At 71.0% G+C, this 54,194-nt stretch carries 55 protein-coding genes (1 of these 55 running past the window's edge); 26 read left to right on the top strand and 29 right to left on the bottom strand.

Going from position 1 to position 54,194, the window contains the following annotated elements; genetic code table 11:
* Both ACLBYG_RS26520 and topA read left to right on the top strand, forming a co-directional pair.
* Positions 1–103: the final stretch of a molybdopterin-dependent oxidoreductase gene (locus tag ACLBYG_RS26520; RefSeq protein ID WP_447683447.1), read on the top strand. 857 nt of this gene lie to the left of the window's left edge; only the last 103 of its 960 coding nucleotides appear in the window; its start codon lies beyond the left edge, outside the window; the stop codon is at positions 101–103.
* Between the two features lie 300 nt (positions 104–403).
* Positions 404–3,088, top strand: coding sequence for a type I DNA topoisomerase (topA, locus tag ACLBYG_RS26515; protein WP_447683446.1), 2,685 nt, complete (start codon positions 404–406; stop codon positions 3,086–3,088).
* A 185-nt stretch (positions 3,089–3,273) separates the two neighbouring features.
* Here the strand turns inward: topA and ACLBYG_RS26510 are convergent, their stop codons facing one another.
* Positions 3,274–3,462: a hypothetical protein gene (locus ACLBYG_RS26510; protein ID WP_042669668.1), complete on the bottom strand. Its 189-nt coding sequence runs from the start codon at positions 3,460–3,462 to the stop codon at positions 3,274–3,276.
* A gap of 371 nt (positions 3,463–3,833) precedes the next feature.
* On the opposite strand from ACLBYG_RS26510, the gene parE reads away from it, so the two are divergent.
* Positions 3,834–5,894 carry a DNA topoisomerase IV subunit B gene (gene parE, locus ACLBYG_RS26505; RefSeq protein ID WP_056531212.1) on the top strand — a complete coding sequence of 687 codons (2,061 nt, stop codon included), beginning with the start codon at positions 3,834–3,836 and terminating at the stop codon, positions 5,892–5,894.
* Between the two features lie 160 nt (positions 5,895–6,054).
* Here the strand turns inward: parE and ACLBYG_RS26500 are convergent, their stop codons facing one another.
* Entirely contained in the window at positions 6,055–6,549 is a 495-nt protein-coding gene (locus tag ACLBYG_RS26500; protein ID WP_447683445.1) for a PRC-barrel domain-containing protein, read from the bottom strand.
* A 216-nt stretch (positions 6,550–6,765) separates the two neighbouring features.
* Complete coding sequence (locus ACLBYG_RS26495) at positions 6,766–7,632, bottom strand: outer membrane protein (protein ID WP_331298449.1); 867 nt, start codon at positions 7,630–7,632, stop codon at positions 6,766–6,768.
* Positions 7,633–8,082: 450 nt separating this feature from the next.
* Here ACLBYG_RS26495 and ACLBYG_RS26490 point away from each other — a divergent pair, with 450 nt between their 5' ends.
* The 3 genes from ACLBYG_RS26490 (at position 8,083) to ACLBYG_RS26480 (ending at position 11,422) form a co-directional block, all read left to right on the top strand.
* Entirely contained in the window at positions 8,083–8,463 is a 381-nt protein-coding gene (locus ACLBYG_RS26490) for a hypothetical protein (protein WP_447683444.1), read from the top strand.
* Between the two features lie 209 nt (positions 8,464–8,672).
* The gene (locus tag ACLBYG_RS26485) at positions 8,673–10,262 is read left to right on the top strand and encodes a DEAD/DEAH box helicase (protein WP_447683443.1); all 1,590 of its coding nucleotides are present in this window, start codon (positions 8,673–8,675) and stop codon (positions 10,260–10,262) included.
* Positions 10,263–10,363: 101 nt separating this feature from the next.
* Entirely contained in the window at positions 10,364–11,422 is a 1,059-nt protein-coding gene (locus ACLBYG_RS26480) for a GGDEF domain-containing protein (protein WP_020095327.1), read from the top strand.
* Positions 11,423–11,486: 64 nt separating this feature from the next.
* On the opposite strand, the gene ACLBYG_RS26475 is transcribed toward ACLBYG_RS26480, so the two are convergent.
* Positions 11,487–11,864 carry a HesB/IscA family protein gene (locus tag ACLBYG_RS26475; RefSeq protein ID WP_012317999.1) on the bottom strand — a complete coding sequence of 126 codons (378 nt, stop codon included), beginning with the start codon at positions 11,862–11,864 and terminating at the stop codon, positions 11,487–11,489.
* A 133-nt stretch (positions 11,865–11,997) separates the two neighbouring features.
* On the bottom strand, positions 11,998–13,014 hold the full coding sequence (locus ACLBYG_RS26470) for a threo-3-hydroxy-L-aspartate ammonia-lyase (protein WP_447683442.1): 1,017 nt from the start codon (positions 13,012–13,014) through the stop codon (positions 11,998–12,000).
* Between the two features lie 250 nt (positions 13,015–13,264).
* Between ACLBYG_RS26470 and ACLBYG_RS26465 the strand changes: the two genes are divergently transcribed.
* Positions 13,265–13,483 (top strand): hypothetical protein, encoded by a 219-nt coding sequence (locus ACLBYG_RS26465; RefSeq protein ID WP_447683441.1) that lies wholly within the window; start codon positions 13,265–13,267, stop codon positions 13,481–13,483.
* A 122-nt stretch (positions 13,484–13,605) separates the two neighbouring features.
* Positions 13,606–13,809 carry a hypothetical protein gene (locus ACLBYG_RS26460; protein ID WP_447683440.1) on the top strand — a complete coding sequence of 68 codons (204 nt, stop codon included), beginning with the start codon at positions 13,606–13,608 and terminating at the stop codon, positions 13,807–13,809.
* Between the two features lie 60 nt (positions 13,810–13,869).
* Here ACLBYG_RS26460 and lpdA read toward each other — a convergent pair whose 3' ends face one another.
* The 8 genes from lpdA to ACLBYG_RS26420 form a co-directional block, all read right to left on the bottom strand.
* Positions 13,870–15,309, bottom strand: coding sequence for a dihydrolipoyl dehydrogenase (gene lpdA, locus ACLBYG_RS26455; RefSeq protein WP_447683439.1), 1,440 nt, complete (start codon positions 15,307–15,309; stop codon positions 13,870–13,872).
* 55 nt (positions 15,310–15,364) lie between these two features.
* Positions 15,365–15,568, bottom strand: a complete 204-nt coding sequence (locus tag ACLBYG_RS26450) for a hypothetical protein (protein ID WP_447683438.1) — start codon at positions 15,566–15,568, stop codon at positions 15,365–15,367.
* Positions 15,569–15,654: 86 nt separating this feature from the next.
* Positions 15,655–17,088: a pyruvate dehydrogenase complex dihydrolipoamide acetyltransferase gene (locus ACLBYG_RS26445; protein WP_447683437.1), complete on the bottom strand. Its 1,434-nt coding sequence runs from the start codon at positions 17,086–17,088 to the stop codon at positions 15,655–15,657.
* A 4-nt stretch (positions 17,089–17,092) separates the two neighbouring features.
* The gene (locus ACLBYG_RS26440; protein ID WP_447683436.1) at positions 17,093–17,281 is read right to left on the bottom strand and encodes a hypothetical protein; all 189 of its coding nucleotides are present in this window, start codon (positions 17,279–17,281) and stop codon (positions 17,093–17,095) included.
* A 15-nt stretch (positions 17,282–17,296) separates the two neighbouring features.
* The gene (locus ACLBYG_RS26435; protein ID WP_020095319.1) at positions 17,297–17,584 is read right to left on the bottom strand and encodes a DUF5076 domain-containing protein; all 288 of its coding nucleotides are present in this window, start codon (positions 17,582–17,584) and stop codon (positions 17,297–17,299) included.
* Positions 17,585–17,643: 59 nt separating this feature from the next.
* Positions 17,644–19,086, bottom strand: coding sequence for a pyruvate dehydrogenase complex E1 component subunit beta (locus tag ACLBYG_RS26430; RefSeq protein WP_447683435.1), 1,443 nt, complete (start codon positions 19,084–19,086; stop codon positions 17,644–17,646).
* A 55-nt stretch (positions 19,087–19,141) separates the two neighbouring features.
* The gene (gene pdhA, locus ACLBYG_RS26425; RefSeq protein WP_447683458.1) at positions 19,142–20,119 is read right to left on the bottom strand and encodes a pyruvate dehydrogenase (acetyl-transferring) E1 component subunit alpha; all 978 of its coding nucleotides are present in this window, start codon (positions 20,117–20,119) and stop codon (positions 19,142–19,144) included.
* Between the two features lie 279 nt (positions 20,120–20,398).
* A complete protein-coding gene (locus tag ACLBYG_RS26420; protein ID WP_012317989.1) occupies positions 20,399–20,710 on the bottom strand; it encodes an FtsB family cell division protein in 312 nt (103 codons plus the stop codon).
* A 112-nt stretch (positions 20,711–20,822) separates the two neighbouring features.
* On the opposite strand from ACLBYG_RS26420, the gene ACLBYG_RS26415 reads away from it, so the two are divergent.
* Positions 20,823–22,025: an adenylate/guanylate cyclase domain-containing protein gene (locus ACLBYG_RS26415; protein ID WP_447683434.1), complete on the top strand. Its 1,203-nt coding sequence runs from the start codon at positions 20,823–20,825 to the stop codon at positions 22,023–22,025.
* 69 nt (positions 22,026–22,094) lie between these two features.
* On the opposite strand, the gene ACLBYG_RS26410 is transcribed toward ACLBYG_RS26415, so the two are convergent.
* Both ACLBYG_RS26410 and eno read right to left on the bottom strand, forming a co-directional pair.
* The gene (locus tag ACLBYG_RS26410; protein WP_447683457.1) at positions 22,095–22,391 is read right to left on the bottom strand and encodes a DUF3574 domain-containing protein; all 297 of its coding nucleotides are present in this window, start codon (positions 22,389–22,391) and stop codon (positions 22,095–22,097) included.
* Positions 22,392–22,495: 104 nt separating this feature from the next.
* Positions 22,496–23,785, bottom strand: coding sequence for a phosphopyruvate hydratase (gene eno, locus ACLBYG_RS26405; RefSeq protein ID WP_012317987.1), 1,290 nt, complete (start codon positions 23,783–23,785; stop codon positions 22,496–22,498).
* Positions 23,786–23,980: 195 nt separating this feature from the next.
* Between eno and queF the strand changes: the two genes are divergently transcribed.
* Positions 23,981–24,433 carry a preQ(1) synthase gene (gene queF / locus ACLBYG_RS26400; RefSeq protein WP_020095313.1) on the top strand — a complete coding sequence of 151 codons (453 nt, stop codon included), beginning with the start codon at positions 23,981–23,983 and terminating at the stop codon, positions 24,431–24,433.
* 64 nt (positions 24,434–24,497) lie between these two features.
* Here the strand turns inward: queF and ACLBYG_RS26395 are convergent, their stop codons facing one another.
* The gene (locus ACLBYG_RS26395) at positions 24,498–24,836 is read right to left on the bottom strand and encodes a hypothetical protein (RefSeq protein ID WP_012317985.1); all 339 of its coding nucleotides are present in this window, start codon (positions 24,834–24,836) and stop codon (positions 24,498–24,500) included.
* Between the two features lie 316 nt (positions 24,837–25,152).
* Here ACLBYG_RS26395 and ACLBYG_RS26390 point away from each other — a divergent pair, with 316 nt between their 5' ends.
* Positions 25,153–25,827, top strand: a complete 675-nt coding sequence (locus ACLBYG_RS26390; RefSeq protein WP_447683433.1) for a class I SAM-dependent methyltransferase — start codon at positions 25,153–25,155, stop codon at positions 25,825–25,827.
* 5 nt (positions 25,828–25,832) lie between these two features.
* Here the strand turns inward: ACLBYG_RS26390 and kdsA are convergent, their stop codons facing one another.
* Together kdsA and ACLBYG_RS26380 are read right to left on the bottom strand one after the other, a co-directional pair.
* Positions 25,833–26,687 carry a 3-deoxy-8-phosphooctulonate synthase gene (kdsA, locus tag ACLBYG_RS26385; protein WP_103986064.1) on the bottom strand — a complete coding sequence of 285 codons (855 nt, stop codon included), beginning with the start codon at positions 26,685–26,687 and terminating at the stop codon, positions 25,833–25,835.
* A gap of 10 nt (positions 26,688–26,697) precedes the next feature.
* Positions 26,698–27,186 carry a hypothetical protein gene (locus tag ACLBYG_RS26380; protein WP_447683432.1) on the bottom strand — a complete coding sequence of 163 codons (489 nt, stop codon included), beginning with the start codon at positions 27,184–27,186 and terminating at the stop codon, positions 26,698–26,700.
* A gap of 181 nt (positions 27,187–27,367) precedes the next feature.
* Between ACLBYG_RS26380 and ACLBYG_RS26375 the strand changes: the two genes are divergently transcribed.
* Positions 27,368–28,378 (top strand): alpha/beta fold hydrolase, encoded by a 1,011-nt coding sequence (locus ACLBYG_RS26375; RefSeq protein WP_447683431.1) that lies wholly within the window; start codon positions 27,368–27,370, stop codon positions 28,376–28,378.
* A gap of 75 nt (positions 28,379–28,453) precedes the next feature.
* Here the strand turns inward: ACLBYG_RS26375 and ACLBYG_RS26370 are convergent, their stop codons facing one another.
* Positions 28,454–29,629 carry an amidinotransferase gene (locus ACLBYG_RS26370; protein WP_020095308.1) on the bottom strand — a complete coding sequence of 392 codons (1,176 nt, stop codon included), beginning with the start codon at positions 29,627–29,629 and terminating at the stop codon, positions 28,454–28,456.
* A 210-nt stretch (positions 29,630–29,839) separates the two neighbouring features.
* On the opposite strand from ACLBYG_RS26370, the gene ACLBYG_RS26365 reads away from it, so the two are divergent.
* The 6 genes from ACLBYG_RS26365 to ACLBYG_RS26340 all read left to right on the top strand — a co-directional run bounded on the left by ACLBYG_RS26365 (position 29,840) and on the right by ACLBYG_RS26340 (position 36,226).
* Positions 29,840–30,952, top strand: a complete 1,113-nt coding sequence (locus ACLBYG_RS26365) for a flippase-like domain-containing protein (protein ID WP_091980928.1) — start codon at positions 29,840–29,842, stop codon at positions 30,950–30,952.
* On the top strand, positions 30,943–31,566 hold the full coding sequence (locus ACLBYG_RS26360) for an MlaC/ttg2D family ABC transporter substrate-binding protein (RefSeq protein ID WP_132366808.1): 624 nt from the start codon (positions 30,943–30,945) through the stop codon (positions 31,564–31,566). The genes ACLBYG_RS26365 and ACLBYG_RS26360 overlap by 10 nt, the downstream gene beginning before the upstream one ends.
* A gap of 86 nt (positions 31,567–31,652) precedes the next feature.
* On the top strand, positions 31,653–32,861 hold the full coding sequence (hpnI, locus tag ACLBYG_RS26355) for a bacteriohopanetetrol glucosamine biosynthesis glycosyltransferase HpnI (protein ID WP_447683430.1): 1,209 nt from the start codon (positions 31,653–31,655) through the stop codon (positions 32,859–32,861).
* A 57-nt stretch (positions 32,862–32,918) separates the two neighbouring features.
* Positions 32,919–34,352, top strand: a complete 1,434-nt coding sequence (gene hpnJ, locus ACLBYG_RS26350; protein WP_020095304.1) for a hopanoid biosynthesis associated radical SAM protein HpnJ — start codon at positions 32,919–32,921, stop codon at positions 34,350–34,352.
* A 123-nt stretch (positions 34,353–34,475) separates the two neighbouring features.
* Complete coding sequence (gene hpnK, locus ACLBYG_RS26345) at positions 34,476–35,318, top strand: hopanoid biosynthesis-associated protein HpnK (protein WP_091683193.1); 843 nt, start codon at positions 34,476–34,478, stop codon at positions 35,316–35,318.
* A gap of 32 nt (positions 35,319–35,350) precedes the next feature.
* Positions 35,351–36,226 carry a bifunctional helix-turn-helix transcriptional regulator/GNAT family N-acetyltransferase gene (locus tag ACLBYG_RS26340; RefSeq protein WP_447683429.1) on the top strand — a complete coding sequence of 292 codons (876 nt, stop codon included), beginning with the start codon at positions 35,351–35,353 and terminating at the stop codon, positions 36,224–36,226.
* A gap of 45 nt (positions 36,227–36,271) precedes the next feature.
* On the opposite strand, the gene ACLBYG_RS26335 is transcribed toward ACLBYG_RS26340, so the two are convergent.
* A complete protein-coding gene (locus ACLBYG_RS26335) occupies positions 36,272–38,938 on the bottom strand; it encodes an MMPL family transporter (protein ID WP_447683456.1) in 2,667 nt (888 codons plus the stop codon).
* Between the two features lie 620 nt (positions 38,939–39,558).
* Here ACLBYG_RS26335 and hpnH point away from each other — a divergent pair.
* The gene (gene hpnH / locus ACLBYG_RS26330) at positions 39,559–40,722 is read left to right on the top strand and encodes an adenosyl-hopene transferase HpnH (RefSeq protein WP_020095300.1); all 1,164 of its coding nucleotides are present in this window, start codon (positions 39,559–39,561) and stop codon (positions 40,720–40,722) included.
* Positions 40,723–40,799: 77 nt separating this feature from the next.
* Here the strand turns inward: hpnH and ACLBYG_RS26325 are convergent, their stop codons facing one another.
* From ACLBYG_RS26325 to ACLBYG_RS26310, 4 genes are read right to left on the bottom strand one after another with little or no spacing between them, the layout of a single operon-like run.
* Complete coding sequence (locus tag ACLBYG_RS26325) at positions 40,800–41,420, bottom strand: GNAT family N-acetyltransferase (RefSeq protein ID WP_091928211.1); 621 nt, start codon at positions 41,418–41,420, stop codon at positions 40,800–40,802.
* 34 nt (positions 41,421–41,454) lie between these two features.
* Positions 41,455–42,237 (bottom strand): hypothetical protein, encoded by a 783-nt coding sequence (locus ACLBYG_RS26320; RefSeq protein WP_103986056.1) that lies wholly within the window; start codon positions 42,235–42,237, stop codon positions 41,455–41,457.
* Between the two features lie 23 nt (positions 42,238–42,260).
* Positions 42,261–42,461, bottom strand: a complete 201-nt coding sequence (locus ACLBYG_RS26315) for a hypothetical protein (RefSeq protein ID WP_012317969.1) — start codon at positions 42,459–42,461, stop codon at positions 42,261–42,263.
* Positions 42,458–43,507, bottom strand: coding sequence for a hydantoinase/oxoprolinase family protein (locus tag ACLBYG_RS26310; RefSeq protein WP_447683428.1), 1,050 nt, complete (start codon positions 43,505–43,507; stop codon positions 42,458–42,460). The genes ACLBYG_RS26315 and ACLBYG_RS26310 overlap by 4 nt, the downstream gene beginning before the upstream one ends.
* Positions 43,508–43,516: 9 nt before the next feature.
* On the opposite strand from ACLBYG_RS26310, the gene ACLBYG_RS26305 reads away from it, so the two are divergent.
* Positions 43,517–44,248 carry a HisA/HisF-related TIM barrel protein gene (locus tag ACLBYG_RS26305; RefSeq protein ID WP_091928214.1) on the top strand — a complete coding sequence of 244 codons (732 nt, stop codon included), beginning with the start codon at positions 43,517–43,519 and terminating at the stop codon, positions 44,246–44,248.
* A 69-nt stretch (positions 44,249–44,317) separates the two neighbouring features.
* Complete coding sequence (gene leuD / locus ACLBYG_RS26300) at positions 44,318–44,920, top strand: 3-isopropylmalate dehydratase small subunit (RefSeq protein WP_020095295.1); 603 nt, start codon at positions 44,318–44,320, stop codon at positions 44,918–44,920.
* 72 nt (positions 44,921–44,992) lie between these two features.
* Here leuD and ACLBYG_RS26295 read toward each other — a convergent pair whose 3' ends face one another.
* Complete coding sequence (locus tag ACLBYG_RS26295) at positions 44,993–45,664, bottom strand: O-methyltransferase (protein WP_447683427.1); 672 nt, start codon at positions 45,662–45,664, stop codon at positions 44,993–44,995.
* Positions 45,665–45,758: 94 nt separating this feature from the next.
* Here ACLBYG_RS26295 and ACLBYG_RS26290 point away from each other — a divergent pair, with 94 nt between their 5' ends.
* The gene (locus ACLBYG_RS26290; protein WP_447683426.1) at positions 45,759–46,412 is read left to right on the top strand and encodes a TetR family transcriptional regulator; all 654 of its coding nucleotides are present in this window, start codon (positions 45,759–45,761) and stop codon (positions 46,410–46,412) included.
* A 49-nt stretch (positions 46,413–46,461) separates the two neighbouring features.
* Here the strand turns inward: ACLBYG_RS26290 and ACLBYG_RS26285 are convergent, their stop codons facing one another.
* A complete protein-coding gene (locus tag ACLBYG_RS26285; protein WP_020095292.1) occupies positions 46,462–46,803 on the bottom strand; it encodes a carboxymuconolactone decarboxylase family protein in 342 nt (113 codons plus the stop codon).
* Between the two features lie 171 nt (positions 46,804–46,974).
* On the opposite strand from ACLBYG_RS26285, the gene ACLBYG_RS26280 reads away from it, so the two are divergent.
* From ACLBYG_RS26280 to ACLBYG_RS26270, 3 genes are all read left to right on the top strand, one after another.
* On the top strand, positions 46,975–48,189 hold the full coding sequence (locus tag ACLBYG_RS26280; RefSeq protein ID WP_447683425.1) for a lytic murein transglycosylase: 1,215 nt from the start codon (positions 46,975–46,977) through the stop codon (positions 48,187–48,189).
* Positions 48,186–48,569, top strand: coding sequence for a RidA family protein (locus tag ACLBYG_RS26275; protein ID WP_447683424.1), 384 nt, complete (start codon positions 48,186–48,188; stop codon positions 48,567–48,569). The genes ACLBYG_RS26280 and ACLBYG_RS26275 overlap by 4 nt, the downstream gene beginning before the upstream one ends.
* Positions 48,570–49,051: 482 nt before the next feature.
* Positions 49,052–50,638, top strand: a complete 1,587-nt coding sequence (locus tag ACLBYG_RS26270; protein ID WP_447683423.1) for a methyl-accepting chemotaxis protein — start codon at positions 49,052–49,054, stop codon at positions 50,636–50,638.
* Positions 50,639–50,752: 114 nt separating this feature from the next.
* Here the strand turns inward: ACLBYG_RS26270 and rplS are convergent, their stop codons facing one another.
* From rplS to argB, 3 genes are all read right to left on the bottom strand, one after another.
* Positions 50,753–51,154, bottom strand: coding sequence for a 50S ribosomal protein L19 (gene rplS / locus ACLBYG_RS26265; protein ID WP_091683176.1), 402 nt, complete (start codon positions 51,152–51,154; stop codon positions 50,753–50,755).
* A 284-nt stretch (positions 51,155–51,438) separates the two neighbouring features.
* The gene (locus tag ACLBYG_RS26260; protein WP_042672461.1) at positions 51,439–52,188 is read right to left on the bottom strand and encodes a pyrimidine 5'-nucleotidase; all 750 of its coding nucleotides are present in this window, start codon (positions 52,186–52,188) and stop codon (positions 51,439–51,441) included.
* Positions 52,189–52,389: 201 nt separating this feature from the next.
* Positions 52,390–53,283, bottom strand: a complete 894-nt coding sequence (argB, locus tag ACLBYG_RS26255; RefSeq protein ID WP_020095286.1) for an acetylglutamate kinase — start codon at positions 53,281–53,283, stop codon at positions 52,390–52,392.
* Positions 53,284–53,597: 314 nt separating this feature from the next.
* On the opposite strand from argB, the gene ACLBYG_RS26250 reads away from it, so the two are divergent.
* A partial coding sequence (locus tag ACLBYG_RS26250) for a nucleotide sugar dehydrogenase (RefSeq protein ID WP_447683422.1) occupies positions 53,598–54,194 on the top strand: 597 nt, incomplete at its 3' end.

The raw sequence follows: 54,194 nt of genomic DNA, 5'->3' as shown, positions 1-54,194 counted from the left end.
GTACGTGATGCGGGTCGAGATGGTGGAGTCGCTCGCCGGGATCGGCGGGGGCAGCGGCGGCTACTGGGAAGACCGCGGCTACGAGTGGTACGCGGGGATCTGAGGCGACTGACGGGATTTTGAGCTGCTGACGCGGCAAGTTCCGTGCTGGAGCCCGGGCCGCGTTTCATCCTGCATGGCCTCTTCCCCGGACAGGTGGAGCGACGCGGAACCTGATCAGCACCCGGCCCGAAAAGTGCCGCGCAGGGGCTCCCCCGAACAACCTCGCGATTTGACAACCCGCCGCCCGTGACCCACTTGTGCCCGGCGCGCGGCCCCGGCCCGACGGCGGGCATACGTCCCACGCGAATCTCGAACAGAATTCGTCCGTCGCGCCCAGGCTCCGTCAGGGGCAGAGGTCTGAATGAAAGTCGTCGTCGTCGAGTCGCCGGCCAAAGCCAAGACGATCAATAAGTATCTCGGCCGCGACTATGAAGTCATCGCCTCCTTCGGGCATATCCGCGACCTGCCGCCCAAGGACGGCTCGGTGGATCCCGAGCAGGACTTCCACATGGTCTGGGAGCTGGCCGACCGCGGGGCGAGCCGGGTCTCGGAGATCGCCAAGGCCGTCAAGGGCGCCGACAAGCTGATCCTCGCCACCGACCCGGATCGCGAGGGCGAGGCGATCTCCTGGCACGTGCTGGAGGCGCTGACCGCCCGCAAGGCACTCAAGGGCATCCCGGTCGAGCGCGTGACCTTCAACGCCATCACCAAGGCGTCGGTCGAGCAGGCGATGCGCAAGCCGCGGGAGATCGATCAGGCGCTGGTCGACGCCTACCTGGCGCGCCGGGCGCTCGACTACCTCGTCGGGTTCAACCTCTCGCCGGTCCTGTGGCGCAAGCTGCCGGGCGCCCGCTCGGCCGGGCGCGTGCAGTCCGTGGCGCTCCGCCTCGTGGTCGAGCGCGAGATGGAGATCGAGCAATTCAAGCCGCGCGAGTACTGGACGCTCATCGCCACGCTGACGACCGCCGACGGCGCGACCTTCGAGGCCCGCCTCGTCGGCGCCGACGGCAAGCGGATCCAGCGCCTCGACGTCGGCACGGGCGAGGAGGCGGCCGCCTTCAAGCGCGACCTCGAGCTCGCGACCTTCCAGGTGGCGAGCGTCGAGGCGAAGCCCGCCAAGCGCCACCCGCAGCCGCCCTTCACCACCTCGACCCTCCAGCAGGAGGCCTCCCGCAAGCTCGGCATGGCGCCGGCCCAGACCATGCGGGTCGCCCAGCGGCTCTACGAGGGCGTCGACATCGGCGGCGAGACGGTCGGCATCATCACCTACATGCGGACCGACGGCGTCGACATGGCGCCGGAGGCGATCCAGGACGCCCGCCGGGTGATCGGCAAGGAGTTCGGCGACCGCTACGTGCCGGACGTGCCGCGCAAGTACAGCGTCAAGGCCAAGAACGCCCAGGAGGCCCACGAGGCGGTGCGCCCCACCGACATGGGCCGCCTGCCCAAGACGGTGGCGCGCCACCTCGAGCCCGAGCAGGCCCGGCTCTACGAGCTGATCTGGACCCGCACCATGGCCAGCCAGATGGAATCGGCCGAGTTGGAGCGGACCACCGTCGACGTCACCGCCAAGGTCGGACCGCGGACCATCGACCTGCGCGCCACCGGCCAGGTGGTGAAGTTCGACGGCTTCCTGACCCTCTACCAGGAGGGCAAGGACGACGAGGAGGATGAGGAGAGCCGCCGCCTGCCGCCCATGAAGGCCGGCGACCCGCTCGCCCGCGAGCGGATCAGCTCGACCCAGCACTTCACCGAGCCGCCGCCGCGCTACTCCGAGGCGAGCCTCGTGAAGCGCATGGAGGAGCTCGGCATCGGCCGCCCGTCGACCTATGCCGCGGTTCTCCAGACCTTGCGGGATCGCGAATACGTCAAGATCGAGAAGAAGCGGCTGCAGCCGGAGGACAAGGGGCGGCTCGTCACGGGCTTCCTCGAGAGCTTCTTCCGGCGCTACGTCGAGTACGACTTCACCGCCGGCCTCGAGGAGCAGCTCGACCGGGTCTCCAACGCCGAGATCGACTGGCGGGCGGTGCTGCGCGACTTCTGGCGCGACTTCTCCGCGGCGATCGGTGAGACCAAGGAGCTGCGCGTCGCCGACGTGCTGGAGGCGCTGAACGGCCTCCTCGGCCCGCACATCTTCCCCGACAAGGGCGACGGCTCGAACCCGCGCACCTGCCCGACCTGCGGCTCGGGCCAGCTGTCGCTGAAGCTCGGCAAGTTCGGCGCCTTCATCGGCTGCTCGAACTACCCGGAGTGCAAGTACACCCGCCAGCTCTCGGCCTCGGGCGTCGACGGCGACGGCGACGGCTCCTCGGCCGAGGGCGGTCAGCCGGGCGTGCGCGTGCTGGGCGACGATCCCGCGACCGGCCTGCCGGTGACGCTGCGCGACGGCCGCTTCGGGCCGTTCCTCCAGCTCGGCGAGGCCTCCGCCGAGAAGGGCGCCGAGAAGCCGAAGCGCTCGTCGCTGCCCAAGGGGCTCAGCCCCTCGGACGTGGATCTGAACAAGGCGCTGGCCATGCTGGCGCTGCCGCGCGAGGTGGCGCGCCACCCCGAGACCGGCGAGCCGATCCTGGCCAATCTCGGCCGGTTCGGGCCCTACGTGCAGCACGGGAAGACCTACGCCAATCTCGGCAAGGACGACGACGTGCTGGAGATCGGGGCTAACCGCGCTATCGACCTGATCGTCGCCAAGGAGCAGGGCGGCGGGCGCGGCCGCCCGGCCGCCGATCCGGGCCGGCCGCTCGGCAAGGACGAGGCCAGCGGCCGCGATCTCGTGGTCAAGGCCGGCAAGTACGGGCCCTACGTCACGGACGGCGAGGTCAACGCCACGCTGCCGAAGACGATGAGCGCAGAGGCGCTGACCCTCGACGAGGCGATCGCCCTGGTGAACGCCAAGCGCGCCGCGGGCGGCGGCAAGCCGGCGAAGCGCGGGGCGGTCCGGAAAGGGTCGGCGCGGGCCGCGAGCGGCGACAAGCCGGCGGCGAAGAAGACCGTCGCGAAGAAGCCTGCGGCCAAGAAGGCGGCGGCGAAGACGTCGAGCGCGGGCTGAAGCGTTCGTGGACGAGGCTGAGGCGGGCCGGCAAGCCCGCCCGTCCTTGCGAGCGGAGCGAAGCAATCCAGTGCAGCGCGAGGCGTTCGAACGTGGCGCCGACTGGGTTGCCTCGCTCCGCTCGCAAGGACGTGGCAGAAGCAGCGTTGCTGCCCCTCACCGCGGGTTGCGGTCAGCGATCGGGTTCAGACCAGGTAGGTGATCGTCGCCGCCACGGCCGTCGCGAAGGTCGCGAGCGCGAGGGTGGTGGAGTTCATCAGCGCCCGGGCCGGTGGCACCGCGGCCGCGTCATCGTCGCAGCCGAAGGCGGCGCCGGCCGCGTGCTCGAAGCGGATCAACGTGAGGCGGCGGGCCTCGATCGCGGCGTCGCTCATGGACTGCGGCTCCCTGACCACGGTCAAGATTTATCTCCGCCACCAACGTCGATCGTCCCGTTCTGTTCCGGGCGTCGCCTGTGGAAGCCGGGCATGCGGGTCACGAGAAAGCCTTAACCCATTGTTGTGCAACGTCGTGATGACGGCCCGGCGCGCGGAACCGTGTGCCGGCACGGACGCGGCCCTCGCTCGCGGCGGCGCAGCATGCGATGATGCGACCGCCTCGCCGCAGAGCGAACGGTTTTGATGTTTATGTTTTGTTCCGCTATCATGCGGGGATGAAGGCGCATGCTCCACGACCCGAGACCCGTCCCAAGACCCGTCTGCGCGAAGCCGAGCCGGCCGACGCGCTGCGCGCCAGGAGGCCGCGCGTGAGCGATCCGGCGCGGGACCTGTTCGGGCCGGGAGGCAAGGGCGCGGCGGCCCGCCCGCCCGAGCCGCGGCGGCGGCTGGATTCGGCGGCCTCCGTGGCGACGCTCGCGGCCGCCGAGCCCGAGGGCGGCTACACCGCCTCCGACATCGAGGTGCTGGAGGGGCTGGAGCCCGTCCGGCGCCGGCCCGGCATGTATATCGGCGGCACCGACGAGCGGGCGCTGCATCACCTCTTCGCCGAGGTGATCGACAACTCGATGGACGAGGCGGTCGCCGGCCATGCCAGCTTCATCGAGGTGGAGCTGGAGGAATCCGGCGCCCTCGTGGTGACCGACAACGGCCGCGGCATCCCGGTCGACCCGCACCCGAAATTTCCCGGCAAGTCGGCGCTCGAGGTCATCATGACCACGCTGCACGCCGGCGGTAAGTTCGACTCGAAGGTCTACGAGACCTCGGGCGGCCTGCACGGCGTCGGCATCTCGGTGGTGAACGCGCTCTCCGACCTGCTCGAGGTCGAGGTGGCGCGCAACCAGACCCTCTACCGCCAGACCTTCTCGCGCGGTCATGCCCAAGGGGCCTTGGAACTGGTCGGCCGGGTGCAGAACCGCCGCGGCACGCGCGTGCGCTTCCATCCCGATGCCCAGATCTTCGGCTCGCTGAAGTTCGACCCGCGCCGCCTGTTCAAGATGGCGCGCTCCAAGGCCTACCTGTTCGGCGGGGTCGAGATCCGCTGGCGCTGCGCCCCCGCCCTCCTCGAGGGGCTGGAGGACGTGCCGGCCGAGGCGGTGCACCGCTTCCCCGACGGGCTGCGCGACTACCTCGCCCGCGACATCGACGGGAAGGAACTCGTCACCGACGCCATGTTCTCCGGCAAGATCACCAAGCCGGGCTCGCACGGGTCGCTCGAATGGGCGGTGGCCTGGATGGTCGCCGAGGACGGGATCTCGCACTCCTACTGCAACACGATCCCGACGCCCGAGGGCGGCACCCACGAGGCCGGCCTGCGCGTCGCCCTGCTGCGCGGCCTGCGCGAGCACGCCGAGCGGGTGAACCAGGCCAAGCGCATGACGGCGGTGACCACCGACGATGTCATGGCGACCTGCGCGTCGATGCTCTCGGTCTTCATCCGCGAGCCGGAGTTCCAGGGCCAGACCAAGGACAAGCTCGCCACCGTGGAGGCCCAGCGCATCGTCGAGACGGCGGTGCGCGACGCCTTCGACCACTGGCTCGCCGCCTCCCCGGCCCAGGCCAACAAGCTCCTCGACTGGGTGATCGACCGGGCCGAGGAGCGCCTGCGCCGCCGCCAGGAGAAGGAGGTCGCCCGCAAGAGCGCGACCCGCAAGCTGCGCCTGCCCGGCAAGCTCGCCGACTGCTCGGCGGCCGGCACCGCGGGCTCGGAGATCTTCATCGTCGAGGGCGACTCGGCCGGCGGCTCGGCCAAGCAGGCCCGGGACCGGGCGACCCAGGCGATCCTGCCGCTGCGCGGCAAGATCCTGAACGTCGCCTCGGCCTCGCGCGACAAGCTCGGCGCCAACCAGCTGATCTCGGATCTCACCCTGGCGCTCGGCTGCGGCACCGGTTCGGCCTTCCGCGAGGCGGACCTGCGCTACGAGAAGGTGATCATCATGACGGACGCCGACGTCGACGGCGCCCACATCGCCTCGCTGCTGATCACCTTCTTCTACCGCCAGATGCCGAGGCTGATCGACCGCGGCCACCTCTACCTCGCGATCCCGCCGCTCTATCGGCTGCAGCAGGGCTCGAAGGTGGCCTATGCCCGGGACGACGCGGATCGGGAGCGGATCGTCAAGACCGTGTTCAAGGGCGGCAAGGTCGAGATCGGGCGGTTCAAGGGCCTCGGCGAGATGATGCCGGCCCAGCTCAAGGAGACCACCATGGACCCGAAGAAGCGCACGCTCCTGCGCGTCGCGGTCCTGGACGAGGCCCGGGAATCGACCGGCGACACGGTCGAGCGCCTGATGGGCAACAAGCCCGAGGCGCGCTTCGCCTTCATCAGCGAGCGCGCGGCCTTCGCCGAGGGCGCCGACCTCGACATCTGACGCCGGAGCGCCGGCACGGCCGCGCCGCGTCGGTCGATGGCGCCGCGCCGTCATTGCGAGCGCAGCGAAGCAACCCAGCAGCGCCACGTTCACCGAAGTCGCGCTGCCCTGGATTGCTTCGCTGCGCTCGCAAAGACGGGTGACGGCTTTCGGCCGCGCCTTATCGGGGCGGCGCGATCACCTGGGCCGGGTCGAAGGGCTGGGCCGCCGCCACCGTGTCCTTGCCCATGTTGAGGACCGCCGAGAATCGGTCGCCGCCGGGACGCAGCACGAGGGCGCCCGGCTCGACCGCGATGAGCTTGCTGCCGAGGCCGAGGAAGCCGCCGACGTCGATCACGACCGCCTTGAGCGTCCCGCCGTCGGCGATGAGCAGATCCTCGATCTTGCCGACGCTGTCGCCGGCGGCGTTGCGAACCGTCACGCCGATCATCTTCGTGGTCAGGAAGGTGACGGGCTTGAGCCCCTGACGCTTGGCCGCGTCCTCTGCGCTCGCCGCCTCCGTCAGCCGCCCGCCCCCCTTGCCGTCCGTCGAGGTTCCCGGTCCCGTGGCCGGCAGGATCGTGTCCTTGCCGATCACGCTGGCGTCCTGCGCGGAGGCCGGCGCGTTCGCGAGGCCGAGGGCCGCGAGCGACAGGAGAAGGATTCGGCTTCGCATGGCTGATCGCTCCGCGCGCCCGGTCCCTGCGTGGAAGGCCCTGTCCGGTTCACTGAGGGGCGCCGCGGTCTCAATCGCGGGCGGCCCGCGCGGTTCCGGCCCTCCCTGTCGCACCCGCCGAGGTCGGTTCGCGGTCCCGAAACGCGAAAGGGCCCGGCCTTGCGGCCGGGCCCTTCGGGAGCGCGAAGCCGGCAGAGCCGGCTCCGGCATCCGGTCTCAGTAGGAGCCGAACTTGTAGTTCAGGCCGGCGCGGACGACGGCGAACTCGGTCTTGGCGGCGGCGCCGTTGAGGTAGGCGATGCCGTTCGGGGGCAGGAGGTTGCCGTAGAACACGCCGCCGGCCGAGTTCTTCTGGCGGTCGAGGCTGACGTAGAGGCCTTCGACCTTCAGCGTCACGGCGTTCGAGCGGAAGAAGTTCAGGAACGAGTCGGTGGGCAGGGCGTACTCGACGCCACCGCCGGCGGCCCAGCCGGTGCGGAAGCTGTCGCGGAAGCGGTTGCCGGCGAAGTTCTGGTCGTCCTGGCCCGAGCCGTAGGCGAAGCCGCCGGTGCCGTACACGAGGGTGCGGTCGAAGGCGTAGCCGAGGCGGCCGCGCACGGTGCCGAAGTAGTCCAGCCCGTTGCCGCTGGTGGCGACGAAGGCGCGCGGGGCGGCGAACGCGATGCCCGGGGCGCCGCCGAAGGCGTAGTTCTGGGTGGCGTTGGCGCGGCGGGCGAAGTCGACGTACTGGGCGTCGGCCTCGAAGCCGATCACGACGCCGGAGCCCGGGGTGAACTGGTAGTTGTAGCCGATCTGGGCGCCGCCCGAGAAGCCGTCGTTGTTGCTGCGGTTGTTGACGCTGACGACGCCGGCGGTGCCGGGGGAGTTGATCAGCGAGCCGCCGGGCAGGGCGTAGTTGGTGGTGTTGCGGCTGTTGGCGTCGAAGCCGTAGCCGGCGTTCACACCGAAGTAGAAGCCGGTCCAGGTGAACACCGGCACCGGCGTGAACACCGGCGGCGGCGCGGCGCGGCGCGGAAGGTCGGCGGCGGACGCCGCGGCGGTCATGCCGGCGAGGACGGTGGATGCGAGGAGAAGCTTCTTCATGGTGGTGTTCGGTCCTGGGGTTAGCTTGAGCCGGCAGCCTTCTAGGCGCTCTCGGATGGCGGGTCTGTCGCTTTCCTGCAACAAGCCTCTTCAGGCTAGGGACATCCCGTCAACGAAAGATGAAGACTAGCCGGCCCTGCCCGACAGCAGACGGCCCGCTCGCGCGCTCGACGAGGGCAAGGAGAGCTGCAGAGACCGTGAAGACTAGCTGCCTTGCGCGCCGCGCATATTGGCGGCGGCCGGCTCGTGGCCGGCGACATCGCTCGTGGTCTCTGCAGGAGCCGTCGGCGGCGGACGTTTTATTCCGGCACAACTTCGACGAGAATGATTCTCGCGCGTAAGCGATCGATTAACCCTGTTGCCCGATGGTCCGTCGCTCGCGGGCCCGTCCCCGAGCCCCTTTCGCGCATCAAACCGAATCCGGTCCCCTGCCGGCGGAGACCGCTGTCCATGCAGAGCCCCGACGAACGGAGCCGGACGACCTTCGGCAAGCGCCGGACCGGCGAGGCCGCGCCCGGCGCGCAGGCCGGCCCGCGGACCGGCTCGACCGCCGCGCGGGTGGCGCGCGCCGAGCCGAGGCGGTCCGCGGGCCCCCTGCCCTGGACGCTGCGCGTGGCGGGCCTGGTCGGGATCGTCGCGGTGATCGGCGCCTACCAGCTCGCGCGGCTGAGCCGGCCCGACGCGCCGACGTCCGGGACTGCCGTCGCGACCGCGGCGCTCGCGCCGATGGCCGAGCCCGAGACGACCGGTGCCATCGCGGAGGCGCGATCCGCCCGCACCACCCGCCTGGACCCCTGCGTCGCGCCCGCGGGCGACCGTCTCCGGCCCTGATCGGCGACCCTTCGGGCGGCCGATCCCCTGTGCGCCGACCCGCGCTGTCGCCATTGCGAGATTGACAAGTCGCGCCAAGGCCCTAACTGACAGGGAGCATGCGCCCCGCGGCCCCGGGAGCGTCCGAGCGCCCCGCGCGAGCCTTTCCCAGCCGTTGCCGCGACGGTGTCCTTCGCGCCGGCCGGGCGCGCAACGGTTCCTGAACGCAGATGCCTTTTTCCGACCTGGGACTGAGCGAGAAAGTCCTGAACGCCGTCGAAGCGGCGGGTTACACCGAGCCGACGCCGATCCAGGCCGAGGCCATCCCTCACGTGCTGGCGCGCCGCGACGTCCTCGGGATCGCCCAGACCGGCACCGGCAAGACCGCGGCCTTCACGCTCCCGATGCTGACGCTGCTGGAGAACGGCCGCGCCCGCGCGCGGATGCCGCGCACGCTGATCCTGGAGCCGACCCGCGAGCTGGCCGCCCAGGTGGTCGAGAATTTCGACCGCTACGGGACGAACCACAAGCTCAACGTGGCGCTGATCATCGGCGGCGTCTCCTTCGCCGATCAGGACGCCAAGCTGATGCGCGGCACCGACGTGCTGATCGCGACGCCCGGCCGCCTGCTCGACCATTTCGAGCGCGGCAAGCTGCTGCTCACCGGCGTCGAGCTCCTGGTCATCGACGAGGCCGACCGCATGCTCGACATGGGGTTCATCCCCGACATCGAGCGCATCGTGAAGATGGTGCCGTTCACCCGGCAGACGCTGTTCTTCTCGGCGACTATGCCGCCGGAGATCGAGCGGCTGGCGGACATGTTCCTGCACAACCCGCAGCGGGTCGAGGTGGCCCGGCCCGCCTCCACGGCGACCACGATCACCCAGCGGCTCGTCGCCACCGGCGCCGAGGGGCACGCCAAGCGCGAGCGCCTGCGCACCCTGATCCGCGGCGAGGGCGAGCTGAAGAACGGGATCATCTTCTGCAACCGCAAGCGCGACGTCGCGCTGCTGCAGAAGTCCCTGGTCAGCCACGGCTTCGACGCCGCGGCGCTCCACGGCGACATGGACCAGCGCGCCCGCACGACGGCCCTCGACGGGTTCCGCAACGGCGACACCGCCCTGCTGGTCGCCAGCGACGTGGCGGCGCGTGGTCTCGACATCCCGGCCGTCAGCCACGTCTTCAACTTCGACGTGCCGCATCACCCGGAGGATTACGTCCACCGGATCGGCCGCACCGGCCGCGCCGGCCGCAGCGGCACGGCCTACACGCTGGTCGCCCCCGACGACACGCGCTCCCTCGGCGCCATCGAGGCGCTGATCGGCCAGCCGATCCCCTGGCTGGACGGCGACCTGACCAGCGTGGCCGACGCGTCCGGCGATACCGGGACGCGCCACCGCGGCCGCGCGAGCGACGGGCGTCGGGGCGGCCGCTCCGCCAAGAGCGGTGGACGGAGCGGCGACAAGAGCGGCAGCGACAAGGGTGCCGACAAGGGCGCCGACAAGGCCGTCGTCGAGAAGAGTGCCCGGAGCGCGAGCGAGACCGAGGAGGTCCGCGAGCGTCCGACCCGGTCGCGCGGCGGCCGCGGCGCGGCGCGCGCGGAGAGCCGCCCGGACGATCGTCCCGAGAGCCGTTCTGAGAGCCGCCCCGAGAACCGTCCGGAGCCGCGCGCGTCGGGCCGCGCGTCAGGCCGCGGCGGCGAGTCCGCGCGCGAGGAGCGCGGGCGCCGGATCGACGCCGACGGGGACACACCCGTCGGCCTCGGCTCGCACGTTCCTGCGTTCCTGCTTCGACCAGTCTTGGCGAAGAAGGATAAGTAACAGACGTCTGTTCCGGCTTAACTGTCCGGCTACCAGGCAGCCGTATATTGGGTCAGGGCAACGACGCAGGCGCGTCGGTCGCCCCGGACCGCGGGATACGGATGAGCCAGGAGACCTATTCGGATCGCGATCGCAGCTTCGCGTTGGCGAAGCGCAGCCACGACCTGATTCGCGACTACGGGCCCTCCGCGACGCCGCGCGCCTACGCCGTCTGGTACGCCTACGTCTCGGGGGAGCTGCCGCTGCTCGCCGACGCCGTGAAGCGTCTCACCACGCAGAACGGCTGCCTCACCGAGGGCGACATCGACGACCTGCACGAGACCTATCTCGACGGGCGCCGCCTCGCGAGCACCACCGACGACGTCAGCCGCATCGTCCTCAGCGAGATCGCGGCCGTCACCGAGATCCTGGACCTCTCCCTGGGCTCGACGGCTCAGTACAGCGAGTCGCTGCGCGCGGTCGCTCAGGACCTCTCCCAGGGCGTCCCGAGCCGGGCGCGGTTCGGCGAGATCGTCGCGACCCTGGCCGCCACGACGCGGGAGGTCGCTGCCAACAACCGGATCCTCGAAGCCCGCATGCGCGAGACCCGCAGCGAGATCGAAACCCTGCGCGAGAAGCTCGAGGCGACCCGGCGCGAGAGCCTGACCGACGCCCTGACGGGGCTCGCCAACCGCAAGCATTTCGAGGAGACGCTGAAAGCGTCGATGGAGACGGCCCGGGCGCGCAGCACGCCCATGAGCCTGATCATCCTCGACATCGACTTCTTCAAGCGATTCAACGACCTGTACGGTCACCTCACGGGCGATCAGGTCCTGCGGCTCGTGGCGATCGTGATGCGCGAGAACGCCGGCAAGCAGGCGCAGCTCGCCCGGTTCGGCGGCGAGGAGTTCGGCATCATCCTGCCCGGGGTCGACCGGACGGTGGCCAAGCAGGTGGCCGAGACGGTCCGCGCCAGCGTCATGGGGCGCGAGCTGGTAAAGCGCTCGACCGGCGAGTCGCTCGGCAAGGTCACCATCTCGCTAGGCGTGGCGGTGCTGCGCCCGGGCGACACGCCCGCATCGCTGATGGAGCGGGCCGACCTGTGCATGTTCGCGGCGAAGCGCGCCGGCCGGAACCGCTTCCTGGACGACGCCGCCGAGTCGTTGATGCAGGTGGCCTAGAGCCGGCCCCGGCCGCGGCGCCGTCCGGCGACGCGCGCCACACGCGACGGCGGGCGCGGACCGGTCAGGCCTGCGCGGGCAGGCGGTCAGCCGAGACCGGCGTGATCGCCACCGACTCGCCGCAGCCGCAGGCCGAGGTCTGGTTCGGGTTGTTGAACACGAACTGCGAGGCCAGCTTGTTGGTGGTGAAGTCCATCTCGGTGCCGAGCAGGAACAGCACCGCCTTCGGGTCGACGAACACGCGCACGCCGCGATCCTCGACCACGTCCTCTCCGGGCTTGGCCGCCTCGGCATATTCCATCGTGTAGGACATCCCGGCGCAGCCGCCGTTCCGGACGCCGACGCGCAGCCCGGCGATCGGCCGGTCGGCCTCCGCCATGATCGCCTTGATCCGATCGGCGGCGCGATCGGTCAGCGAGAGAACCTTGAAACCAGCGGACATCGTCACCCTCCCGCCCATCCGGGTTCAAGGCCCGGGGACGCGCATTCCGACGCGTACAAGATAAGCATTGGCCCGTGGCCGGTCCACCGCGGCGGGATCACACCGGCCCGGCATTCGCCGCGCGGGAGCGCCCTCAGGCGGCCTCGCCGGTCAGTCGCGCGAAGGTCCCGAGATCGACGTTGCCGCCGCTGATCACCACGCCGACGCGCTTGTTCGTCACGTCCATGAGGCCGCTCAGCACCGCCGCCGCCGCGAGGCAGCCGGTCGGCTCGACCACGAGCTTCATCCGGCTGGCGAAGAACCGCATGGTCTCGACGAGCTGCGCGTCGGTGACGGTGAGGATATCGGACACCCGCGCGCGGATGATCGCGAAGGTCAGGTCGCCCAGGGCCGTCGACTGCGCCCCGTCGGCGATGGTGCGGGGCACCGGGATCGTGACGATCCGGCCCTCGCGGAACGAACGCTGCCCGTCATTGCCCGCCTCCGGCTCGACGCCGATCACCCGGCAGCCCGGTGACAGCTCCGCGGCGGCGAGGGCGCAGCCCGCGAGCTGGCCGCCGCCGCCGAGGCAGGCCACCAGCACGTCGAGGGGGCCGACCGTCTCGATCAGCTCCTGCGCCAGCGTCCCCTGCCCGGCGATGACGTCGGGATGGTTGAAGGGCGGGATCAGCGTCAGGCCGCGGGCCTCGGCGATCTCGCGGCCCAGGGCCTCGCGATCCTGGGTGTAGCGGTCGTACAGGACCACCTCGGCGCCGTAGCCGCGGGTGGCGGCGATCTTCGCCGCGGGGGCGTCGCCCGGCATGATGATCGTGGCGGGCGCTCCGAGCAGCCGGCTCGCCAGGGCGATCGCCTGGGCGTGGTTGCCCGAGGAGTAAGTGATGACCCCGCGGGTGCGGGCCGCCTCCGGCAGCGTGCTGATCGCGTTGTAGGCGCCGCGGAACTTGAAGGCGCCGGCCCGCTGCAGGTTCTCCGCCTTGAAGAACAGGCGGCCGCCGGTCATCGCGTCGGCCGTGCGGGAGGTCAGCACCGGGGTGCGGTGCGCGGCCCCGGCGATCCGCTCGGCGGCGCGGGCCACGTCCGCGAAGGTCGGAAGGCCGCCGGTGGCCGCGCCGGATTCGCCGTGCTGCGTGTCGTGCATGGTCGCCTGCATCGTTGCCTGTATCGTCGTCCGGGTACCATCCGCCCGGGGCCGCGCCGGAGCGAGGCCGGGGCGCAGCCCGTCATACGGGCCTTTCGACCCGCGCGCATCCCGCCGATCCACATGCGCAAGCGGAGCCATTCGCCACCTCGCCGCTTATACCCAGCGACAACTTGGCAGGAACGCTGGGGGGCGGCATCGCCATGGCAACAGAGACCACGCGCGCACCGGTGCGCCGCCCGCACGGCGGCAGGGACACGCCGTGAGCGCCCGCGACCACGCTTCGGGCGACGCGGCGACCGAGGTCACCTTCCGGGGGCGCGGGCTGGCGCTGCGCACCGGCTCGCGCCTGATCCTGCTCGTCTGCCCGCTCTGCTCGCAGCGCAACGCGCGGCGGGGCGCCGAACGCGGCATCTGCGAGTGGTGCGCCTATGTGCCGTCGCCGGACCAGGCCGAGCCCGTGGATCGCGGGTGCTCCTGAGGCGCTGTCGCGCGGGACGCCGAAATCGCGATCTGGGTTTGATTCTCAGCTAGGCACTATCTCCGGTTGCATATTATGGCGCTGGTCCTCACACTCCCGCCGGGGGCCTGATGGGAGGGCACATGCAACCGTCCGAATGCTGCATCTTTCGGATGACCATCGCCTCCGTGATCGGCAGCTGCGTCACGCTCCTGCTCGTCCGGGGGCTCGATCCGGTCGTCGCCCTGCTGCTGATCCCGATCGGCGGCAGCGTGGCGACGGTTCTGGTGATCCTGCTGTTCCAGGCCGTGAGCCTTACGCTCGCGGCGCGGACCGGTCCGCACTGACCGGCCGGTGGCGGCGCGGGTCGGAACCCTGTCCGGCCCGCGCGCCGCCTCGAACGCCGATCAGGTGTGGATCACCTTGCCGTAGGCGTCGAGCACGCTCTCGTGCATCATCTCGCTGAGCGTCGGGTGCGGGAACACCGTGTGCATCAGCTCCTCCTCGGTGCTCTCGAGGTTCATCGCCACCACGTAGCCCTGAATCAGCTCGGTCACCTCGGCCCCTACCATGTGGGCGCCGAGCAGCTGGCCGGTCTTGGCGTCGAACACGGTCTTGATCAGGCCGTCCGGCTCGCCGAGCGCGATCGCCTTGCCGTTGCCCGCGAAGGGGAACCGGCCGACCTTCACCGAGAAGCCCTGCTCCTTGGCCTTGGCCTCGGTGAGCCCGACGCTGGCGATCTGCGGCTGGCAGTAGGTGCAGCCCGGGATCTTGGCCTTGTCCATCGGGTGGGTGTGCAGGCCCTTGATGGTCTCGATGCAGATGACGCCCTCGTGCTCGGCCTTGTGGGCGAGCATCGGCGGCCCGGCGACGTCGCCGATCGCGTAGAGGCCGGGCACGTTGGTGCGGCCGAGCCCGTCCGTCACCACGATCCCGCGGTCGATCTTCACCCCGAGTTTCTCGAGGCCGATATTCTCGATGTTCCCGACGACGCCCACCGCCGAGATCAGCTTCTCCGCGGTGATCTGCTGGGTCTTGCCGTCGCCGCCCTCGATGGTGGCCGTGACGGAATCGGCGCCCTTCTCGACCTTGGTCACCTTGGCGCCGGTGAGGATCTTGATGCCCTGCTTCTCGAAGCGCTTGCGGGCGAGGCCGGCGATCTCGGCATCCTCCACGGGCAGGATCTGCGGCAGCAGCTCCACCACGGTCACCTCGGCGCCCATGGTGCGGTAGAACGAGGCGAACTCGATGCCGATGGCGCCCGAGCCCATCACCAGCAGGCTCTTGGGCATCGCCTCGGGGACCATGGCCTCGTAGTAGGTCCAGATCAGCTTCTTGTCGGGCTCGATCCCCGGGATCGCGCGCGGACGCGCGCCGGTCGCGACGATGATGTGCTTGGCCTGGTAGGTGCCGGCGCCCTTGGCGCCCTTCGGCGCCTCGGCGCGCTTGGTCTCCTTCACGGTGACCTTGCCGGGCTGGTTGCCCTGCGCGGCGCTGTCGACCGAGGCCTCGCCCCAGATCACGTCGACCTTGTTCTTCTTGAGCAGCATGCCGACGCCGCCGTTGAGCCGGCCCGAGACGCCGCGGGAGCGCTTCACGATCGCCGCGGTGTCGAACCCGACCTTCTCGGCGGTCAGCCCATAATCGCCGGCGTGCTGGAAGTAATGGTAGATCTCGGCCGAGCGGAGCAGCGCCTTGGTGGGGATGCAGCCCCAGTTCAGGCAGATGCCGCCCAGGTGCTCGCGGTCGACCACGGCGGTCTTGAAGCCGAGCTGCGCCGCGCGGATCGCCGTGACGTAGCCGCCGGGCCCGGCGCCGATGATGAGGACGTCGTAGGTGTCGGACATCGTGTCTCAGCTCTCCGCTGTGGCGCGCGCGACTGCACCGTCGTTGACGCGGCAATCAAGACGAGGTCTCCAGCGCGCTCAGCCGCTGCTCCATGGCCCTGATCGTCTTGATCGATTGGAGATCCGCCTTCGCCTGTGTGCCGAGGCCGGTTTCGTAGGCGACGTAGATCTCCAATTCCTCAAGTTTCTCGGTATGACCCGTCAGGGTCGTCTTGATCGCTGCGACATCGCGCTTCACCTCGGCGATGTCGCTCTGCATCCGTTGTGGACTGGCAGAACCAGATCGGTGACTTCCGACACGCGACTCTCCGTTGATCGCTCAGGCGATCATATCAGAGTCGCGCCTCACACCAGCATGCCCATCGGGTTCTCGATCAGCCCCTTGAAGGCCGAGACCAGCTCCGCACCCAGCGCCCCGTCGAGCACCCGGTGGTCGCACGACAGGGTGCAGGTCATGACCTGGACCACGGCCGGCGCACCGTCCTTCACGACCACGCGCTTCTCGCCCGCGCCCACCGCCAGGATGCTCGATTGCGGCGGGTTGATCACCGCGGTGAAGTGCTTGATGCCGAACATGCCGAGGTTCGACACCGAGGTGACGCCACCCTGGTACTCCTCGGGCTTCAGCTTCTTGGCGCGGGCGCGGGCCGCGAAATCCTTCATCTCGTTGGAGATGGTCGAGAGCGTCTTCTCGTCCGCCCGGCGGATCACCGGTGTGAACAGACCTCCGTCGATCGCCACCGCGACGCCGACCTCGGCGTGCTTGAAGCGCAGGATCCGGTCCTCGGCCCAGACCGCGTTGGCGGCCGGCACGCGGGTCAGCGCGAGGCCCATCGCCTTGATGACGAAGTCGTTCACCGAGAGCTTGAAGGCGGGCTTGCCGTCCTTGTCCTTGCCGGCCGAGCCGTTCAGCGTCTCGCGCAGCTTCATCAGCGCGTCGAGCTCGCAATCCACCGTCAGGTAGAAGTGCGGGGCGACCTGCATCGCCTCGGTGAGGCGCTTGGCGATGGTCTTGCGCATGCCGTCGAGGGTGACTTCCTCGTAGGCGTCCTTGGCGAAGAAGCCCTTGACCTGGTCGGTCGTGAGGCCGGCCGGCGCGCCGCCCGCGGGGGCGGCCTTCGGGGCCGGTGCGACCGCCTTCGGCGCCTCGGCGGCGGCCTGCGCGGCGGCGGGGGCCTTGGTGGCGCCGGAGGCCTTCGCGGCCTGGACGTCGCGGGCGATGATGCGGCCGTGCGGCCCGCTGCCCTGGACGGCGCCGAGGTCGACACCCTCCTGCTTGGCGATCCGCCGGGCCAGCGGCGAGGCGAAGACGCGGCCGCCCGGGCCGGCCTGCGCCCCCGCCTGCGGGGTGGCGCCGGGCTGCGCGCCCTCCGGTGCGGCGTTCACCCGCTCGTACGACATGTGGCCGCCGCCGGGCGTGGTGTTCTGGCCGGCCGCAGAGGCGTCGGCCTTCGGCTCGGGCTTGGACTCGGCCTTGGCCTCGCCGTTGGAGGCCGACTTCGGCGCGCCGCCGGCCTGCACGCTCGACGGGTCCTCGCCCTCGGCGGCGATGATGGCGATCAAATCGTTGACCGGCACGTCCGCCGTGCCCTCGGGCACGAGGATCTTGGCGAGCACGCCCTCGTCGATGGCCTCCACCTCCATGGTGGCCTTGTCGGTCTCGATCTCGGCCAGCACGTCGCCGGACTTGATCGGGTCGCCCTCCTTCTTCAGCCACTTGGCGAGGTTGCCCTTCTCCATGGTCGGGGAGAGCGCGGGCATCAGCACGTTGATCGGCATGGCATCAGGTCTCGGGCAAGGCCGGGGCGGCCGGATCGTCGAAGGGGAAGAGGTCGTCGAGGGGGAAAGGAACGGCGTCGTAGGGCGGCCGCGGACGCGGGTCCGGCGCTCCGTCGACCTTCGCGGCGACGCGATGCGCGAGGACCGCCTCCAGATCCGCGAAGGTCGCCTGCCGGACGGCCGCCTCAGCCATGGTCGGCCGCCATCGTCAGTTGAGACCGCCGGGGTCGAGCCCCTCGGCCTCCCAACCGGCGCGGATGCGCTCGACCGCCTCGTCCTCCGACATGTCGGTCTCCAGCGCGTAGGCGCGGGCGGCCTGACGGGCGAGGTCGGCCAGCAGCCGGCCCCAGGTCGCCGGATCGTCGAAGGAGCGGCGCAGGGCGACGCTCACCGCGCCGTCGACCACGGCCGCGCGCAGCACCTCGATGCCGCCCTGCTCCAGGGCGTCTGGCGGGATGGCGAGTTCGGCGAAGTCGGTGCTCGGATCCTGGCTCATGGCGCGCCGGCTGTTCCTCGATCTGGCCGGGGCGGGCGACGGCGTCGCCCGCGCGCCCGTCACTTGTAGCAGACGCTCTTGGCGGCCTCGACGACCTCCGCCACCGTCGGCAGCGCCAGCTTCTCGAGGTTCGCCGCGTAGGGCATCGGCACGTCCTTGCCGGTGATGCGCAGGACCGGCGCGTCCAAGAAGTCGAAGGCGTCGACCATCAGGCGGGCCACGATCTCGGCGCCGATGCCGGATTGCGGGAAGCCCTCCTCAACGGTGATGCAGCGGCCGGTCTTCTTGACCGATTCCACCACCGTCGCGCTGTCCATCGGGCGGATCGTGCGCAGGTCGATCACCTCGGCCTCGATGCCCTGCTCGGCGAGCGCCTGCGCGGCCTTGAGGGCGTAGGTCATGCCGATCGCGAAGGACACGATGGTCACGTCGCTGCCCGTGCGGTGGATCTTCGCCTTGCCGATCGGAAGCACGAAGTCGTCGAGCTTCGGAACCGGGAAGGACTGCCCGTACAGGATCTCGTTCTCGAGGAAGATCACCGGGTTCGGGTCGCGGATCGCGGCCTTGAGCAGGCCCTTGGCGTCGGAGGCCGTGTAGGGTGCGATCACCTTCAGGCCCGGCACGTTGGAGTACCACGCGGAATAGTCGTGGCTGTGCTGAGCGGCGACGCGGGCGGCGGCGCCGTTGGGCCCGCGGAACACGATCGGGCAGCCGAGCTGGCCGCCGGACATGTAGAGGGTCTTGGCCGCCGAGTTGATGATGTGGTCGATCGCCTGCATGGCGAAGTTGAAGGTCATGAACTCGACGATCGGCTTCAGGCCGGCGAGCGCCGCGCCGACGCCGATGCCCGCGAAGCCGTGCTCGGTGATCGGAGTGTCGACGACGCGCTTCGGCCCGAACTCCTGCAGCAGGTTCTGGGTGACCTTGTAGGCGCCCTGGTACTCGGCGACCTCCTCGCCCATGACGAAGACGTCGCCGTCGCGGCGCATCTCCTCGGCCATGGCGTCGCGCAGGGCCTCCCGGACGGTCTGGGTGACCATCGGCGTGTCGGCCGGGAACTCCTCCATCACCGGCTCTTGGGCCTTATTGGTGATGACGGCCGGCGCGGCCGGCGCCTTCGGGGCGTCGTCGCCGGTCTTGGCGGCGGGGGCGGCCTTGTCGGCCATGCCCTCGGCCTGCATGTCGGGCGCCGGGGCCGGATGGCCGCCCGCGCCGTTGGGCTTGGCGCCGCCGCCGGACTGGACGCTCGCCGGATCCTCGCCCTCGCCGGCGATGACGGCGATCGGCGTGTTGACCGCGACGCCCTCGGTGCCCTCGGCGATCAGGATCTTGGCGAGGATGCCCTCGTCGATGGCCTCCACCTCCATGGTGGCCTTGTCGGTCTCGATCTCGGCCAGCACGTCGCCGGACTTGATCGGGTCGCCCTCCTTCTTCAGCCACTTGGCGAGCTTGCCCTCCTCCATGGTGGGCGAGAGGGCGGGCATCAGGATGTCGGTCGCCATGCTCAGCTCTGCGGTCGTCTTTTCGTTAGGGGGCGGCCAGCTTTGTCGTCCGCGCTCAGGCGTGCGCTTCGAGCAGGATGTCGGTCCACAGCTCGGACGGATCCGGCTCGGGGTCGTTCGTGGCGAACTCGGCCGAGGCGTTGACGATCTCGCGGACCTTGGCGTCGGTGGCCTTCAGCTCGGCCTCGGGCACGGCGTGCAGCTCGAGCAGGCGCTTGCGCACCATCTCGATCGGGTCGTGCTCGTCGCGCATCTTCGAGACCTCGTCCTTGGTCCGGTACTTGGCCGGATCGGACATGGAGTGGCCGCGGTAGCGGTAGGTCTGCATCTCCAGGATGTACGGGCCCTGGCCGGTCCGGGCGTGCTCGATCGCCCGGGTCGCGGCCTCGCGCACCGTGCGGACGTCCATGCCGTCGACCTGCTCGCCGGGGATGCCGAAGGAGAGGCCGCGCTTCGAGAAGTCCGTCTGGGCCGAGGCGCGGGCCACCGAGGTGCCCATCGCGTAGCGGTTGTTCTCGATCACGTAGACGACCGGCAGCTTCCAGAGGGCCGCCATGTTGAAGCTCTCGTAGACCTGGCCCTGGTTGGCGGCGCCGTCGCCCATGTAGGTCAGGCTGACCTTGCCGTTCTCCCGGTAATGGTCGGCGAAGGCGAGGCCGGTGCCGAGCGAGACCTGCGCGCCGACGATGCCGTGGCCGCCGAAGAACTGCTTCTCGCGGCTGAACATGTGCATCGAGCCGCCCTTGCCGCGGCTGTAACCGCCGCGGCGGCCGGTCAGCTCGGCCATGACGCCCTTCGGGTCCATGCCGCAGGCGAGCATGTGGCCGTGGTCGCGGTAGCCGGTGATGACCTGGTCGCCCTCGACCGAGGCCATCTGCATGCCGATCACCACGGCCTCCTGGCCGATGTAGAGGTGGCAGAAGCCGCCGATCAGGCCCATGCCGTAGAGCTGGCCGGCCTTCTCCTCGAAGCGCCGGATCAGCAGCATCTCGTGATAGGCGTGGAGATCCTCGTCCCGCGTGAACTGGGGCATGTTCGGCGCGGGGCGATGCGCCTCGGCGGCCTGAGGGCTCGCGGCCTGCACCGGCGCGGACGACGCGTCCTTGGCGGGCTCTTTGGCAGGCTCCTTGGCGGCGTCCATCGGCGCTCTCCCCGTGATTCCACGCGACTTCGTGGGGGTGTAGGACAGCGACGATTGGAAAGCGAGGGCTGCCGCTCTGACAGGAAGCCGCTCTTGTCAGAGGACTTTCGGGACTAGGGAAAACGATCCCCTGGACTTCCGCGGGACGATCGCGGGACCTCCGCGGACCTGTCAGGGCGTGATGATGACCACGTCGTTGGCGTGGACCCGGCCCAGGACGATCCGGGCGCGCTCCTCCAGGAGGTCGCGGTCGATCTGGTCGCTCTTCAGCAGGTTCACCCGGTGCTCCCAGACGGCGCGCTCGGCCTTCACGGCGGCGAGTTCCTGGCTGAGGCCGTAGGCGCGGATCTTCAGGGCCTTCTTGGCCTCGAGGCCACGGTTGCCACTCTCGGCCTGCCACACGAAATAGCCGACCACGAGCGCCGACAGGGTCCAGAGACCCAGCGGCAACACGACCATTCTGACTCGGCGGCGCACGACCATGGCGCGACCCTCGCGCGGAAAGGTTAACGGTTCTTTTCGACCGCGCCGCGGTCGGGGCAGGACCGCGACGGGGCCGGACCGCGGCCGGGACGAACAGGGGCGAGCCTGAGGCATGGACCTGACGCATCTGGGACGCTGGATCGCCGCGCACGCCACGGCGACCGACGACCACGACACCCTGCTCTCGGGCTTCTGCGAGTCGCTGGTCGAGGCCGGCCTCCCCGTCTGGCGGGTCAGCGTCATGGCGCCGGCCTTGGACCCGACGCTGCGCGGCGTCAGCCTCAACTGGCACGCGGGCGAGGGCATGTCCTTCGTCGCCAACGCCCACGGCGCCGACGAGGAGAGCGACTGGCTCCTGAGCCCCGTCTACGCCCTCGTGGAGACGGGCGAGACCTTCGGCCGCTGGCGCCTCGACGCGCCCGGGCTGGCGGTGGACTTCCCGGTCCTGAAGGCCCTCGGGGCGCAGGGCGGCGTCGACTACGTGCTGCACATCGCCGAGTTCGCTCCCGGCACCGCGCTGCGGGGCATCGCGGTCTCGTTCTGCACCCGCGCCGCCGCCGGCTTCACCGAGGCGGACCTCGCCGCGATCGCCGGCGTCCTGCCGTTCCTGACGCTGGCGATGGCCAAGATGGGCCTCGCCCACACGTTCCGGGAAGTCTCGGCCACCTATCTCGGCCGGTCGACCGCCGAGCGCATCCTCGACGGTCAGATCCGGAGGGGCGAGGGGCGGGCCGTGCCGGCGGCGATCCTGCTGACCGACCTGCGCGGCTTCACGGCCCTGGCCGACCGGGTGGATCCGGCCGACATGGTCACGTGGCTCAACGAGCATTTCGACGCCCTCGGCGATCCGGTGGCGCGGCACGGCGGCGAGATCCTGAAGTTCCTCGGCGACGGCTTCCTGGCGATCTTCCCGGTCCCGAACGCCGACACCCTCCCCTGCCCGGTCTGCGGGGCCGCCCTCGACGCCGCGATCGAGGGCCTCGCCGCCAACGCGGCGCTCAACGCACGCCGCCGCGCCGAGGGGCTGCCGGAGCTGCCGGCCGAGGGCGTCGTACATTTCGGGACGGTGATGTACGGCAATGTCGGGACCGAGCGGCGCCTCGACTTCACGATCATCGGACGGGCGGTCAACGAGGCGAGCCGGATCGAGAGCCAGTGCGCCGCCCTCGGTCACGACCTCCTCGTGTCGGACTCCTTCGCCGAGCGGTGCGCCCGGCGGCTGGAGCCGGTCGGGACGATCGAGTTGCGGGGCCTGTCGCGGCCGATGCGGGTCTGGACCGTGCCGGGGGAGTCGTCCGGTGCGGCGATGACCTGAGGTGAGCGCCGTCTTCCGGGCTCGCCTGCGGCGCCCCGGAACAAAGTGGGAAGCGCCGCGCCGACGTCGTCAGAACAGGGCGCAGCTCCGCTGGAGCACCAGCCCGACGGCGCCCTGCACGAAGCGGCGCCGGTAGGCCTCCCGGATCTCACGCAGGGCCGCGACCGCTTCGGGCGTCGGTTCGGTGACGATCAGGACGATGCGGGCGGCCTCGTGGACGATCCGTCCGTCCGGCCCGCGCCACTGGCCCCGGCCGGCGAAGACTGTCAGTCCGTCGGGGAAGCGGGGGGTGATCCACTCGGCCAGGAACCGGTCGAAGGCCGCTCCCGAGACGCGGCCGCCGTCCGGCCGCGACAGGCCGAACAGCAGCTGCGCGCTGAGCGTCGGGCGGGCACCGTCGCAGAGCGGGTCCGCGCGGGCGGGGCCGGCCGCCCCGACACCGAGCAGCCCGGCCAGCAGGATCTTACCGATCAGCGGCGGGCGAGCTGCTTGAGCGCCGACGGTCCGGCGTAGAGTGCCTGCGGGCCCAGGCCCTCCTCGATGCGGATCAGCTGGTTGTACTTGGCCAGTCTGTCCGAGCGGGCGAGCGAGCCGGTCTTGATCTGCCCGCAATTGGTGGCGACCGCGAGGTCCGCGATGGTGGAGTCCTCGGTCTCGCCCGAGCGGTGCGACATCACCGCGGTGTAGCCGGCGCGCTGGGCCATATCGACCGCCGCCAGGGTCTCGGTGAGCGAGCCGATCTGGTTGACCTTGATCAGGATCGAGTTGGCCGTCCCCTCGGCGATGCCGCGGGACAGGCGCTCGACGTTGGTGACGAACAGGTCGTCGCCCACGAGCTGGCAGCGGTCGCCGATCTTGTCGGTCAGGAGCTTCCAGCCGGCCCAGTCATCCTCCGACATGCCGTCCTCGATCGACACGATCGGGTAGGTGGCGACGAGCTGCGCGAGGTAGTCGACCTGCGCCTCGATGGTGCGGGTCTTGCCCTCGCCCTCGTACGCGTAGGCGCCGTCCTTGAAGAACTCGGTGGCGGCGCAGTCGAGGGCGAGCGCCATGTCCTGGCCCGGCTTGAAGCCGGCGGCGCTGATCGCGTCCATCACGAAATCGAGGGCGGCCTCGGCGGACGGCAGGTTCGGGGCGAAACCGCCCTCGTCGCCGACATTGGTGTTGTGACCGGCCTTCTTCAGCTTGCCCTTGAGAGTGTGGAACACCTCGGAGCCCATGCGCACGGCCTCGGCGAGCGAATCGGCGCCCACCGGCATGATCATGAATTCTTGGAAGTCGATCGGGTTGTCGGCGTGCGCACCGCCGTTGATGATGTTCATCATCGGCACCGGCAGGACGCGGCCCTGCACGCCGCCGACGTAGCGGTAGAGCGGCAGGCCCGAGGCCTCGGCCGCGGCCTTGGCCACCGCCAGCGACACGCCGAGGATCGCGTTGGCGCCGAGGCGGGCCTTGTTGGGCGTGCCGTCGAGCTCGATCATCGCCTCGTCGACCGCGACCTGATCCTCGGCCTCCATGCCGCCGATCGCGTCGAGGATCTCGGTCTGGGCCGCCTCGACCGCCTTCAGCACGCCCTTGCCGAGGAAGCGATTCTTGTCGCCGTCGCGCAGCTCTACCGCCTCGTGGGCGCCCGTGGAGGCCCCCGACGGCACCGCGGCGCGGCCGAAGGAGCCGTCCTCCAGGATGACGTCGACCTCGACCGTGGGGTTGCCGCGGCTGTCGAGGATCTCGCGGGCGCTGATATTGGTGATCGCGGTCATGGAACGTCCTCTCGCGGGGGCCGCGGGTCGGCGACCGCGCCCCAATCGGAGGGTGCGGCGCATCGCGGCGGCTTATCCGTCAAGCCGCGGCCGGCGGCAAGCGTCGGGACGGACGGCGCACAGCCCGGACTTGTCGGGAAAGCGTCGCGGATCAGACGGATGCGCGCGGCGCCGGCAGGCTCTATATGGCCGGCCATGACCTCTCCCGACGATCTCCAGCTCGGCCAGCCGACGCCCCTCCCCACCTCGCCCGAGGAGGCGCGGCTCGACCGGGTCCCGAACCCGCACGCGGACACCGACTACGTCGCCCGGTTCACCGCGCCGGAATTCACCTCGATCTGCCCGGTCACCGGGCAGCCGGATTTCGCGATCCTGGTGATCGACTACGTGCCCGGTGACTGGCTGGTGGAGTCGAAGTCGCTGAAGCTCTACCTGGGTTCGTTCCGCAACCACGGCGCGTTCCACGAGGATTGCACGGTGGCGATCGGCAAGCGGCTCCGCGACCTGCTGGAACCGCGCTACCTGCGAATCGGCGGGTTCTGGTATCCCCGCGGCGGCATCCCGATCGACGTCTTCTGGCAGACGGGCGAACTGCCGAAGAACGCGTGGCTGCCGGACCCGGGCGTGCCGCCCTACCGCGGACGCTGACCGAGCCAACGAAAAGGGCGACCGGCTCGCGCCGGTCGCCCCCGATCCTCCCGGATCTCCGATCTCAGTAGCCGTAGCCGTAGTAGCCGTAGCCCGGAGCGGCGTAGCCGTAGCCGCCGTAGACCGGGGCGTAGCCGTAGCCGTAGGACGGGGCGTAGCCGTAGCCGCCGCCGTAGTAGCTGTCGCGGGCCGCGCCCGCGGCGATCGCACCGGCCGCGAGACCGGCGATGCCGAGGCCGATGGCGGCGCCGGTGCCGATGCCGCGACGGCCGCGGTAGTAGCCGTGGCCGTAGCCGCCGTAGCCACCGTGATAGCCGTAAGGCCGCGCCTCGGCGCTCGTGGTGACGGCAACACTGCCGAGAGCCATGGCGGCGGCAGTGGCGATGATACCGATCTTGCGCATAGTGTTCCTTCTCGATCCCTGATCGAACATGCCCAATAACGTGGCCGCATCCGGACAGTTCCAGATTTCACGCCGGACTTGCGTGCGGATCCGCACCCAGTCGGGATTATGAACCGTTGTTCAGCGTGGCCGCCGCTTCGAGGAGTGCGGTCAAGCTTGGGTGCGGCTCTTCCGGAACCGCTCGAACTCTTGCGGTGAGTCTTCGGGAACACCTGGAACGTCGCGGCGGGCCGTCGCGGCGGACGGCCCGGCCCGGAGACGGAAATCCGCCCTGCCGCGGGTCGGGCGTGCTACGGATCGGCCGGGAGGACCGACGATGGATGCCCTGACCCTAATCCGCGAGAGCCTCGCGCCGCTAGCCGGCAAGCGGGTCGTCGATATCGGGTGCGGCCCCGGGACACTCGCGCGGCGGCTGGTCGACGCGGGCGCGCGGGTCACCGGGATCGATCCCGGCGCGGCGGCGCTCGCCCGGGCGCGGGACGCCGCGCCGGAGGCGCGCTTCGAGGCCGCGACCGGCGAGGCCCTGCCGTTCCCGGACGCCAGCTTCGACGGCGCCGTGATGCTGAATTCCCTCCACCACGTCCCGGACCCGGCGGCGGCCCTCGCCGAGGCGGCCCGCGTCCTGGCCCCGGGCGGGCTGCTCGTCGTGGTGGAGCCCCTGGCGGAGGGCAGCTTCTTCGACGCGCTGCGGCCGATCGAGGACGAGACCGCAATCCGCGCCGCCGCCCAGGACGCCATCGCGGCCGCCCTCGCCCGCGGCGCCTACACGTGCCGCCGCGACGCGACGATCGCGCGGCGCGAGCGCTTCGACTCCCTCGACGCCTTCCTCGCCCGCGTCAGCGCCGTGGACCCGGCCCGCGAGGCGACCATCCGGGACCGGCGCTCCGTGGTCGAGGAGGCCTTCCTCAAGGCCGCCGCGCGCGAGGCCGACGGGCAGTTCGGCCTCGTCCAGCCGCTGCGGATCCACGTCCTGGAGCCGGCGGCCGCCTGAGCCGGTCAGGCGGCCCGGTTCTTGGCGAGGCGGTCGAAGGCGAGGAGTTCCTCGAGCAGGGCCGGCATGTCCTTCAGCGCCACCATGTTGGGGCCGTCGGAGGGCGCCCGGTCGGGGTCGGGATGGGTCTCGATGAACACCCCCGCCACGCCCACCGCCACGGCGGCGCGGGCGAGGACGGCGACGAATTCCCGCTGGCCGCCGGAACTCGCCCCCTGCCCACCGGGCTGCTGCACCGAGTGGGTGGCGTCGAACACCACCGGCGCGCCCTGCGTGACCTGCGCCATGATCGGCAGGCTGCGCATGTCCGACACCAGCGTGTTGTAGCCGAACGAGGCGCCGCGCTCGGTGACGATGACGTTGGGGTTACCCGCCTCCGTCACCTTGGCGGCGACGTGCTTCATGTCCCAGGGCGCCAGGAACTGGCCCTTCTTGATGTTGACCGCCCGGCCGGTCGCGGCGGCGGCCAGCAGCAGGTCGGTCTGGCGGCACAGGAAAGCGGGGATCTGGAGAACGTCCACCGCCTCGGCGGCGGGGGCGCACTGCTCGGCGGCGTGCACGTCGGTCAGCACCGGCAGCCCGAGGGTCTCGCGGATCTCGGCGAAGACCGGGAGCGCCCCGTCGAGGCCGATGCCCCGGGCGGCGCTGCCCGAGGTGCGGTTGGCCTTGTCGAAGGAGGTCTTGAACACGAGGCCGACGCCCAGACCCGCGGCCATCTCCTTGAGGGCGGCGGCGATCTCCAGGGCGTGCTGGCGCCCTTCGAGCTGGCAGGGGCCGGCGATCAGCGTCAGCGGCAGGTGGTTGGCGAAGCGCGCGTCGCCGACTTGGACGACGGGGCCGGGTGTCTCGATCTTCGACATGCCGGCCGGTCTAGCCCGCGCGGCGGATCCGCGAAAGCCCGGGCCGGGACGCGACCCGGCAGACCGTGCGGTCGTCTCGGAGGGCGTCCGCGCGCGGGCCGGTCTCGCACAGCATCAGGATCCGGCCGGCACCGCCCCGACGCGGCGCATCCGCCAGCAGGCTGGCCTGGTGGAGGTTGAGCGCCAGCACCTCGACCGCGGCGGCGTCCGCCCCGGCGAGCGCCTGCGCGGCGCGGCCGATCAGGACGAAGTAGGCCGGCGCCGGCTCGCGCTCGCGGGAGGCCACGGTGATGCGGGCGGGCGCGCGGCAATCGAGGCTCAGCCGCTCGGCATCCTGCGCCCGGAACACCGCGACGGGGCCGGCCCGGCCGGCCAGGGAGGCGCCGGTGGTGCGGATCACCCGCGCGGCGAGGACGTCGCAGGCATCCGCCGCCCGGGCCGGGGCCGGCCCGAGGAGGAGCGCGCCGGCGAGGGCGGTCAGGGTCGTGAGGCGCAGCATCGGGACATCCGCGGCGGGAGACGGTCGCGCCCGGAAGATAGCGCACCCGGGAGATAGCGCGCCCTGCGGCGGGCGCGAAGCCGCGGCGCTCCGCGGGGCGTGGACAGGGACACCCGGATGACCGATCTGAGCGGGCGGCGCGGCGCCGCACGCCGCTCGCAGATCAGGCTCCGACGCGGCCATGCTTCGAACCCTCCTCGCTTCCGTCCTGCTGGCCCTGGTGCCGGCCGGGCCCGCTTCCGCAGAGCCGCCGCCGCAGCCGACCTACGGGCCCGAACTCGAGGGCTTCGCTTACCCGTTCCCGGTGGAGCGGTTCCCGTTCACGTCGCAGCACCAGCCTCTGCAGATGGCCTATCTCGACGTCCGGCCGGCGACGCCGAACGGCCGGACCGCCGTTCTGCTGCACGGCAAGAATTTCTGCGCCGCCACCTGGGAGAGCCAGATCCGGGCGCTCAGCGCCGCTGGGTACCGGGTCATCGCGCCGGACCAGATCGGCTTCTGCAAGTCGAGCAAGCCGGCGGCCTACCAGTTCACCTTCCGGCAGCTCGCCGAGAACACCCGCGCGCTCCTGGACAAGCTCGGGATCGAGCGGCCGATCCTGGTCGGCCACTCGACGGGCGGCATGCTGGCGGCCCACTACGCCCTGCTCTACCCCAAGGCGGTGGAGCAGCTCGTGCTGCTGAACCCGATCGGCCTGGAGGACTGGGCCGCCAAGGGCGTGCCGCCGACCTCGGTGGAGCAGTGGTACCAGCGCGAGCTGAAGGTGACGGCGGCCTCGATCCGGGCCTACGAGACGGCGACCTACTACGCCGGCGCCTGGGAGCCCCGCTACGAGCCCTGGGTCACGATGCTCGCGGGCCTCAACAACGGCCCCGGCAAGGAGGCGGTCGCCTGGGACTCGGCCCTGCTCTACGACATGATCCTCACCCAGCCGGTGGTCTACCGGTTCCCGCAGATCGCGGTGCCGACGCTGCTCCTGATCGGTCAGAAGGACAACACGGCGATCGGCAAGGACCTCGCGCCGCCGGAGGTGCGGGCGAGCCTCGGCAACTATCCCGAGCTCGGCAAGGCGGCCGCCAGGGCCATCCCGGGCGCGCGGCTCGTGGAGTTCCCGGATCTCGGCCACGCGCCGCAGATGTCGGACCCGGAGGGGTTCAATGCGGCGCTGATCGCCGGGATCGCGGCGCGCTAGGCGCCGCGCGCCGTCCTCCGTCGTCCCGGGGCGCTCGCGGCGCCCCGGGACGACGGCGGGCCCGGCGCCTTGATCCTAGAAGTAGGACTTCAGCACGCCCCGGCGGCGGACGTCGAGGGTCGCGCAGTGGAACGAGCCGCCGAACGGGCCGTAGCTGAGGAACGGCGCCGGGATCGGGTCGAAGCCCCAGTCCTTCAGGGCCTTGATCAGCGTCGGCTGGCTCTGGTCGACGACGATCTTCTTCTCGGTGATCGCCAGGACGTTGATCGAGGTCCAGGGCGAGCACATCGAGATCTTGCTCATGAAGCCCTCGACCGGGTCGGGTCGCGGGGCGACCAGCACGTCCCACTTCTTGAGCACGGCCGGGAGCTTCTCGACGTCGACGTAGTCCGGGTTCACCAGAACCTTGCCGGGGGCGAGCGGCATGAACGACGAGTCGATGTGCATCGGCTGCGGGCAGCGGCTCTCGATCTCGTGGATGCGGAAGCCCGGGCCGAGGTGGCGGCGCAGCCACTCGATGCCCATCAGGTTCGTCACGTTCGAGCGGGTCACGAACAGGTCGCGGCCGCAGCGGACGAAGTCGGCGGCGTCGAAGACCGGCTCGAACTCGTTGACCGTGAACTGCATGGGCTCGCCGGCCTTCAGGTTCGGCACCCGGTAATCGTAGTTGTAGAGGTCGTCGGTCAGCTGGGGCCGCGGCGCGGAGGTCCAGCGGGCGCCGGCGCGGAAGTACTCCTTGAACAGCGACCGGTAGGCGTCGCCCTCGAAATAGCGCGAGCGCCAGCACATCGGGCTCTCGATGATCTCGTCGCCGATGACGAGGTACGGATCGCGCGGGCAGGCGACGCAGAAGCCGCGGGAGGACCAGCGCGGCGCCTTGAACTTCTTCGAGAAATCCACGGCGTCGGGCCGGCGGACCTTCACGCCCTCGCCGGCCAGGATGGTGATGAAGTTGTCGAGCTCGGCCTGGGCGAGCTTCTTCATGAACTTCGGATATTTCCAGCCGCTCGCCAGCCGGTAGAACGGCTGCGCGGCGCGCGGCAGGTTGAAGATCACCGTCAGGTGGTGAGTCGGGATCGTGGCGCCGTCGAGCGAGCCGACGATGACCTCCTCCAGCGGATCCCACTCGTTCCAGGCCATCACCGGCGACTGGGGAGCCGGCACGCCCGGTCCGGTCCCGCCCGGAAAGCCGCCCGCATGCGTGTCGTCGGTCACGGCCTCCAGGGCCGTGATCGGTGATTCGCGCTCCATGACGTGTGCCCCTTCTGCGACGTGCCGCGGCCTTCTGCGCGGGCTTCTCCGCCCCGCCGCCGCTTTGGCCCTCGGTGTGTCAAACGGGTGATAGACACCGCTAATCCGTGCTGCAACGTGACAGAAACGTTCCCGGGCCGATGGACCTATTTCTGCCGCGACCGTGACCGATTTCCCGCATCAAGCCTTACGCGAGCTTGAAAGACGACAATGAAGCGCCTGACGACCTTGGCCTCGATCGCCGGTCTGTGCACGGTCGTCGGCCTGTTCATGTCCTCCGGCCTGGAGGATGTGTCGGCCGCCGTCGTGAGCGCCGGCTGGGGCGCCGCCCTGGTGGTGCTCGCGCGCTTCGTGGCCGTCGCCTGGGCGGGGCTCGGCTGGTACGTCGTGTTCCCCGCCGGCGCGACCAAGCTCGCCGACTGCATCTCGCTCCGCTTCGTCCGCGAGGGCATCAACACGCTGCTGCCCGTCGCCACCGTCGGCGGTGACTTCGTCGGCGCCCGCCTCCTGTCGAAGCGCAACGTTCCGGGCGCGCTCGCGGGCGCCAGCATGTTCGTCGACCTGATGACCCAGGCGCTGACGCAGCTCCTGTTCACGGTGGCCGGCCTCGCCCTGCTGGTCCTGATCTCCGGTGACGGACCGATCGCCCACACGGTCGAGGGCGGGCTGGCCCTGGCGGTCCCGGCGCTCGGCGCCTTCTACCTGATCCAGCGCAAGGCCGGTCATCGCCTGATCCAGGCGCTGCTCAGCCGCTTCGCCTCCGGGCGCGAGTGGCGGGCCTTCGGCGCCATCGACCAGCTCTACGACAGCCTGCGCCGGCTCTACGGCAACCACGGTCGCTTCGCGTTGGCCCTGGTGGTCCACCTCGCCGGCTGGGTGATCGGCACGCTCGAGGTCTATGTCTGCCTGCGGTTCATGGGCTACCCGATCGACTTCGCGCAGGCGCTCATGATCGAGAGCCTCGCCCAGGCCGTGCGCGGCGCGGCCTTCGCGGTGCCCGGCGCCCTGGGCGCGCAGGAGGGCGGACTGATCGCCCTGTGCGGCCTGTTCAATATCCCGGCCGAGGCGGCGCTCGCCCTGTCGCTGGTCAAGCGCTTCGCCGATCTCGGCGTCGGGCTCCCGAGCCTCCTGCTCTGGCACCGGATCGAGTCCAGGCTCCGGTCCGAGACGCCCGAGGAAGAGGAGCGCGAGCCTGAGCCGGAGGCCGGGCGCAAGGCCAAGAGGGTCGCGCAGCCCGCCACCCTCGGCCCGTTCTACAGCTACGCTCCGCCGCGCATGGGGGCGCGGCTCGGCGACGGCGAGGAGTTGAAGAAGTGCGCCTGACCCGCCGGCTCGCGGCCGCCCTCATCGCCGCACCCCTGGCCCTGACCCTGCTCGTCCCGGCCCCGTCATGGGCCGCGGACGATCCGGCCGTTCAGACCGTGCGCGACCTCTACGCCGCCTTCTCGGCCGCGCTGAAGGACGGGCCCGGCCCCCTGCCGGCCCGGGTCGAGGCCGTCGGCCCGGCGCTCGACAAGGCGTTCGACTTCCCCGCCATGACCCGCGTCGCGGTGGGCTCGAAATGGTCGAGCTTCACCCCGGAGCAGCAGGCGGCGGTGATCGACGCCTTCAAGCGCAGCCTGACCGTGACCTACGCCAACCGCCTGGCCCGCGCCGCCGGCGGCAAATTCGACGTGACCCCGAAGGTCGAGGAGCGGGGCGCCCAGCGCGTGGTGCCGACCCGCGTCACCGCCGCGGACGGCGACGATTCCGCCGTGGACTTCGTCGTCAACGCCGACAACCGCATCCAGGACGTCTTGCTCAACGGCGACGTCAGCGAGATCGCCGCGCAGCGGAACGCCCTGTCGGCGCCGCTGAAGTCCGGGGGCGCCGACGGCGTCGTGAAGTTCCTCCGGGCGCGGGCCGACGGCATGCTCGCGGCCAAGCCGACGCCCTGAGCGGCGCCGGCGCCTGCGCCGACCTGAACCGGCCGTTCGCGGCCATCGCCGCCTCGGCGGCCGGACGATCGCATGGATCCGACCGGATGGATGTCTCCTCCCTGGCGCTGCTCGGCCTCTCGTGGCTCTCGCTGCTCTGCCTGATCCTGGCGGCGGCGGGCTGCGTCTACGGGCTGGCCGCCGCCATCTGCGCGGGCCGCTACGCGGGCCGCCGCCCGCCGGTGCTGCCCGCCGGCGCGACGCGGCCCTCCGTGACCGTGCTGAAGCCGCTCTGCGGCCTCGAGCCCAATCTCTACGCGAATCTCGAGACCGTGCTGCGCCAGGACTACGCCGGGCCGGTCCAGGTCCTGTTCGGCGTCCAGAAGCCCACCGATCCCGCGATCGGCGTGGTCGAGCGCCTGCAGCAGGCCTATCCCGAGGCCCGCATCGACCTCGTGATCGACGGCCGGCAGCACGGGTCGAACCGCAAGGTCTCGAACCTGATCAACATGGCCGAGGCCATCGCCCACGACGTGGTGGTGCTGGCCGACAGCGACATGGTGGTGGGGCCCGACTACCTCGAGCGCCTCGTCGCGGAGCTGTCCCAGGACGGCGTCACCGGCGTCACCTGCCTGTACCACGGAGTCCCGGCCTTCCGGGGCCTGTACGACCAGCTCTCGACGCTCGCGATCGACACCCACTTCCTGCCCAACGTCGTGATGGGCCTGAGCCTCGGTCTGGCGAAGCCCTGCTTCGGCTCCACCGTGGCCTTCACCCGGGCGAGCCTGGAGGCGGTCGGCGGCTTCCGCACCTTCCGCAACGATCTGGCGGACGATTACGCCATCGGCGCCGCCCTGCGCGGCCTCGGCGGCCGCGTGGTGATCCCGAGCTTCACGATCGGCCACACCAGCGTCGACACCGATCTCTCCGGCCTGTGGCGGCACGAGCTGCGCTGGAACCGGACGATCCGCACCGTCGACCCGGCGGGCTACGCCGGCTCGATCGTCACCCACGCCTTCCCGCTCGCCCTGCTGGGCGCGCTCCTGCCCGGCGCCGGCACCGGCGCCCTCTGGGTCGCCGCCGCGGCGCTGGCGAGCCGCGTGCTGCTCTGCCGGCAGCTGGAGCGGGCCTTCGGCCTCGCCCCGCACCCCTACGGACTGTTGCCGATCCGCGACATCCTCTCCTTCCTGAACTTCTCCTGGGCCTTCGTGTCGGGGGCGGTGACATGGAAAGGTCACGATTATCACGTGGTTGCGGATGGCACCCTGATCCCGGACGCCGAACTCGGCCGCGATGCCGGCGCGCCGCTCCGCTGAACCCGGCTCCCTCGTCCTCCGCCCCTCCCCCGGCATTGCCCTGAGGCCTTGAACCCCATGCGCACGCTCTTCCTCCAGGCCCCCACCTTCGACGGTTTCGACGGCGGTGCCGGCTCCCGTTACCAGGCCAAGCGCGAGATCAAGTCGTTCTGGTACCCGACTTGGCTGGCCCAGCCGGCCGCCCTGGTGCCGAACTCGAAGCTGATCGACGCGCCGCCGCACAACATCAAGCTCGCCGAGATCGTGGCCCAGGCCAACGACTTCGACCTCGTCGTGCTCCACACCTCGGTGCCGTCGTTCAAGTCCGACGTGAAGACGATCGAGGCGCTCAAGGCCGCCAACCCGAAGCTCATCGCCGGCCTGATCGGCGCCAAGGTCGCGGTCGACGCCGCCGGCGCGATGGCCCAGGCCCCGGTGGTCGATTTCTGCGCCCGCAACGAGTTCGACTTCACCGTCAAGGAGGTCGCCGACGGCGTCCCGATGTCGGAGATCAAGGGGCTGTCCTATCGCGACGCCAACGGTGTCGTGGTCCACAACGAGGACCGCGAGATCATGACCGACATGGACCAGCTGCCCTTCGTCACCAGCGTCTACAAGCGCGACCTGGAGATGGAGAAGTACTTCATCGGTTACCTGAAGCACCCCTACATCTCGTTCTACTCGGGCCGGGGCTGCAAGAGCCGCTGCACCTTCTGCCTCTGGCCGCAGACGGTCGGCGGCCACACCTACCGCACCCGCTCGGTCGCCCACGTGATCGAGGAGATCAAGTACTGCCTGAAGGAGTTCCCGCAGACCAAGGAGTTCTTCTTCGACGACGACACCTTCACCGATAACCTGCCGCGCGCGGAGGAGATCGCCCGCGAGCTCGGCAAGCTCGGCGTCACGTGGTCGTGCAACGCCAAGGCGAACGTGCCGCGCGAGACCCTGAAGGTGCTCAAGGAGAACGGCCTGCGCTTGCTGCTGGTCGGCTACGAGTCCGGCAACCAGCAGATCCTGCACAACATCAAGAAGGGCATGCGGGTCGAGGTCGCCGAGAAGTTCACCAAGGATTGCCACGACCTCGGCATCGCCATCCACGGCACCTTCATCCTCGGCCTGCCGGGCGAGACGAAGGAGACGATCCAGGAGACGATCAACTTCGCCAAGCGGATCAACCCGCACACGATCCAGGTCTCGCTGGCGGCGCCCTACCCGGGCACCTTCCTGTACAAGCAGGCGGTGGAGAACGGCTGGCTCGACATCGAGAACGCCGAGCTCGTCGACGAGAACGGCGTGCAGGTCGCGCCGCTGCACTACCCGCACCTCTCCCACACCGAGATCTTCACCTCGGTCGAGGAGTTCTACAAGAAGTTCTACTTCCGGGCGCCGAAGATCGCCTCGATCGTCAGCGAGATGGTGCGCTCGCCCGACATGATGAAGCGCCGCCTTCGCGAGGGCGTCGAGTTCTACCGCTTCCTCAAGGAGCGTCAGGGTACCGCCAAGGCGGCCTGAAGTCAGGGGTCCGGGGCCTGCGGCCCCGGCGGGGAGCGCGGGGCAGAGCCCCGCCCCTCTTCCAGGGCTCCGCCCTGGACCCGCGAGAGGGCGAGCCCTCTCGACACCCGTTACGAGGTTACCGTGAAGCGTCTGGTCGTCACCGCGGATGATTTCGGGCTGAGCCCCGAGGTCAACGAGGCCGTCGAGCAGGCCCATCGCGACGGGATCCTCACGGCGGCGAGCCTGATGGTCTCGGCGCCGGCCGCCGCCGACGCCGTGGCGCGGGCCCGGCGGATGCCGTCCCTGCGGGTCGGGCTGCACCTCGTCCTCGTGGAGGCGTGGCCGACCCTGCCGGCGGAACAGCTTCCCGACCTGACGGACGAGGCCGGCCTGATGCGGGCCGACATGGCCCGCCTCGGCCTCGACTTCGCCCGCAGGCCGGCGGCCCGGCGCCAGCTCGCCGCCGAGATCCGCGCGCAGTTCGAGGCCTACCGGGCCACCGGCCTGCCGCTGGACCACGTCAACGCCCACAAGCACTTCCACGTCCACCCGCTGATCGCCGGGGCGGTGCTGCGCGTCGGCCGCGACTTCGGGATGCGCGCCCTGCGGGTGCCGCGGGAGCCGCGCGAGATCCTGCGCCGCGCCGAGCCCGGCGCGCGGCCGCGAGCCGCCCTCGACATCGCGCCCTGGGCGGCGCTGCTCGCCGTCCGCGCCCGGCAGGCCGGGCTGCTGATCCCCGACCGCACCCTCGGCCTCGCGTGGTCCGGCGCCATGACGCCCGCCCGTGTCGCGGCCCTGCTGGCCGAACTTCCGGACGGCCTGACCGAGCTCTACACCCATCCGGCCACCGCCGGCGGCTTCCCCGGCGAGGCGCCGGGCTACCGCTACGCCGACGAGCGCGACGCCCTGACCGCTCCCGCATCCCGGTCGGCCGCCGACGCGTCGGGCGCCGTCCGCGGCGGGTTCTCCGACTTCCTCGGTTGACCCAGGTCGTTATCTGACTTTAGTCAGACAACATGGAGCCTGCCGAGATCGCCCGCGTCCGCCGCTTCGCCCGCGCGGTCACCGCCGAGGTCGGCGCGCTCGATTCCTCGTTCCTCGGCCGCGGCCGTCCCCTGGGCGCGGCGCGGGTCCTGAACGCCGTCGGGGCCGGGCGCGCGGAGATCGGCGAGATCCGCGCCTATCTCGGTCTCGATTCCGGCCTGATGAGCCGTCTCCTGCGGAGCCTGGAGGAGGAGGGGCTGGTGGCGACCGCGCCGCATCCCGCGGATGCCCGCCGCCGGGTCGCCTCCCTGACCGAGGCCGGGCGGCGCGAGTTCGCGGCCTACGAGGCGCTGTCGGATGCCCGCGCCGTCGCCCTTCTGGAGCGCGCACCGCAGGTGGACGCGCTGTTGCACGCCATGGACCGGGTCGCCCTGGCCCTCGGACGCGACGCCATCGCGATCCGGGAGGCCGACCCGACCGACGCGGGCGCCCGCGCCTGCCTCGCCGCCTACTACGCCGAGCTCGCGACCCGGTTTGCCGGCGGGTTCGACATCGCCCGGTCGTGCGACCCGGAGGCCGCCGCCATGGTGCGGCCGCGCGGCGTGTTCCTGCTCGCGTGCGCCGACGGGCTGCCGGTCGGATGCGTCGGGCTCAAGGGGGGCGGCGGCGCGGTGGCGGAGATCAAGCGGCTCTGGGTCGATCCCGCGGCCCGCGGGCTGGGCCTCGCCAGGCGGCTGATGCGGGAGGCCGAGGCCGCCGCCCGCGACCTCGGGATCCGGACGCTGCGGCTCGACACCAACAGCGCCCTCCCCGAGGCCCTTACGCTCTACCGGCGGTCGGGCTGGGTGGAGATCGACCGCTTCAACGACGATCCCTATCCGGACCACTTCTTCGAGAAGGCCCTCTGAGGCTCTCCGAAGCGCCGGCCGCAACCGGCCGGCGCTGCTCGGCTTCTACTTGGCGGGCACCGGATCCTGGTGCGGGGCGGACTTGCGCAGGGCCGCACCGGCCGCCTTCTCGGCTTCCGGACGATCCTCGTCGGGCTGCTCCGGCGGCTCGCCGAGGGTTGCCGGAACCACGAAGAACGCCGCCACCAGGGTGAAGAACAGCGACAGCGCCAGCAGCTTGCCCATGCTGGCCGTGCCCGGATGGCTCGACAGGACCAGCGACCCGAAGGCGCTGCCCGTGGTCAGCGCCGAGAAGAAGATCGCCCGGGTGAGGCTGGAGGCGAGCATGTCGGTCACGCCCGCCCGCCACGCGATCACGTAGTAGATGTGGAACGCCACGCCGACCGCGAGCATCAGCGGCAGGGCGATGATGTTGGCGAAGTTCAGCGGCATGCCGACGATGCGCATCGCCATCAGCGTCCAGAGCGTCGCGATCACCAGCGGGCCGAGGGTCATCGCCACGTCCCACGGCTTGCGCAGGGCGACCGAGAGGATGACGAAGATCAGCACGAAGGCCGTCACCGCCGCCTGCACGAAGGCGCCCAGGATCGTGTAGCTCGACTGCGTGGTGGCCACCGGCGCGCCGGTCGCGTGCGGGGCGACCTTCAGGACCTCGTCCGAGAACCGGCGGAGCACGGTGTCGTCGTTCGAGTCGCCCTTCGGGTGAACCTCGATGCGCGCCCGTCCGTCCGCCGCCACCCAGTCGGCCTTCAGCTGCGGCGGCAGGTTGTCCAGCGTGATCTTCTCGGGATGCAGCAGGTCGCGCAGGCGGGCGAGCAGCGGCACCAGATCCTTGGTGAGCGCCACCGAGGCCGCCTCGCGCAGCTGGACCGGGCCGGCGGCGAGCTTGTCCAGGGTGCCGGCGAGCTGCTTGGCCTCCTGGGCGCCCTTCGCGTCGCCCTTGGCGTCGGCCGAGAGGCCGTTGAGCGCCGCGGCGGCGTCCTTGAGCGCCTTGACGTTGTCGGCGTCGGTCGGCGGCGGCGGCCGGCGGCCGGGATTGAGCACCGGATCGAGCAGCTGGGCCGTGTCGGCGATCTGGGCCAGCTTCTTGTCCTGATCCCGCGGCACGAAGGTGTCGATGCTGTTGACCGAGGCGGTGACCGGCAGGGCCAGGAGCGTCTTCGACAGCGACGGGACCTCCGCGACGCTGGGCGCCAGCACGTCGATGAAATTCGGGCTGGTCTCGGGATTCTTGATCAGGTCCAGATAGGTCGCGATGGACTGCGTCTTGGCGCTGCGCAGGTGCATCGGGTTCGAGTCGAACGGCAGGTGCCAGAGCAGCGGCGCGCCGGCCAGGGTCACGAGGCCGACGCCGATCAGGATCGGCTTGCGGTGCCGGATGATCCAGGGGTCGACGCCGACGAGCCAGTCGGTCTGGACCGCGGCCTTCTCGCCCACCGGCTTGAACACCGCGATCAGGGCCGGCAGCAGGATCAGCGAGAACAGGAAGGCCACGATCATGCCGACGCCGGCGATCAGGCCCAGCTCCGACACGCCGCGGAAGGCCGTGGGCAGGAAGGCGAAGAAGCCCGCCACCAGCGACACCGCGGCGAGCGTCAGCGACCAGCCGACGCCCCGGGCGGCGGCGCGGATCGCGCTCTCCAGCGTCGGCTGCTCGTAGCGGTCGGCCCGGTAGCGCACCGAGAACTGGATGCCGAAATCGATGCCGAGCCCGACGAACAGGGCCGCGAAGGCCACCGAGATCGGGTTCAGCTCCGTGACCATGATGAGGCCCAGGGCGGCCGTGACCACGAGGCCCGCGAAGGTGGTGATGATCACCGCGCCGACGAGCTTGCCCGAGCGCAGGGCCAGCCACAGGAACAGCACGATCGCGCCGACGATGATGCTGTTGTTGAGGCCGGCATCCTCCGACAGCGTCGCGAACTCCTCGTCCGCCACCGCCACCGTGCCGGTCAGGCGCATCCGCAAGCCGTTCTGGGCGTCGATCCCGAGATCCTTGGCGACGTTGCGGATCAGCTTGGTCGCCTGGTAACCGGGCTCCAGGGCGTTGAAGTCGAGGACCGGCTGGATCACCACGAACTTCATCTTGTCGGTGACGCTGGTCTCACCCCCCGACAGGAGTTCCTGCCAGGACATCCGCGCCCGCTGACCCGCCAGCACCTTCTGCAGGGTGGCGTCGATCTGCCCCATGGGCTTCTCGAGGTCCTCGATCTTGGCGTCGCCGGTCTTCACGCCGCGCGCGCCCAGCGTCAGCACCCGCATGATGCCCCGCAGCGACGGGTCGGCGGCGAGCGGGCCGAGCAGACCCTGCTGCTGGGTCAGCGCCTCCAGGGTCTTGTCGAGGTCCGCCTGCGACATCAGCAGCAGGCCGTTCTTGTTGAAGAACGGGCCGCCGTCGGGCCGGTAGACCGTCTCGATCAGGTTCTTGTGCGCCGTGAGCGCCTTGGCGAGGTTGGCGGCCGCCTCCTCGGTCTCCTCCGGCGTCTCGCCGTTGATGACCGCGACGATGGTGTTGCTGCGCTGCGGGAACGCCTTCTCGAAATTGATCTCGTCCTGCCGCCACGGCTCCTTCGGGTCGATCAGCCGCTCAACGTCGGTGTTGATTCGGAACAGGTGCGCCGCGACTCCGAGGCTCGCGACCGTGAGGAACGCCGTGAAGGCGATCACGATCCACCGATACCGCACCGAGAACGCGACGAGACTTTCGATCACGAGCACCCTGCCTGTTCGCATCGGACGCGCCCCCTGCGCGACCGGCTCCTGCCATCTGTCCGGTCCGAACCCGGGCCACCGACACGGGCGGGCTCAGGGCTCCGCCGCGCGACGCTCCGCGATTCGGCCGGGTGCGCATCGGGTTCGAGGAACGCCACACCGCCCGATCCGAGCGCGCCGCGCGCGCCCGGCACCCGACTGATTGCGCCCGATGCGGTCCGCGGTCGGGACACCCGCCGCGGGCCGGGACTTGCATCGCGGCCACGAGGCTCAGTAAAGAGGGCGATGCCAGATTGCAACGCGGCCGCCGTGGCGCGCATCCCGCGCCCGCCCGTGTGCGCTAGCGCACGGCGTTTCTGGCGCGGCCACCCGAATCGTGGGATTCCGGTCGTATTGCCGACGCAATGCACGTGCTGTCCTCAGCGATCGGGCGCGTCCGCCCACCGGCTCCGCACGCGCGGTCCATGTGGCGCCGTTGCGTCAGGCACGGAATAAGATGTCATCGCCCCGCCGAAACGGGGTCATTTCAGATTAGTTCCAAGCTAGATGGCTGGAATTCGAGATTTTTTCGCGTTAAGCACCCCGATGTCCCGGGGCCGACGAAGTAAGGAGCCGCAATCTTGGGTATCCCCCTCCGGTACGTCGCGAAGATCGGCGGCTACATCCTGAAGCAGCACCTCACGGGCCGCAAGCGTTACCCGCTTGTGATGATGATGGAGCCGCTGTTCCGCTGTAACCTGGCCTGCGCCGGCTGCGGCAAGATCGACTACCCGGACGAGATCCTGAACAAGCGCCTCCCGGTCGCCGACGCGCTCGAATCGGTGCGCGAGTGCGGCGCCCCGGTCGTGGTGATCGCCGGCGGCGAGCCGCTCCTCCACAAGGACCTGCCGCAGATCGTCGAGGGCATCATCGCCCAGAAGAAGTTTGCGATCGTCTGCACGAACGCGCTGCTCCTCGAGAAGAAGATCAAGGAGTACAAGCCGAGCCCGTACTTCACGTGGTCGATCCATCTGGACGGCGACAAGGAGATGCACGACCAGTCGGTGTGCCAGCGCGGCGTCTACGACAAGGCCGTGGCGGCGATCGCGAAGGCCAAGGAGATGGGCTTCCGGGTCACCATCAACTGCACCTTCTTCAACAATTCCCAGCCGGAGAAGATCGCCGACTTCTTCGACAGCGTGACCCGGATGGGCATCGACGGCATCACCGTCTCCCCCGGCTACGCCTACGAGCGCGCCCCCGACCAGAAGCACTTCCTGAACCGCAAGGCGACGAAGGACCTGTTCCGCGGCGTGTTCCGGCACGGCAAGGAGAAGGGCCGCGAGAAGTGGACCTTCCAGCAGTCGGGCCTGTTCCTCGACTTCCTGGCCGGCAACCAGACCTACCACTGCACCCCGTGGGGCAACCCGACCCGCACCGTGTTCGGCTGGCAGAAGCCCTGCTACCTGCTCGGCGAGGGCTACGCGGCGACCTTCAAGGAGCTGATGGAGACCACCGACTGGGACGCCTACGGCACCGGCAACTACGAGAAGTGCGCCGACTGCATGGTCCACTCGGGCTACGAGGCCTCCTCGGTGGTCGATTCGGTCCGTAAGCCCTGGAAGCCGCTGGTGCACGCGATCCGCGGCATCAAGACCGAGGGCGAGATGGCCCCCGAGGTCAGCCTGGAGAACCAGCGCCCGGCCGAGTTCGTGTTCTCGCGCAACGTCGCGCAGAAGCTGTCCGAGATCAAAGCGGCCGGCGTCGACACGAAGCAGGAAGCCCGCAAGCGCACCGCCGCCTGACCGGCGCGCGCGACTGACGACACGAGACCCGCGGCCGCGAGGCCGCGGGTCTCTTCGTGTCCGGACCCCGCGGCGCCTCAGCCGAGCCGCGGCACGTGCGGGGCGCAGTCGCGCGGCAGGGTCCCGTCGAGCCGCGGATCGGGCGCGACCTCGACGTGGATCGCGAAAGGAACGAAGCCGGAGCGCCGGTAGAAGGCGAGCGCGCCGGGATGGTCCAGCGTGCAGGTATGCACCCAGAACCGCGCGATCGGGCGCGCCCAGGCCCGGCCGATCGCCGCGTTCATCAGCGTGCGGCCGATCCCGGTACCGACCGCGTCCCCGGTCAGTCCGAGGAAGACCAGCTCGCAGGTGCCGGGCCGGCGGAAATCCAGTTCCAGCATGCCGACGTTCCGCCCGTCCCGCCGCAGCGCGAGGATCTCGACATCGCGGTCGGCCAGGATCGCCGCCAGCGCTTCGTCGGCCAGGGTGAGGCGCGAGAACCAGAGCCAGTCGGCGCCCACCGCCCGGAACAGGCTCCGGTAGGTCTCCGGGTCGGTGCGTTCCAGGGGCTCGAGGGCGAGCCCGGGCGGGAACGGCCGTCCGGGACGCGGGGGCGGCGGGCGCAGCATCTCCAGGCTGGTGACGATCGTGGCGAGATGGCCGGGCGGCACCGTCGCGTAGCCCGGTGTGAGGGTCGGGATTCCCGTCTCCGGCAGCATCGATATCCTCCGCGGTCGCCTCGGCGCGGCCCGGTCACGCGGAAAGCGGGCGCCGCCGCGCGACCAGCCACGGCAGCACGCAGGCTGCCGACACCGCGATCGCGGCGGCGTAGGCCGCGACCGGGTCGATCCGCCCGAGCAGCAGGTGCACGCAGACATAGAAGGCCAGCACGCCGAACGCGCCCTGGGCGCTGCCGCGCACCACCTCCAGGGCGGCGCCGACGCCGTCCTGCGCCCGGGCGAAGACGATGAGCGGCCAGGAGATGATCGGGATCGGCGCCAGGACGCCGCTCAGGCCGGAGCCGAGATGCGGCGCCAGCCCCGAGACCATCAGGACCAGGGCGGTGGCGGCCGCGAGCCGGGCCGGCATGTCCCAGCGCGGCGGGCGCGCCCGGCGGGCCGGCGATTCGGTCCCCGCGGCCGGCCGGCACAGGGCGACCACCAGGGCCATCGCCGGCAGGTCGATCGCCGTGGCGAGCCACAGGCCGGGCTGGATCACCCCGTGCAGCAGCGCGCCGCCGAGGACGAAGCCCGCGAGGGCGAGCAGCGCGGCCGCGAGGCCCCCCGTCCGCGGCGCGGCGACGGCGTAGACGAGGTAGCTGACGGTGACCGCGCCGAGCCCCTCCACCGAGCCGATCGCCGCGTCGGCGGCGAAGCGCTCGCCCTGCTCGGCGGCGAGGTAGATCGAGATCGGCGCCGAGGTCAGCGGGAGGCCCGAGAGCAGGCCGCCGACGAGGCTGCCCCACCGGCGCGCGGCCGCCGACACGGCCCACATCAGGGTCGGCGTGACGACGATCTTGGCGGCGATCAGACTCATGGCGACCGGCGGGTCCCGGGGCCTCAGGCCGCCTGGGGCGGCCCGTCATCCTCCGGGTCGGCGGGCGAGTTGAGGATGTCCTCGAGCTCGTCGACCAGCCGGTCGACCTGGTCCTCGGTGGCGAGCACCTTCAGAACTTCCCCGGTCTCCGTCTCGACGGCCAGCTCGATATGCGGCCCGACCCGGGCCGTCAGGATCCGGGCCAGGATCTTGATTGCGCTCATGCGAGTGCCTCCTCCGCGGCGATGAGGCCGACCGCCACCGCCGGTCCACAGGTCGAGATGCCGTCGCGCGCGCCGCCGATCCGGTCCGCCAGCAGCGTCACGAGCGGTGTCGAGGGCCGGCCGAGACGCTCGACGAGGCGGGCGCCCACGAAGGCGCCGGCGCCGCACAGGACGAGGGGCGCGTCCGCGCCGAGATCGGGCCGGCTGAGGATCTCCGCCGCCGCGTCGTGCAGCAGGCGCAGCTGCGCCTCGGCGAAATGGGCGGCGAGCGCCGTCCAGGCCGCTCCGGGCGCCTCCGCCCGGTCCCGCCCGACGATCCGGGCGAGCCGGGTCTCGCTCTCGGCGACCGTCTTGCCCTTGCGGTCGCCGCTCGGCTGCTGGTCGGCGCCCTCGGGGAGCTGGCCGAGGATGCGGTAGACGTCCGCCATGTGGGCGAAGGTCTCGGTCATCAGCCGGGTCCGGCGGCCCGCGAAGGGGGCGTGGTCGGACAGGGCGATCACCGGCGTACGCACCGCGCCGGTATAGACGAGCTCGCCGGTCTCCAGCCGCTCGGCGTCGCTGTAGCCGGTCGCGGCCGGCCGCCCGCCCACAACGGGAATCAGGTCGGCGGTGGTCGAGCCGATATCGACCAGCAGCGCGTCCGGGACGTGCCGGCCGGCGAGCGCCGCGGTGGCGTGCCAGTTGGCCGAAGCCACGTCCGCCGACAGGGACGCGGCCGCCTCGGGGGCGACGAGGCCGGAGCGGCCGGCGTAGATGCGCACAGTCCCGGCGAGGTGCGACCCGGCCCATCCGGCGAGCGCCGCGACGCCGTCGCGCCGGTCGGCGAAGCAGTCGGTCAGCTCGCCCGTCATGGTCACGGCGTGCAGGGCCGCGCCGCGGGCCCAGTCGGGGGCGGCCTCCAGCGCCCGGTCGAGGGCCGGCAGGCCCTGCCAGAGCGGGCACGGCACCTGGGCGGCGGCCGCGACCCGGCCGTCCTCGACCAGGGCGACCTTGACGTGGACCCCGCCGAGGTCCCACCCGATGGTCGTTGGGTTTGATGAGCGCATGGGACCGCGATGAGCGCCTCGATGGACCACAGGATCGGGCGCCCCGGCTTCGCGGTGATCCCGGTGCTCGATCTCCGGGGCGGCCGCGTGGTGCGGGCGCGCCGGGGCGAGCGCTCCTCCTATGCCCCGATCGAGACGCCCTTGGCAAAGGGCTCGGCGCCGGACGCGGTGGCCCGCGGGCTGGTCGACGCGTGGCCCGCCGCGATCCTCTACGTCGCCGATCTCGACGCGATCATCGACCGCGCCGCGCCCGATCTCCGCGCCCTGGAGGCGATCGCCCGCGCCTGCCCGGGGATCGCCCTGTGGGTCGATGCCGGCTTCGCCGAGCCGGAGGGCGTCGCGGCGTTCCTGGAGGCCGGGCTCGGGCGACCGGTGATCGGCAGCGAGAGCCAGGCGGATGCCGACCTCGTGACGCGGCTCGGCGACCGGGCGGTGTTCTCCCTCGACACGCGCGGCGCGGAGCGGCTCGGCCCGGCAGCCCTCCACGACGATCCGGCGCTCTGGCCGCCGGAGGTGATCGCCATGACGCTGGCGCAGGTCGGCGCCGGGGCCGGCCCGGACCTCGCGGCCCTGGGAGCCCTGCGCGCGCGGGCGCCGGATCGCCGCCTCTACGCGGCGGGCGGCGTGCGCGGCCCGGACGACCTGCGGGCGCTCCGGGCGGCCGGGATCGCCGGGGCGCTGGTCGCCTCGGCCCTCCACGACGGCACCCTGTCCCGGGCGACGGCGCCCGACCTCGCCTGACGCTTCCGGCCCGGGCCCGCGGCTGCTAAACCGCGCGACAGAGAGATCACCGACACGAGCCGTCAGACGATGGAAAAGTTCACCACCCTGGAGGGCGTCGCGGCGCCCCTGCGGACGATCAACGTCGATACCGACCGGATCATCCCGGCGAAGTACCTGAAGACGATCCGGCGGACCGGCCTCGGCAAGAGCCTGTTCGCCGAGATGCGCTACCGCGAGGACGGCTCCGAGAATCCGGACTTCATCCTCAACCAGCCCGCCTACCGGAACAGCAAGATCCTGGTGTGCGGGGATAATTTCGGCTGCGGCTCGTCCCGGGAGCACGCGCCCTGGGCGCTGGCCGATTTCGGCATCCGCTGCGTGATCTCCACGAGCTTCGCCGACATCTTCTTCAACAACTGCGCGAAGAACGGCATCCTGGCGATCGTCGTGTCGCCCGAGGATCTGGAGAAGCTCTTCGAGGACGCCGAGCGCGGCGCGAACGCCACCCTGACGGTCGACCTGGCGGCGCAGACGATCCGGGGACCGGACGGCGGCACCCTGCATTTCGACGTCGACGAGGGCCGCAAGCACAACCTACTGAACGGACTCGACGAGATCGGGCTGACGCTGGAGCGCGTCTCCTCCATCGACGCCTACGAGCAGAAGCTCGCCCAGCGCGAGTGGGCCTGAGCGACCGGACCCGCGTCCCGACGGCGGTCGCGTCGCGCTGAGGCGACCGCCGGTCCGAGTCCAGGGCCCGCCTTATCCGAGCCGCATGGACAGTTCCACGTCCTCGGCGAACGGCACCGACAGGTAGCCGCGGCTCGGCGCGCGCACGCGCTGCAGGTAGTCCGGGCTGTGGTCCGCGTTGTCGGCGACCACCAGGGCCCCCGGTCCGAGGCGACTCTCCACGAGGCTCAGAACCTCCGGATAGAGCCCCTTCGCCCCGTCGAGGAGCAGCATGTCGACCGAGTCGGGCAGGTCGAGGCCGAGGGTCTGGAGGGCGTCGCCCTCGCGGAACTCGACGAGGTCCGCCAGCCCGGCCTCCATCAGGTTCGCCCGCGCCCGCACCACCTTGGACGGCTCGAACTCGCAGGTGATCAGCCGGCCGCCGCCGTTGTCGCGCAGGGCCGCGACGAGGTGCAGGGTCGAGAGACCGAAGGACGTGCCGAACTCGACGATCGTCCGCGCCCGGCGGGTTCGCGCGAGCATGTAGAGCAGCCGGCCGGTCTCCCGCGAGACCGCGAGGGGCATATCCTTGAGCCGGCTGTAGAAGTCCCGGTAGCCGGTGCGGCTGCCCATGAGGCGCGCCCGCTCGTCCGCCGAGAGATCGCCGATGGCGCTCAAGGGTGAGGAGGCCTCCGCCTGCGCGAAGAGACTGTCCAACAGCGACGCGATACGCGGTTCGGCGAGTGTGGATGCTGAGAGTGACATGGCGCGTTGCTTTCCGTCTTGCGCGTTCAACTGAACACGACGCAGAGTACCGGCGCCCCCTGCCCGCGCCTATTCGCGTTCCGAGCCCCGCCCCATGCCCGACCGGCCAAGTCTCGGAATATCCAGGCGAAAGCAGCCCCGGCAGGCGCGCTCCAGCGACCTCGTCGCGGCCGTTCTGGAGGCCGCCGCTCAGGTTCTGGCGGAGGTCGGCGCGGCGCGCTTCACGACGGCGCGGGTCGCCGAGCGCGCCGGCGTCAGCATCGGCTCGCTCTACCAGTACTTCCCCAACAAGGCGGCGATCCTGTTCCAGCTCCAGAGCGACGAGTGGCGGGACACGAGCGCCCTCCTCGCCGGCATCCTGACGGATCCCACTTGCGCGCCCGGCGAGCGCCTGCGCGCCGCCGTCCACGCCTTCGTGCGCTCGGAATGCGCGGAGGCCGCGATGCGCCGGGCCCTCGACGCGGCCGCCCCGGCCTATCGCGACGCGCCCGAGGCCGCGGAGCCGCAGCTGGCCGGCTCGCAGGCGTTCCGCGACTTCCTGCGCGCGGCACTTCCCGCGGCGCCCGAGACGGACCTGGCGGTCGCGGGCGAGATCATCGCGATGACGCTCGGCGAGGTCGGCGAGCGCATCTCGGAGATGGTCCGGACCGAGGCGGCCATGGCGACCTTCGCGGACGCCCTGGCCGACATGCTCTGCGCCTATCTGGACCGCCTGGGCAGCCGAGACCGGGCCGGCACGCCGTCCTGAAGACGAGCCCCGGACCCGGCGAACCGGACATGGCCCTATCCCGGTCGGCTCAGCCGGACTCGCCGGTGAACGCCTCGAAGGCGCGGGCGGTGTAGACCAGGGCGGCGCCGGCGTTCAGTGCCACCGCCACGCCCAGCGCCTCCACGACCTCCTCCTTGCTCGCGCCGGCCTTGCGGGCGGCGTCGGAATGCACCGCGATACAGCCGTCGCACCGGGTCGTGACCGCGACCGCGAGGGCGATCAACTCGCGGGTCTTCGCGTCCAGCTTGCGCTCGGTCGGGGCCGCCGCGGCGAGCTGGTCGTGGGCCTTGAGGAGGTCCGGGCTCACCGCACCGATGCGCCCGAGCGTGCTGACGAGCTCGGCGCCGTACTGATTCCAGTCCTTCATCATGCGTCCCGTCTCCCTGTTCGTTGACCCGCCCGGCGATGCGCCAGTACGGTGCCAACCTACCGGTTGGTAGGCCGCAGGGTCAAGACGAGGCGGGTTTCCTCACCGTTCGTTAACCCACATGTCGCCTGAATCCGCGCCCAGACTCCGTTCCGCATCGTGAGGATCGTCAGCATGCCGAAGCACCCGACGGGACCGAGGACCGCGCGCGCGCTCGGGCTGCTCGCCGGCATCGCGGTCCTGCCCCTGGCGAGCCTGCCGGCGCGGGCCGATTTCGGCAGCTGCCTCGCCGGCATCCAGTCGCAGGCGGCGGCGGCGGGCGTCTCGGCGCAGACCTTCCGGGCCGCCACGAGCGGCATCGGCTACGACGACAAGGTGATCGAGCTGTCCCAGGCGCAGCCCGAGTTCAAGACGCCGATCTGGGACTACATGGCGGCGCTCGTCGACGACGAGCGGGTCGAGGACGGGCGCGCGGCCATGCGCCAGAACGCGGCGGCGCTCGCCCAGGCCGAGTCGCGCTACGGGGTCGACCGCTACACGATCGCGGCGGTCTGGGGCGTCGAGTCGAATTTCGGCAAGAACCTCGGCAAGATGCCGCTGGTGCAGTCGCTGGCGACGCTCGCCTGCTCGAACAACCGCCGTCGGGACTTCTTCCGCGGCGAGCTGATCGCCACCCTGCGGATCATCGAGCGCGGCGACATCGCGCCGGAGCGGCTGACCGGCTCCTGGGCGGGCGCCTTCGGCCAGACCCAGTTCATGCCGACGACCTATCAGCGACTCGCCGTGGACGGCGACGGCGACGGCCGGCGCGACGTGGTCGACTCCGTGGCCGACGCCGTCGCCTCCACCGCCAACTTCCTACGCGTCGCCAAGTGGCAGAACGGTCAGGTGTGGGGCTACGAGGTGAAGCTGCCCCGCGGCTTCAACGTCGGCGCCGCCGGGCGCAAGAACAAGAAGCCGGTCGCCCACTGGGCGTCGCTCGGCGTCACCCGCGCGGACGGGCGCCCGCTCTCGGGCGAGGGCCCGGCCGGGATCCTGGCGCCCGCCGGCATCGACGGACCGGCCTTCCTGGTGACCCGGAACTTCGACGCGATCTACTCGTACAACGCCGCCGAATCCTACGGCCTCGCCATCGCGGTCCTGTCCGACCGGCTGCGCGGCCGGCCCGGCGTCCAGGCCGCCTGGCCGACCGACGACCCGCCCCTGTCGCGGGCCGAGCGCCGCGACCTCCAGACCCGGCTGGCCGCCCGCGGCTACGACGTCGGCGAGCCGGACGGCAAGGTCGGCCAGAAGACGCGCGACGCCATCAAGGACGTCGAGCGCCGGCTCGGCATGACGCCCACGGGCCGCGCCGGCGGCAAGGTTCTGGAGGCCCTGCGCGGCGGATGAGCCGGCGGCTGATCACGTCGGGGTCCCCGTTCGAGCGGGATTACGGCTACTCCCGGGCGGTGGTCGACGGCGACACCGTCTACCTCTCCGGGACGACCGGCTACGACTACGCCACGATGACGATGCCCGACGGCGCCGCCGCGCAGGCCGAGGCCTGCTGGCGCACGATCCGTTCGGTCCTCGCCGAGGCCGGAGCCGGCCTCGCCGGCGTCCTGCGCGCCACCTACTACGTCACCGACCGGGACGATGCCGAGGCCGCGCTGGCCGTCTGCGGGCGGGTGCTGGCAGACGTCCGGCCCGCCGCCACGATCGTGGTCGTGGCGGGCCTCCTGCGCCCCGAGATGCGCGTCGAGATCGAGGTGACCGCGCGGATCGGCTAGACGCCTGTCCCGCTCCCGATCGCGCCGTCTCCGCGCCGTTCCGCCGGGCCGCGGCGCCACTCCGATCCGCCGATGACGTCATCCCCATCGTGCCCGAGCTCTGCGTGCAAGGGAGCGATTCGATCCCGGTCATTCGGCCTTGTCGGGCGTCCCCTCGCACCGCGGGCACGATCTCAGGTTCTGCTCGCCGACTGACGGCCCGCTCCTGCCGCCGGCGCAGCCCGCGTCGCGAGTGACCGCTTCCTCGCCCGCCCTGCGCGCCTGAACTGCGTGTCTTTCAGATCTCGATCCAGATCTGCGAGATTACGTTGACATGCGGGCTCAGATTTATCAGGCCACACCGCAGCATCGACGAGTTTGTCGATCTCGCGGAACGTATTATGATTAGACAATTTTTGAGTAAAAATCTATCACGTCGGATGATGACGCGGACTGCCTTGATAGGTCTGCTTACAGCGTTCATCGGCGTCATCGGACTGCGCATGTATTACCAAGAGATGCTGTCGGGGCGGCTGCAGTCCCTGCGCACGGTCACGGAGTTGTTCACCACCTATGCGCAAAGTCTCGAGAGCCGGGTCAGGAGCGGCGCCCTGTCCCGTGAGGCGGCCCGGGCGGAGCTGGCCGAGACCGCCATGGCCATGCGATTCGATAACGGCACCAACTACGTCGCCATCTACGCGATGGACGGCACGGTCCTGGCGGTCCCCGACCGACGTCTCGTCGGCAGCAACCAGCTGGAGACCCGGGTCAACGGCGTTCGCGCGGCCGGAACGCTGATCGAACGGCTGAAGACCTCCGACACGGCGACGCTGAGCTATCTCTACCCCCGGCCGGGGCACGAAGGCCTGTCTCCGAAGACGACGCTCGCCGTCAGGTTCGAGCCCTGGGACATCATGATCGCGGCCGGGACCTACACCGACGACATCAGGGCCGCCTTCCAGGCGCTCGCCCTCGTGGCGACCGGCCTTCTGCTCGGGGTCGGCGCGCTCGGGGTGATCGGCTCCGTCCTGATCGGGCGCGGCATCACGCGCCCGCTCGACCGCCTCGGTCGCCGGATGCAGGCGCTCGCCCGGGGCGACGGCGCGGAGCCGATACCGGGACTCGAGCGGACGGACGAGATCGGTCAGATGGCCCGGACCGTCGAAGTGTTCCGGCAGGCGCTGGTCGCCAAGGCCGAGACGGACCGGGCGGTCGCGCGCGAAGCTGAGGCCAAGGTCCGGCATGCGCAGACCCTCGACGCGCTCACCCGGGCGTTCGAGGCCCGGGCCGGGGCGCTGATGACGGGCGTCTCCGCGGCCGCCACGGAGATGCAGGCGACCGCCGAGGCGATGGCGCGGACGGCGTCGCGCACGAGTGCCCGGGCGACGCGCGTCGCCGGCGCCGCGCAGGAGACCGCCGGGAGCGTGCAGAGCGTCGCCGCGGCCACCGAGGAGATGGCGATCACCATCCAGGAGATCTCCGGACGGATGGCGCAATCCTCGGCCAAGACCGCGCGGGCGGCGACCGAGGCGCGGCGCACGGACGCCCTCGTGGGCGATCTCGCCGACGGGGCCGAGCGGATCGGAGCCGTCGCCAGCATGATCGCGGGCATCGCCCGTCAGACCAACCTCCTCGCCCTCAACGCCACGATCGAGGCGGCGCGGGCCGGCGAGGCGGGCCGGGGCTTCGCCATCGTGGCGGGGGAGGTCAAGGCGCTGGCCGAGCAGACCGCGGCCGCGACCGAGGAGATCGCTGCGCGGATCGGCGCGGTCCAGGCCTCGACCCGGCAGGCCGTGGAGACGATCCACGGGATCGGCCGCAGTGTGGGCGAGGTCAGCACGCTCGCCGCGTCCGTCGCGGCCGCGATCGAGCAGCAGGGCGCGACCACCGAGGAGATCGTGCGCAGCGTCGCGCGCGCGGCGGCCGGCACGGAGGCCGTCACCGGCAACATCGCCGAGGTCTCGCAGGGCGCCGAGGCGACGGGCGAGGCGGCCGAGCAGGTCCTCGGCGCCGCGATCGACCTGTCGCGCAGGTCCGATCAGCTCTCCGCCGAGATCCACCGGCTTCTTGACGGGATCCGGGCTGCCTGAGGAGCGCTATCGGCCGACTGGGCGGACCTGTCGGCCACGAAAAAACCGGCCCGGCTGAGCCGGACCGGTCTGAAACGGGGCGATCGCTCCGGCCTGCGGAGCGAATCGGACAGCTTACTCGGCGGCAGCCGGCGCCTGGGCCGGGGTGTCCTTGGCCTTGTAACGGTCGGTGCGCTCGACGATGCGGGCCGACTTACCGCGCCGGTCGCGCAGGTAGTAAAGCTTGGCGCGGCGCACCTTGCCGCGGCGGGCCACCTTGATCGAGTCGATCATCGGCGAATGGACCGGGAAGACGCGCTCCACGCCCTCACCGTAGGAGATCTTGCGGACCGTGAAGCTCTCGTTGAGGCCGCCGCCCGAGCGGGCGATGCAGACGCCCTCGTAGGCCTGGACGCGGGTGCGCTCGCCTTCCTTCACGCGGACGTTGACGATGAGCGTATCGCCCGGCTCGAAATCCGGGATGGTCTTGGCGAGGCGCGCGACTTCCTCGCGCTCCAGCTGCTCGATGATGTTCATGGCATAGCTCCGGCCGTCGCGCCGTTCCGCCCCTCATGGGCGATCGGCGCCAGGATTTCGGCGATCCTGTTGTGAGTTGGGCGGCTCTCTACAGGATCGGCGCCGGCTTGTCGATTGGGTTGCCGCCGCGATCGGTCCGCGGTGCTGCCGATGGTCGGTCGATACCGGATCGGGGTCCGCCGCTCGCCGCCTGTCCGGGAGAGCGCCGGGTCCGCGTCTTGCGCCTGCTCCTACATCGGACGCCGCGCGCGGCGCCCCTTTCCGGGAGGCGCCCCGGCCTCGCGTCAGCGGCGCTCCCCGGATGCGGATCGTACTTCGGGCAGCACGCAGGCAGAGAGGAAGGCGGCGAGATCGTCCGTGATGTGGTCGATATGCGGCTCGCGCACCGCCTCCTGCTCGAAGGCCTCGCGGTAGGGATCGGTGACCTTCGGCACCACCAGCACGGTCGCCATGCCGAGGTCGTGCGGCACCGCGAGGTTGCGGGCGATGTCCTCGAACAGGGCGGCGCGGGTCGGTTCGACGGCGTGCTTCTCCAGGAACCGCTCGTAGGTCGTGCGCTCCGGCTTCGGCACGAAGTCGGCGGCGGCGATGTCGAACACGTCCTCGAAATGGTCGAGGATGCCGAGCTTGGCGGCAACGTTCTCGGCGTGCCGGCGCGACCCGTTGGTCAGGATCAGCTTGCGCCCGGGCAGCCGCTCGATCGCGTCGCCGAGGCTCTTGTCGAGCTTGATCGACGAATGGTCGATGTCGTGCGCGAAATCGAGGAAGTCGTGGGGATCGACCCGCGACTCGACCATCAGCGCCGACAGCGTCGTTCCGTAGCGGTGGTAGAAGTACTTCTGCAGGGCTCGGGCCGAGATCCCGTCGAGCCCGTAGAGCTGCATCACGTACAGGGTGATGCGCTCGTCGACCTTCGGCCAGACCGCCGCGTCGCTCGGGTAGAGCGTGTTGTCGAGGTCGAACACCCAGGTGTCGACATCGGCGAAGCCGCGCGCCGCGGGCGTGGTGAACTGGGCCTTGTCGGGGTGGTGCACCGGAACCCCTCAGGTTGCTGTTGCCCCGGAATCTGGACTGGAACGGTCAAGCTCGCAAGTTCGGTGCTTGCCGGTACCTTGCCCGGGCCTTGCTGGGCCGGCCCCTCCGGGGCGGGCGGGGTACGACAATGCGCCGGGCGCGCGGAGGTTGCGCCCGCGCGCCGCGCCGGGATCCGGCACGGTGCGCGGGCGGTCCGGATCTCAGCCGCGACGGATCAGGGTGCCGGCGCCGTAATCGGTGAACAGCTCGAGCAGTACGGCGTGGTTGACCTTGCCGTCGAGGATGACGACCGCCTCGACGCCGCGCTCGATCGCGTACATGCAGGTCTCGATCTTCGGGATCATCCCGCCCGTGATGGTGCCGTCGGCGATCAGGCGCCGGCAATCCTCCACGGTGAGTTCCGGGATCAGCTTCTTGTCCTTGTCGAGGACGCCCGGCACGTCGGTGAGCAGCAGCAGGCGCTTGGCCCGGAGCGCCCCGGCGATCGCCCCCGCGAAGGTGTCGGCGTTCACGTTGTAGGTCTGCCCGTCCGCCCCGTAGGCGACCGGCGCCAGGACCGGGATCAGCTCGGCCTTGAGCACCGCGTCGAGGACGCCGCGCTCGACGTGGTCCGGCTCGCCGACGAGGCCCAGATCGACGGTTTGCTCCACGCGGCTCTCGGGATCGACGACGGTCTTCATCGCCCGCTTGGCCCGGACCATGTTGCCGTCCTTGCCGCACAGGCCGACCGCCCGGCCGCCCTCGGCCGAGATCCAGCCGACGATCTGCTTATTGATCAGGCCCGCCAGGACCATCTCGACCACCTCGACGGTGGCCTCGTCGGTGACGCGCAGGCCGCCGCGGAACTCGGACTGGATGCCGAGCCGGTCGAGCATCTTGCCGATCTGCGGCCCGCCGCCGTGCACGACGATCGGCTTCAGGCCGGACTGCTCCAGCAGGACGATGTCCTCGGCGAAGTCCTCGGCCGCGGCCCGGTCGCCCATGGCGTGGCCGCCGTACTTGATGACGACGATCTCCTGGTCGTAGCGCTGCATGTGGGGCAGCGCCTGGGCCAGGACCTCGGCACGCACGTGCACGTTGGGCAATTCGGTCATCGCGGTCCTTCACCGATCCTTGGGTCGGGTCCTCGGGGGCGGATCCGGGCCTCCCCGTCGGGCGGGGGCGCTTCTACAGGAAGCCGCCCGCGCTGCGAAGCCGCCCCCCGCGCGCCGTCGCGGAGGCGCGCAGCGCGGATCGGCGGCCGATGCGGGGCGCTCCGGGACCCGCTGTCAAACTACAGTCATCCTTCGCGGGTGTTGCATTCCCGTGACAGACTGGAGCAGATCCAGGCTGGCCCGGGTTGCATCCTCACGCGGCCCGGATCATGTTGCATCGCAGCAAGCCGAGGGCGAGCTGCCGGGAGGGCCCGATGCGGATTGCGATGATTGGGGCCGGATATGTCGGCCTGGTCTCCGGCGCCTGCCTGGCCGATTTCGGCCACACGGTCGTGTGCATCGACCGGGATCCCGACAAGATCGCCAGCCTGAACGCCGGCCGCATGCCGATCTACGAGCCGGGCCTCGACGTCCTGGTCGCCGAGAACGTCCGCCAGGGCCGGCTCGCCTTCCGCGCGACCATGCGGGACGCCGTGGCCGAGGCGGACGCGGTCTTCATCGCGGTGGGCACGCCCTCCCGCCGCGGCGACGGCTTCGCCGACCTGAGCTACGTGTTCGATGCCGCCCGGGAGATCGCCGGGTCCCTGTCCGGCTTCACCGTGGTTGTGACCAAGTCGACCGTGCCGGTGGGCACGGGCGACGAGGTCGAGCGCATCATCCGCGAGACCAACCCCGAGGCGCGGTTCGCGGTCGCCTCGAATCCCGAGTTCCTCCGCGAGGGCGCGGCCATCGCCGACTTCAAGCGCCCCGACCGCATCGTCGTCGGCGCCGAGGAGGCCCGGGCCGAGGCTGTGATGCGCGAGGTCTACCGGCCGCTCTACCTCAACCAGGCGCCGATCATGGTCACCTCG

Source organism: Methylobacterium sp. D53M (assembly GCF_053345625.1).
The sequence above is the reverse complement of the archived record's forward strand: the minus strand, read 5'-3'. Positions and strand labels throughout refer to the sequence as shown.

What these genes read in the sequence shown, in the direction of transcription:
- ACLBYG_RS26325 (WP_091928211.1), bottom strand. Translation starts at nt 41,420, where the DNA reads ATGCTGCCGGAGACGGGAATCCCGACCCTCACACCGGGCTACGCGACG.
- ACLBYG_RS26320 (WP_103986056.1), bottom strand. Translation starts at nt 42,237, where the DNA reads ATGAGTCTGATCGCCGCCAAGATCGTCGTCACGCCGACCCTGATGTGG.
- ACLBYG_RS26365 (WP_091980928.1), top strand. Translation starts at nt 29,840, where the DNA reads ATGAAGCGCCTGACGACCTTGGCCTCGATCGCCGGTCTGTGCACGGTC.
- ACLBYG_RS26310 (WP_447683428.1), bottom strand. Translation starts at nt 43,507, where the DNA reads ATGCGCTCATCAAACCCAACGACCATCGGGTGGGACCTCGGCGGGGTC.
- ACLBYG_RS26510 (WP_042669668.1), bottom strand. Translation starts at nt 3,462, where the DNA reads ATGAGCGACGCCGCGATCGAGGCCCGCCGCCTCACGTTGATCCGCTTC.
- ACLBYG_RS26275 (WP_447683424.1), top strand. Translation starts at nt 48,186, where the DNA reads ATGAGCCGGCGGCTGATCACGTCGGGGTCCCCGTTCGAGCGGGATTAC.
- argB (WP_020095286.1), bottom strand. Translation starts at nt 53,283, where the DNA reads ATGACCGAATTGCCCAACGTGCACGTGCGTGCCGAGGTCCTGGCCCAG.
- ACLBYG_RS26420 (WP_012317989.1), bottom strand. Translation starts at nt 20,710, where the DNA reads ATGGTCGTGCGCCGCCGAGTCAGAATGGTCGTGTTGCCGCTGGGTCTC.
- ACLBYG_RS26415 (WP_447683434.1), top strand. Translation starts at nt 20,823, where the DNA reads ATGGACCTGACGCATCTGGGACGCTGGATCGCCGCGCACGCCACGGCG.
- ACLBYG_RS26270 (WP_447683423.1), top strand. Translation starts at nt 49,052, where the DNA reads ATGTATTACCAAGAGATGCTGTCGGGGCGGCTGCAGTCCCTGCGCACG.
- rplS (WP_091683176.1), bottom strand. Translation starts at nt 51,154, where the DNA reads ATGAACATCATCGAGCAGCTGGAGCGCGAGGAAGTCGCGCGCCTCGCC.
- ACLBYG_RS26440 (WP_447683436.1), bottom strand. Translation starts at nt 17,281, where the DNA reads ATGGCTGAGGCGGCCGTCCGGCAGGCGACCTTCGCGGATCTGGAGGCG.
- kdsA (WP_103986064.1), bottom strand. Translation starts at nt 26,687, where the DNA reads ATGTCGAAGATCGAGACACCCGGCCCCGTCGTCCAAGTCGGCGACGCG.
- ACLBYG_RS26495 (WP_331298449.1), bottom strand. Translation starts at nt 7,632, where the DNA reads ATGAAGAAGCTTCTCCTCGCATCCACCGTCCTCGCCGGCATGACCGCC.
- pdhA (WP_447683458.1), bottom strand. Translation starts at nt 20,119, where the DNA reads ATGCCCCAGTTCACGCGGGACGAGGATCTCCACGCCTATCACGAGATG.
- eno (WP_012317987.1), bottom strand. Translation starts at nt 23,785, where the DNA reads ATGACCGCGATCACCAATATCAGCGCCCGCGAGATCCTCGACAGCCGC.
- ACLBYG_RS26305 (WP_091928214.1), top strand. Translation starts at nt 43,517, where the DNA reads ATGAGCGCCTCGATGGACCACAGGATCGGGCGCCCCGGCTTCGCGGTG.
- ACLBYG_RS26435 (WP_020095319.1), bottom strand. Translation starts at nt 17,584, where the DNA reads ATGAGCCAGGATCCGAGCACCGACTTCGCCGAACTCGCCATCCCGCCA.
- ACLBYG_RS26480 (WP_020095327.1), top strand. Translation starts at nt 10,364, where the DNA reads ATGAGCCAGGAGACCTATTCGGATCGCGATCGCAGCTTCGCGTTGGCG.
- ACLBYG_RS26450 (WP_447683438.1), bottom strand. Translation starts at nt 15,568, where the DNA reads ATGCAGAGCGACATCGCCGAGGTGAAGCGCGATGTCGCAGCGATCAAG.
- ACLBYG_RS26395 (WP_012317985.1), bottom strand. Translation starts at nt 24,836, where the DNA reads ATGCGCAAGATCGGTATCATCGCCACTGCCGCCGCCATGGCTCTCGGC.
- leuD (WP_020095295.1), top strand. Translation starts at nt 44,318, where the DNA reads ATGGAAAAGTTCACCACCCTGGAGGGCGTCGCGGCGCCCCTGCGGACG.
- hpnJ (WP_020095304.1), top strand. Translation starts at nt 32,919, where the DNA reads ATGCGCACGCTCTTCCTCCAGGCCCCCACCTTCGACGGTTTCGACGGC.
- ACLBYG_RS26445 (WP_447683437.1), bottom strand. Translation starts at nt 17,088, where the DNA reads ATGCCGATCAACGTGCTGATGCCCGCGCTCTCCCCGACCATGGAGAAG.
- ACLBYG_RS26390 (WP_447683433.1), top strand. Translation starts at nt 25,153, where the DNA reads ATGGATGCCCTGACCCTAATCCGCGAGAGCCTCGCGCCGCTAGCCGGC.
- ACLBYG_RS26475 (WP_012317999.1), bottom strand. Translation starts at nt 11,864, where the DNA reads ATGTCCGCTGGTTTCAAGGTTCTCTCGCTGACCGATCGCGCCGCCGAT.
- ACLBYG_RS26430 (WP_447683435.1), bottom strand. Translation starts at nt 19,086, where the DNA reads ATGGCGACCGACATCCTGATGCCCGCCCTCTCGCCCACCATGGAGGAG.
- lpdA (WP_447683439.1), bottom strand. Translation starts at nt 15,309, where the DNA reads ATGTCCGACACCTACGACGTCCTCATCATCGGCGCCGGGCCCGGCGGC.
- ACLBYG_RS26295 (WP_447683427.1), bottom strand. Translation starts at nt 45,664, where the DNA reads ATGTCACTCTCAGCATCCACACTCGCCGAACCGCGTATCGCGTCGCTG.
- queF (WP_020095313.1), top strand. Translation starts at nt 23,981, where the DNA reads ATGACCTCTCCCGACGATCTCCAGCTCGGCCAGCCGACGCCCCTCCCC.
- ACLBYG_RS26500 (WP_447683445.1), bottom strand. Translation starts at nt 6,549, where the DNA reads ATGCGAAGCCGAATCCTTCTCCTGTCGCTCGCGGCCCTCGGCCTCGCG.
- ACLBYG_RS26490 (WP_447683444.1), top strand. Translation starts at nt 8,083, where the DNA reads ATGCAGAGCCCCGACGAACGGAGCCGGACGACCTTCGGCAAGCGCCGG.
- ACLBYG_RS26290 (WP_447683426.1), top strand. Translation starts at nt 45,759, where the DNA reads ATGCCCGACCGGCCAAGTCTCGGAATATCCAGGCGAAAGCAGCCCCGG.
- hpnI (WP_447683430.1), top strand. Translation starts at nt 31,653, where the DNA reads ATGGATGTCTCCTCCCTGGCGCTGCTCGGCCTCTCGTGGCTCTCGCTG.
- ACLBYG_RS26470 (WP_447683442.1), bottom strand. Translation starts at nt 13,014, where the DNA reads ATGCAGGCGACCATGCACGACACGCAGCACGGCGAATCCGGCGCGGCC.
- ACLBYG_RS26340 (WP_447683429.1), top strand. Translation starts at nt 35,351, where the DNA reads ATGGAGCCTGCCGAGATCGCCCGCGTCCGCCGCTTCGCCCGCGCGGTC.
- ACLBYG_RS26315 (WP_012317969.1), bottom strand. Translation starts at nt 42,461, where the DNA reads ATGAGCGCAATCAAGATCCTGGCCCGGATCCTGACGGCCCGGGTCGGG.
- ACLBYG_RS26285 (WP_020095292.1), bottom strand. Translation starts at nt 46,803, where the DNA reads ATGATGAAGGACTGGAATCAGTACGGCGCCGAGCTCGTCAGCACGCTC.
- ACLBYG_RS26280 (WP_447683425.1), top strand. Translation starts at nt 46,975, where the DNA reads ATGCCGAAGCACCCGACGGGACCGAGGACCGCGCGCGCGCTCGGGCTG.
- ACLBYG_RS26375 (WP_447683431.1), top strand. Translation starts at nt 27,368, where the DNA reads ATGCTTCGAACCCTCCTCGCTTCCGTCCTGCTGGCCCTGGTGCCGGCC.
- ACLBYG_RS26485 (WP_447683443.1), top strand. Translation starts at nt 8,673, where the DNA reads ATGCCTTTTTCCGACCTGGGACTGAGCGAGAAAGTCCTGAACGCCGTC.
- ACLBYG_RS26370 (WP_020095308.1), bottom strand. Translation starts at nt 29,629, where the DNA reads ATGGAGCGCGAATCACCGATCACGGCCCTGGAGGCCGTGACCGACGAC.
- ACLBYG_RS26460 (WP_447683440.1), top strand. Translation starts at nt 13,606, where the DNA reads ATGCAACCGTCCGAATGCTGCATCTTTCGGATGACCATCGCCTCCGTG.
- ACLBYG_RS26380 (WP_447683432.1), bottom strand. Translation starts at nt 27,186, where the DNA reads ATGCTGCGCCTCACGACCCTGACCGCCCTCGCCGGCGCGCTCCTCCTC.
- topA (WP_447683446.1), top strand. Translation starts at nt 404, where the DNA reads ATGAAAGTCGTCGTCGTCGAGTCGCCGGCCAAAGCCAAGACGATCAAT.